Origin of the sequence: Pseudomonas sp. BMS12 (genome assembly GCF_001592875.1) — a bacterium.
Classification (GTDB): domain Bacteria; phylum Pseudomonadota; class Gammaproteobacteria; order Pseudomonadales; family Pseudomonadaceae; genus Aquipseudomonas.
In genome coordinates this window covers 174,780-216,765 of record NZ_LSOF01000007.1, presented here as the reverse complement: position 1 = coordinate 216,765, position 41,986 = coordinate 174,780, and the positions used below count along the sequence as shown (strand labels likewise).

Sequence of the window (41,986 nt, the reverse complement as noted above, 5' to 3'; positions counted from 1 at the left end):
CGGCCAGCGGCGTGAGCAGGGTCAGGTGCCAGCGGCTGTCGGCCAGCGGGCGGCTCTGTTGCAGGTAATCCAGCGGCTTGCCGTCTGCGTTGGCCAGGCGCACTTCTTCCAGGCCATTACCGAGGCTGTGACGGGCCAGGGGCTGCAACGCATCCAGGGTCGCCCAGTGGTACTGCAGGCTGCGCGCCAGGCGCTCGCGGGCCTCGGCGTCCAGCGGGCGGATCGCCTTGAGCCGGCGGCTGGGGTCGCTGGAGAGGATGATTATGCCGTTCTCGTCGCTGACGTAGGCCTGCATCTGCGCATCGGCCCAGCGTTTTTCCAGGGCATCGAGGCGCACCTTGACCACCGCCACGCCGATCACCCGGCCGTTGCCGCGCAGGCCGTGGGCCAGGTAGTAGCCGGGCTCGCCGGTGGTGCTGCCGACGCCGTAGAAGCGCCCCGGCCGGCCCTGCACGGCGTCCTGATAGTAGGGTCGGAAGGACAGGTCCTCGCCCAGGTAGCTGTCGGCGCGGTTCCAGTTGCTGGTGGCCACCACCCGGCCGTCGAGGTCGAGCACGTAGATCGCCAGGCTACCGGCGCGCTGGTTGAGGCCTTCGAGGTAGTCGTTGAGGCGTTGGCGACGGTAGCTGCCGGGCGTCAGCAGCAGACGGCTGACGCTGCTTTCCAGCTCCAGCAGGCTGGGCAGGTAGGTGTACTGGCCGATCTCGCTTTCCACCGCGCGGGCGTTGAGTTCCAGCTGGCGCTCGCCATTTTCGGCCAGGGCCTGGATGCCGCCGGCATCGCTCAGACGGTAGCCGGCGTAGCCGCAACCCAGCACCAGGGCGATGCCCAGCAGGGTCAGCAGCAGTTGGCGGAACAGGCGTGGTTTCACGGCGAGCACGGGCGGGATGCTGGGGGAGAGGCATTGCATCACAGTCGTCCGGGGCTGGGTAGGGAGAGGTGGAGGTGCCGATGAGTCCCTCACCCCTGGCCCCTCTCCCAAGGGGAGAGGGGAGGTTTCGCTTAGTGCTGCAGGATCTTGTTGAGAAACTGCTGGGCGCGTTCCGAGCGGGCGTTGATGTCGCCGAAGAACTCGTCCTTGCCGCAGTCTTCGACGATCTGCCCACGGTCCATGAAGATCACCCGGTCGGCCACCTTGCGGGCGAAGCCCATCTCGTGGGTCACGCACATCATGGTCATGCCCTCGTTGGCCAACTGCACCATGACGTCGAGCACCTCGTTGACCATCTCCGGGTCGAGCGCCGAGGTCGGTTCGTCGAACAGCATCACCACCGGGTCCATGGCCAGGGCGCGGGCGATGGCCACGCGCTGCTGCTGCCCGCCGGACAGTTGTCCGGGGTGCTTATGCGCATGCGCCGACAGGCCAACGCGCTCGAGCAGGGCCAGGCCCTTTTCGGTGGCCTCGGCCTTGCTGCGACCGAGCACCTTGATCTGGGCGATGGTCAGGTTTTCGGTGATCGACAGGTGCGGGAACAGCTCGAAGTGCTGGAACACCATGCCGACCCGCGAGCGCAGCTGCGGCAGGTTGGTGCCTTTGCTGGCGATAGAGGTGCCGTCGACCACGATGTCGCCCTTCTGGAAGGGTTCCAGGGCATTGACGCACTTGATCAGGGTCGACTTGCCGGAGCCGGACGGCCCGCACACCACGACCACTTCGCCCTTCTTCACCTCGGTGCTGCAGTCAGTCAGTACCTGGAAGTCCCCGTACCACTTGTTGACGTTCTGGATCGAGATCATACGGCTAACCTTTTCTGCAGGAGCTTGACCGCCTGCGAGGCGGCGAAGCTGATGGTGAAGTACACGAGGCCGGCGAAGATGAGGAATTCATGGGGCTGGCCGAGGATGTCGCCGCGCGAGCGGGCGGCGTTGAGGAAGTCCATCAGGCCCACGGTGTAGACCAGCGAGGTGTCCTGAAAGAGGATGATGCTCTGCTGCAGCAGCAGCGGCGTCATCTTGCGGAAGGCCTGCGGCAGGATGATCAGGCGCATGCTCTGGCTGTAGCTCATGCCCAGTGCCGAGGCGGCGCCCATCTGGCCCTTGGGGATGGCCTGGATGCCGGCACGGACGATCTCGCAGAAGTACGCCGCCTCGAACATCACGAAGGCCACCAGGCAGGAGCTGAAGGCGCCCACCGGGGTGTCCTCGCCGGTGATCCAGCGCAGGATGAAGGGTACCGCGAAGTAGAACCAGGTGATCACCAGCAGCAGCGGGATGGAGCGGAAGTAGTTGACGTAGGTGGCGGCCAGCTTGGCCAGCAGCGGGTTGTGCGACAGGCGCATGAGCGCCAGCAGGGTGCCAAGCACCACGCCGCCGAGCACGCCGAAGACCATCAGCTGCAGGGTCATCAGCATGCCTTTCCACAGGCCCGGCAGGGCCGGAATGATTGCACTGAAGTCCATCATTTGCCTCCCACGGAGATCAGGCCGGGTACCGCGACCTTCTTCTCGATCAGGCGCATCAGCAGCATCAGGCTCATGTTCAGGGTGAAGTAGATCAGCGTGGCCAGGGTGAAGGCCTCGAACAGGTTGGCGCTGAATTCGGCGGTCTGCTTGGTCTGCGCCAGCAGCTCCATGAGGCCGATCAGCGAGGCCACCGAGGAGTTCTTGAAGATGTTGAGGAACTCGCTGGTCAGCGGTGGGATGATGATGCGGAAGGCCTGTGGCAGCAGCACATCGCGGTAGATCTGCGGCAGGCGAAAGCCCAGCGCGTAGCCAGCAGCGAGCTGGCCCTTGGGCAGCGCCTGGATGCCGGTGCGCACCTGCTCGCAAACCCGCGCGGCGGTGAACAGGCCAAGGCACAGTGCCACGCTGATGAAGGCCGAGGTATCCGGCGACAGGTCCTGCTTGAACCACATCTCCAGCGGCTCGGGCAGCAGGTCCGGCACCAGGAAGTACCAGAGGAACAGCTGCACCAGCAGCGGCACGTTGCGGAACAGTTCGACGTAGGCGGTGGCGATGCCGCTGACCCAGCGGTTCGGCACGGTGCGCATCACGCCCAGGACGGTGCCCAGGCTCAGGGCGACCAGCCAGCCGCTGAGGGCGATGGCCACGGTCCAGCCCAGGCCGGTGACGAACCAGTCCAGGTAGATCTCGCTACCGATACCGGTGGACTTGAAGAACACGCTCCAGTCCCAGTTGTAATTCATGGCGGGTTTCCCCTCGATTCAGGCCCGAACGGGCAAGGGCGGACAGGCGCCGGGGCCGACACGGTCCCCCGTCGCGGATGGCGGCGGTGCGCCTGTCCTCATGCTGCGAATGAACGGAGGGCGCAGGCCCTCCGGCTTCCCGGCCCGCACACCCTCGTGAGGTGCACGGGCGACAGGCCGTCAGAGTTGCTCGGCGGCCTTGTCGGTGGGGTTGGCAACCAGCTGCTTCAGCTCGTCGCTCATCGGGAAGTTGAGGTTCAGCCCCTTCGGCGGAATGGGCTGGAGGAACCATTTGTCGTAGATGGCGCTGACTTCGCCGGACTTGAAGGTGGCGGTCAGGGCGCCGTCGACCACTTTCTTGAACGCCGGGTCACCCTTGCGCACCATGCAGCCGTAGATCTCGTAGGACTGCGGGGTGCCGACCACATGCCAGTCGGCCGGCTTCTTGGCCTTGGCCATTTCGCCGGCGAGCAGGGCGTCGTCCATCATGAAGGCCACGGCGCGGCCGGATTCCAGCATCAGGAAGGACTCGCCGTGGTCCTTGGCCGAGATGATGTTCATGCCCATCTGTTTCTCGGCGTTCATCGACTTGAGCAGGCGCTCGGACGTGGTGCCGGCGGTGGTCACCACGTTCTTGCCCTTGAGGTCGGCGAAGTCGTTGATGCCGGAGCTGGTCTTGGTCAGCAGGCGGGTGCCGACTTCGAAGATGCCGACGGAGAAATCGACCTGCTGCTGGCGCTCGACGTTGTTGGTGGTAGAGCCGCACTCGATATCGACGGTGCCGTTCTGTACCAGCGGGATGCGAGTCTGCGAGGTCACCAGGTTGTAGCGCACCTTGAGGTCGGGCATGCCCAGTTCCTGCTTGATCGCCTCGACCACTTTCAGCTGCAGATCGTGGGAGTAGCCTTCCGGCTGCTCGGGGTCGCTGCCGAAGTAGGAGAAGGGAATGGACGAGTCGCGGTGGCCGAGGACGATGGTGCCGCTGTCCTTGATCTTCTTCAGGGTGCCGGTCAGTTCGCTGGCCAGGGCCGGCGCGCTGCACAGGCTGGCGGCCAGGGCGAAACCGATGGCGCGGGAGAGACTGTTGGTGGTCATGCTGATCCTCACTGTTGTTGTTATGCGGGAGGCCGGCAGTGCGGCGCGGGTCCCGAAGCCGAGGAAGACGGGCTTCCTTGGTCGTGAGGTAGAGCAGGGAGCGTGCCAGGCTCATATGGCGTGGCTAACTATATGAAATATATGAAGAAATATTGAATGAAAGATTGCCGTCAGCCGACCCGGCGTTCGCCTGGTCGAATGACGGCTATGCCGGCATTCGGAAAACCGAACGCCGGAAGGGATTAGCGGTTACGCAGGAAAGCGTTGATGAAGTCGCCCTGGTTGGGCGCCTCGCGCTCGGTCATGAACAGGATGCGACCGTCCTGCTCACGCAGCTTCATGGACTTGTCGAAGCGGCAGTCGACGCCCTTGATGCTGCTCGCCTCGGCCTTGAACGCCGCATCGCGCTGACACAGGCTGGCCAGCTGGCTGGCAACCTCACCGCAGTACCCGGAAATGCTCAGCTCCTTCATCTTCTGGTCGTCGATGGCGTCCCACTCGACGCGAGTCTGCACGGGGATGCCGCAGGCTTCGCTGGCTTCCTCGTCCAGCTCCTTGAGGGCACTCTGGTTGGCCTGCAGGTGTTTGGCGCGGTCGAACTGGGCCAGCTTGTCCTGCACGCCCTTACCCTTCTGCTGCTCATAGAGTGCCAGCAGCTCCGCCGGCTTGGCGGCCTTGCTCCGCGCCTCGTCGAACGCCAGTGGGAAGCCCGCGGTATCCGGCAGGTACAGCTGGTAGTCGTCGCCACCCCAGCCCTGGCGTTTTAGCAGCAGGTTGTAGCGGCTACCGTCGAGGGTGGTGCTGTAGTCACGCTCTTCGTTGCCACGCTCGTTGACCTGGGTGAGGAACACGACCTCGTCCAGCGGATGGTTAAGACCCTTGACCTGCAACAGGGCCTGTTGGCCATCGGTGCTGGGCGCCAGGGTCACCATGACGCCCTGGCCGGTGTCGAACACCTGGGGGTACTTGGCCAGCTCAAGGGCCTGGGCCTGGGCGGTGAACAGCAGGGAAGCGGCGAGAACAGATAGCGTGCGCATGACAACGTCCTTGTGAGGGGAAATAGGCGAGCCGGGTTGCCGGTTATCACTCGTTGGTGAAGTCGACGACACTGACCAGCGGGCAGACGATCAGCTGAAAGCAGTAACCATCATCCGTTTCCAGGCTGCTGGCGACCGGGGCGGTACTTGTCTGCGGAGTAGTGGCGGCGCAGCCGGACAGGGTGGATAGCAGACTGGCGAGTGCGATGAGCTGGCGCATATTGAAGTCCCTTTCAATCTGGCGGGGTGGAGAAAGCGACGGATTCTAGCGCAGACAGTCGCTCCGGGTCGTGGCCGGGTTCGCGATTCAACGCGGCGAGCCACGCGGTATGAGCCTAGAACAGCGGCTTGAAGAAGCTTCGCTCGTAACTCAGAACACAGCGCGTCTCCTCCGCGTACTTGAAGGCAGCGATGCACTCGGGGTCATTGAAGGAGTCTTTTCGATACTGCTCATACTCGCCAAGGCTGGGAAATGTGAATAGCGCCAACGCCACATTGTTGGCCCCCTCCGAGGGCAGAAAGTAACCGTGATGTTGGCCGCCGAATTTATTGACCAGGGGAATCCAGAGTTTGGCGTAGTGCTCGAATTCCTTGATTTTGAACGGGTCGATGACGTAGCGGAGGTAGCAGGTGATCACGTAGGTCTCCTGTGGTGTGCTGCAACTATGGGTTAAGTGTTTGCATCGAGGCCTAGCCCAATAGACCTAACCGATAAACAATTGGCGTGAAGTCATATCGTTGTCGCTGGTTGCATTCTTGGGGCGTTAATTCTCTGGGTAACAAGTGCTCGCGCAGATGGCCTATTTTCTGGTTGCAATAGAAGTTGTCTGCCGACTCTTCGTTATATTCGCAGGCGTAGAGCCCTACGCCAATCCTGAATACTGCACTCTCTCCGTAGAATTGTTTGAAATGTGGAGTGCAAAGGTAAACCAAGCTCATTGCAAACATTGTTACAGCAATGGCCATGGTTAGGTTGATTTTTCTGTTGCTGATGATCGGAGAGGCAAACGAATAGATCAAGGGACGGCCATGAGCGTAGCTCAAGGACGTCCCGAGTGGGCGAAGCGAACGGCATTGAGCCGTTTGTTAGTTGGTGGCCTTGCTGTGATGATAGTAGAGATATGCCAAGCCGATTGGGGCAATGAAAATGGCAGCACTCCAGCATATTGTCATGGTGATGATTTTTACCATGAGCATGAGGATTGCATTAACAAAAAATACATTTCCGCCCATGATGAAATTTACAATGCTTTCATATACGAAGCGAGAATATGGATATAGAAGTGTATTTACAGCTAGAAGTGCTATTAAGCTGAAATCTAGAGGTCTATTTCCATTTAATGTCATGAAGATGACTAATGCTGCTAAGAGTCCACCGAAAAATAGCTGGCGAAAGTAATACTGAGCCGACAGGCCGCCGAAGGTCTTCTTGATGATGTCTTGCATGTGTTTCTCCTTGGTGTGTTTCTCAGTGCTTTCCGAGACTGAGTTTTCGTGAAGCTAACGATTAGTTAGGCTGATCTTTTTGGAATGTCGCATTTTTACGCCCCTCTATACTTGGCTGAATTGCGCCCCATTTTACTTTTGCCGCATTACCATTTTTGCACAGCTCCATCAGCTTTTTTCCAGGCAGGTCGCGATCTGGCTTTGGGAAACCTTCTATCTTGCGTTCAAAAAATATATTGATACCGCATTCGCTTTTTTCAGAATATGCATCAATTTCTTCATATGCCATGTAGCCATTAATTGATACATGGGTGTTCGGAGTGCTGATGTTTACTTCGTATACTACACAGTCATTTTTGCCTGAAATGTTCTCCCAGCACTCCGTATATGACCAATTACCTGCCCACCAACTAGTATCTGATGCGTTTGCGGTACTTGCTGTTGATAGCAATAAGATCATCGAAAGTGGAATTTTCATTTGTTTGTTGGCTTAACGTTTGGTTAAGGGGCAGGCTTTAGCCTGTCCCAGTGAGCAAAGCGAACGACTTGAACCAGTTGTTAGGTTTTAGCAACTACATAGCCTGCAGCAAAGAAGCTTGTGCATACAAGGCCGAGTACAAGCCAGTGCAAAACAGTAGCGTTGCTTGCTAGAAATTTAAATGACATTAAAGGGTGCGTATTGCTGTAGTGAACTGTACGTCTGTGTTTGGAATGATGTACGGCAATAGCCATGTCCAGCACAAGAACGATTACAAGCATGATGCAGGCTGCTGCTGATGCGAGCGCAGCAGTTAATGTTTGCTCCAGCTCTGTAAGATTTTGGAATCCAAACCAGCTTGGGTGTTCTCTTATTGCTGAGAAAGCAAACCATGCTGTCCCCGGTAGCAATAGCAGAATGCCTTTTGAAAGCGTAGTCGGTATGTAGCGCGCTATGCCTTTAACTTCAGCATCGGCATGATCAGTGCATTGGGTCATATTAAAACCTAACGTTTGGTTAAGGGGCCGGCTTTAGCCGGTCCCGAGTGAGCGAAGCGAACGACTTGAACCATTAGTTAGAGGCATGGCGCTCACTAAGGCTGGTGTATATGGAATAGATAACGGCGTAAGAAAACTCAGATTTTGAAAGCCCATCTAGGTCGCTATTCTTGACTTTTTCTAGTGAGGATGGGCTGAGATTTTTCTCGGCTAGTTCCTTGGCAAAGCCAGCAAGCTTTAGCTCCTCTGCACTGCCAATTTCCGGAGTGACCATTAGGGGGATGCCTAGGAATGTACGCATATAAAAGGATGGATACATTTCACGGGGCGTTTCTAGGTCCCCTTTGATGCCGAAGTAAAATTCGTTGCCCTTTGCATCTGCTAGCTCAATTGTTAGAGACCCGCCATCAGAAAGAGCAAATGCATTTATTGATTTTAAGGGAAAAGCAAGAGAGGGCAGCGTGTGTGCATAGCTATATAGACCAGCCAAGCCAGCAAGGATGGCGATCAGCGGTAAGGTTAGCCACTTAAGTTTCACGCTTTGCCTCTAACGTTTGGTTAAGGGGCCGGCTTTAGCCGGTCCCGAACGAGCGAAGCGAGTGACTTGAACCAGTTGTTAGGCGCAAACCAAGATTGCTTCGTCGGATGATCCGGAGTTTAGTATTTTAAGATCAGTTATAAAATTATCTAGTAACACTGGCTCTGTGCTGAGGTACATTTTTGCTTCACTTGCCACCTGCGATTTTGGAAACTCCATAAACTCTGTTTGTTGGTATGTAGATATAAGGAGTTTGCCTTGGTTGTGGAACTGCAAGCGGGCTTGAAACCCACCATTGGCGTACTCGACGCCAAACTCCCCCAGCTTTATGTCATACAAGCCGCCATAGATCTGGTTGCGAAAAATACTCAAATCTTTAATTAGTTGAGCTAATGCATTTATGTCGGCGTAAATATTGTTAGAAAACATAGATTGCCCGTTGCAAACCTGCACCGTTAATTCGATGAGGTCATCGTCGTTCCATATTTTCTTGAAGGCAATGCATGGAGTCATTGTTTTGCCTAACGTTTGGTTAAGGGGCCGGCTTTAGCCGGTCCCGAGTGAGTGAAGCGAGCGACTTGAACCATTTGTTATGCCTGATCCGCAGGGATTTCATCATGCCGCTTTGAAAATACTACCCAAACCAAATAGTTAGAGGTGGCGATAAATATTGATTCACACGAGAACCCACGATCAGAGAATTTTGAAATCCATCTGGTTTTTATCTGCTCGCTGCGATAGCTATAAAAGCTCAAGTATTCCTGGATGCGCCATACTATTGTTTCTGTAAGCTTAGGCTGGCGTGTCTTGGAGTCGAGTAACTCTGCATTTTCTACATTGCATAGTGCGTATGACTTTATTAGGTTTGCTTCTTGGCGAAGATTGGATTCTTTTAGGTTGCAAAAGGCTTGCTCGCCAAATTTTTTTCTAATATATGCGGCTGGATCATCGGTTAATAATTTTTTATGGCCGGCGAAATAGTCATGCCGATAGCCCACTTGATCGTTGAAGTCGCTTATTGCGTTCAGGTAGCCATTCAGTTCTGCGGTGTATCTGTTGATAGATGTCATGTTTGGTTGGCATAACTAGTGTTTATACGACATTGCCATGGGTAGGCATAATTTCCGTATTTAGGAAATTGTGTCTGCTGCTAGGCATGGGGATGGCTATATCTAGGCACCACTGTGGGCACCACGACTCTTCGAACGGTAGGCGTTGTCTTGCAGGTTTCGACATCTGGATATCCATATCCGGAAAGCGAGGAGAGAGATGGCAGTCTGCCCCAGGGTGGTGGGGGCCTCAAGCCTGGGCGCAGCCTTCCTATAAGGATGTAGCGTTCTGACACAGACGAACGGTCGCGCCATAGGCGCGCGGCTGTAGGCTTTCCGGTATAATGCGCCGCCTTCGGGGCCCATGAGGCCTGATCCATACATGACAAGCCACGCCCAATGCGTGGCTTGTTGGTTTTTGTCGCGCCGCCAGGCGCCCGAACAAGAGGCAGTACGATGAGCGCATTGGTTGGCGTGATCATGGGCTCCAAGTCCGACTGGAGCACTCTGAGCCACACCGCTGAGATGCTGGACAAGCTGGGCATCCCCTATGAAGTGCAGGTGGTGTCCGCCCACCGCACGCCGGATCTGCTGTTCCAGTACGCCGAGCAAGCCGAAGGTCGTGGCATCCAGGTGATCATCGCCGGTGCTGGTGGCGCTGCTCACCTGCCGGGCATGTGCGCCGCCAAGACGCATCTGCCGGTGCTGGGCGTGCCGGTACAGTCCGCCGTGCTCTCGGGCGTCGACTCGCTGCTATCTATAGTGCAGATGCCGGCCGGTATTCCGGTCGCCACTCTGGCCATCGGCAAGGCAGGTGCGGTCAACGCCGCGTTGCTGGCCGCCAGTATCCTCGGCCACCAGCACCCGCAGTTCCATGCCAAGCTCAAGCAGTTCCGTGACGAGCAGACGCAGACCGTGCTGGACAACCCGGACCCCCGCGAAGCCTGAACAAGAGACTTCCCGCAATGAAGATCGGTGTAATCGGTGGCGGCCAGCTGGGCCGCATGATGGCCCTGGCGGGTACTCCGCTGGGCATGGACTTCGCCTTCCTCGACCCGGCGCCTGATGCCTGTGCCCAGGCGCTCGGCGAGCACATCCGCGCCGACTACGGCGACCAGGATCACCTACGCCAGCTGGCCGACGAAGTCGATCTGGTGACTTTCGAGTTCGAGAGCGTGCCGGCCGAGACCGTGGCCTTCCTCTCCCAGTTCGTGCCGGTCTATCCGAGCGCCGAGGCGCTGCGCATCGCCCGTGATCGCTGGTTCGAGAAGTCGATGTTCAAGGACCTCGGTATACCGACGCCGGACTTCGCCGATATCCAGTCGCAGGCCGATCTGGACGCCGCCGTGGCAGCCATCGGCCTGCCGGCGGTGATGAAGACCCGCACCCTGGGCTACGACGGCAAGGGCCAGAAGGTGCTGCGCAAGGCGGAAGATGTGGTCGGCGCCTTCGCCGAGCTGGGCAGCGTGCCGTGCATCCTCGAAGGCTTTGTGCCCTTCACCGGCGAGGTGTCGCTGGTGGCCGTGCGTGCCCGCGACGGCGAGACGCGTTTCTACCCGCTGGTGCATAACCGCCATGACAGCGGCGTGCTGGCCCTCTCCATCGCCAGCACCGACCATCCGCTGCAGGCGCTGGCCGAGGACTACGTCGGCCGCGTGCTGACCAAACTCGACTACGTTGGCGTGCTGGCTTTCGAGTTCTTCGAGGTCGACGGTGGGCTCAAGGCCAACGAGATTGCCCCGCGCGTGCACAACTCCGGGCACTGGACCATCGAAGGCGCCGAGTGCAGCCAGTTCGAGAACCACCTGCGCGCCGTCGCCGGCCTGCCGCTGGGCTCCACCGCCAAGGTCGGCGAGAGCGCCATGCTCAACTTCCTCGGCAGCGTGCCGGAAGTGAGCAAGGTTGCGGCCATCGCCGATTGCCATCTGCATCACTATGGCAAAGCCTTCAAGGCCGGGCGCAAGGTTGGCCACGCGACGATTCGCAGCAAGGACATGGCGACCCTGAAAGCGCGTATCGCCGAGGTCGAGGCGCTGATCAAGGCCTGAACCCTTGAGCTACGCTCAGGTCACAACAGGGCGTGCTTCGGCACGCCTTGTTCGTTTCTGGCCTATTTCAAGGAGCTGCACATGGGCATCATCGGCACCATCTTCATCGGTCTGATCGTCGGTCTGGTCGCGCGTTTCCTCAAGCCGGGCGACGACAGCATGGGTTGGATCATGACCATCCTGCTGGGTATCGGCGGCTCACTGGCGGCTACCTATGGCGGCCAGGCGCTGGGCATCTACCAGGCGGGGCAGGCAGCCGGCTTCATCGGCGCGGTGGTCGGCGCGGTGATCCTGCTGGTGATCTACGGGGCCATCAAGAAGGGCTGATCTGCCTGCGGCAACTCGGCCTCTGGGAACTGCCGGCGCGCGACGCTAGTCTTACCGGCTTGCCCGCCACGAGATCGATCATGCGCCGCCTATTGCTCTCCCTGTTGTTGATCCCCCTGTTGAGTCATGCCGAACCCGCCGAGCTGGACTGGCTGGAGCTGATGCCGCGCGAAGACCAGAAGGCCCTCGAGGCGATGCCTGAGATCAGTCACGACAGCCCCGAGATGGCCGGCACCTTCGGCCAGCAGGGCGGCCTGAAGCAGCCCGCGGGCCTGCCGGCAGTGATGTACTCGAAGCACACGGTGGCGCGTCTGGATGGCAAGACCATTCGCCTGGGCGGCTATCCGGTGCCGCTGGAGAACGATGCGGCGGGCAAGGTCACCCTGCTGTTCCTGGTGCCTTATCCGGGTGCCTGCATCCATGTACCGCCACCCCCGCCAAACCAGATCGTGCTGGTGCGCTACCCCAAGGGTATCGAACTCGAGGATATCTACGAGCCACTCTGGGTCATCGGCAAGCTGCATATCGAGGCGGTGAACAACGACCTGGCCGAAGCCGCCTACGCCCTCGATGCCGATAACGTGCGTCTGGTGCAGGAAGCGGATCTGTAACCCGTCACCCGAAAACGACAAGGCCCGTCAATGACGGGCCTTGTGCGTTCAGTGGTGGGGCATCATTGCCCGTAGATCTGCTCCGGTAGCCAGGTGATCAGGTCCGGCCAGATGTAGGCGATGACCAGCATCAGGATCTGGATCAGGATGAACGGCAGCACGCCCTTGTAGATGGTGCTGGTCTGCACGCTCGCCGGGGTGACGCCGCGCAGGTAGAACAGGGCGAAGCCGAACGGCGGGGTGAGGAAGGACGTCTGCAGGTTCAGTGCGATCATCACGCCCAGCCAGATCGGGTCCAGCCCCATGGCCAGCAGCACCGGCCCGACGATCGGCACCACCACGAAGGTGATCTCGATGAAGTCGAGGATGAAACCGAGCAGGAAGATCACCAGCATCACCACGAAGAAGGCGCCGAGCACGCCGCCTGGCAGCTGGGCGAACACGTCCTCGATCAGCACTTCGCCGCCGAAGCCGCGGAACACCAGGGAGAACAGCGAGGCGCCAATCAGGATCATGAACACCATGGCGCTGATTTCGGTGGTGCCATAGGCCACTTCCTTGAGCTGGGTGAAGCTAAGCTTGCGCTTGCTCAGGGCCAGGACCATGGCGCCGACGGCACCCAGCGCGGCCGCTTCGGTGGGGGTGGCGTAGCCGGCGAGGATCGAGCCGAGCACGGCGGCGATCAGCGCCAGCGGCGGGATCAGCGCGCTGAACAGCTTGCCCCACTCGATCGGCCCGAGCTCTTCCTGCGGCAGGGCCGGCAATTTCTTCGGCTGGAAGATGGCCACGCCGATGATGTACAGGATGTACATGCCGACCAGGGCCAGGCCTGGCAGCAGGGCGCCGACGAACAGGTCACCGACCGAGACGGTCTTAGGCGAGAAAATGCCCATCTTCAGCTGTGCCTGGGAGTAGGCGCTGGACATCACGTCGCCCAGCAGGACCAGCACGATGGACGGTGGGATGATCTGTCCCAGGGTGCCGGTGGCGGCCAGGGTGCCGGTGGCGATGGCCGGGTCGTAACCACGACGCAGCATGGTCGGCAGGGCCAGCAGGCCCATGGTCACCACGGTGGCGCCGACGATGCCAGTGCTGGCGGCGAGCAGGGCGCCGACCACGCAGACGGAAATCGCCAGGCCGCCGCGCAGGGTGCCGAACAGGCGCGACATGGATTCCAGCAGGTCTTCGGCGACCCGTGATTTCTCCAGCATCACGCCCATGAACACGAACAGCGGCACCGCCAGCATGGTCTGGTTGTTCATGATGCCGAACAGGCGGTTGGGCAGCGCGTGCAGGTAGGTACCGTCGAACAGGCCGGCGGCCATGCCGATGCCGGCGAACAACAGGGACACGCCGCCCAGGGTGAAGGCCACCGGGTAGCCGGCCATCAGGGCCAGACAGATGCTGACGAACAGCAGAATCGCCATCAACTCAGCCATGCTTCACCTCCGGCGCAGGGAGCTTGCCGGCCAGCACGTAGCCGTAGCGGATCAGTTCGGCGACGCTCTGCAGCACCAGACTGATGACCAGTACCAGGATGATGCTCTTCTGCAGGTAGACGAAGGCCAGGCCGCCGGACTCGCCGGACTGTTCCAGGGTCGACCAGGAGGCGCTCACGTAGTCCCAGCTGTTCCAGCCGAGGAACAGGCAGAACGGCAGCAGGAACAGCAGGTTGCCGAGTATCTCCACCAGCGCCTGCCGGCGGGCGGGGAAGTTCTGGTAGAAGATGTCCACGCGTACGTGGCCGCCACGCTGCAGGGTCCAGGCGGCGGCGCCCATGAAGACCATCGCGTGGCCGTACATCACGGCTTCCTGCAGGGCAGTGGCGCCGATGCCGAAGCCGTAGCGCAGGATCACGACGATGGCGGTGCCGATGACGAGGAACAGGGTTAGCCAGGCGCAGGCCCGGCCGAGAAAGGCATTGGCGGCGTTGAGCGCCTGCGCGATGCCGAGGAGCGGGGTGTTGGAGGCGGACATCGTGGGTCCTTCTTGTTCTATGCGTGGGCAAGGCAGCGGCCGCTCGTGGCGCCCGCAAGAGTGCTGCGCGATTGCGCGCAGGCGGGCGATTCTCGCAGCCGGGCCCGCGAGCGGCAATCTACCTACGACTTTAGTCGAAGCGGCTAGGCTTGAGAGTCGGCAGGCCCTAATGTGATGGGGCTCAGTCTGCCCCGAGCGATCCTCTGGTCAGACCACTTGAACCTGGCGCGCTATGGTGAGCCGGGTTCCTACAACAATAAGGAGTCTTGCATGAAACGTCGTGACATCATTGCCGCCGCCGGTGTGGGCCTGGCCGCCACCGCGCTCGCCGGCTGCAACAAGCAGACCGAGGCGAACTGCGAGCCGCAGAAGGGCGGCGGTGGAGAGACCTTCACCTGGAAGATGGTGACCTCCTGGCCGAAGAACTTCCCTGGCGTGGGCGTGGGCGCCGAGCGTTTCGCCAAGCTGGTCAACGAGATGAGCTCCGGCCGCCTGACCGTCAAGGTCTACGCCGCCGGTGAACTGGTCCCCGCCCTGGAAGTGTTCGACGCGGTATCCCGCGGCACCGCCGAGATGGGCCACGGCGCGCCTTACTACTGGAAGGGCAAGGTGCCGGCCGCGCAATTCTTCTGCGCCCTGCCGTTCGGCCCCAACGCCGCCGAGATGAACGCCTGGCTGTTCAAGGGCGGCGGCATGCAGATGTGGGAAGAGGTGTACAAGCCATTCGGCGTACTGCCGATCCTGTGCGGTTCCACCGGCGTGCAGACCGCCGGCTGGTTCAACAAGGAGATCAACTCCCCGGCCGACTTCGAAGGCCTGAAGATGCGCACCCCGGGTCTGGGCGGCGAAGTGCTGACCAAGATGGGCGGCACCGTGGTCAACCTGCCGGCCGGCGAGATCTTCACCGCCCTGCAGACCGGCGCCATCGACGCCACCGAGTGGATCGGCCCGTACAACGACCTGGCCCTGGGCCTGCACAAGGCCGCCAAGTACTACTACACCCCGGGCTGGCAGGAGCCGAACGTGACCTTCGAGCTGGACGTCAACCTGAAGGCCTGGGAAACCCTGCCGGCCGACCTGCAGGCCATCGTCCGCGCTGCGGCCCGCGATGTGAACGCCGACATGCTCGACGACTACAACGCGCGCAACATGGAAGCCCTGGAAACCCTGAAGAAGGATGGCGTGGAAGTCCGTCGCCTGCCCGATGACGTCCTGGCCAAGCTGAAGACGGTCGCAGCCGAGGTGGTTACCGCTGCCGCCGCCGCCGATCCGGCTGCGAGCAAGGTGTACGAAGCGCAGAGTGCCTACTTCGCGCGTCTGCAGGAGTACGCCAAGGTGTCCGAGGAGGACATCTACAAGATTCGCGGCTGATAAGCTGCGGGTTAACGCAAAGGCCGGTGGAGCGATCCACCGGCCTTTTTGTTTCTTGGGTGTGTGGATCAGGCCAGCTCCAGGCGCAGCTGAAGCGGGTAGCGGCGAGCGCATGTAGGAAGGGTTGGGCTGGGCGACAGTCCGCGGCCTCTGCCTTGGCCGCGACGCTTCTGTGCGGCTTGAGTCGCGGCCAAGGCCCCTCCTGCGAAAAGCAAGAGCAGCGCGGGTGGCGGATATGGCTCTGTGGGAGCGGCTTTAGGCGCGATGCTCTTCAGCCGGGCCATCGCGGCTAAAGCGGAATGCCGCCCAGCCGCTCCCACAAATGCTCAGAGCCCTTCGCTCCACAGGCTCAGGCGCAGGTCATGGCTGGCGCCCGGGGCCAGTTCGATGCAGTCGTCCCAGACGTTGGCGGTTTCTATGCAGAGCATGCGCTGCCAGGCATCGTCGGCGAATTGCGACAGGCGCTGGGCCTTGTCGATCCAGGGATTCCACAGCACCGCCGAGCGCGAGCCTTCGGCCTGCAGCAGGATGCGTCGGTTCCAGCCATTGTCGACCAGAGCCAGGCGCTGCGGCACGTCCAGGTAGATGCGGTCGGTCTCGCCGGTGAACTGCAGGGCGCCCTGCTGGCGGCGCTCCTGCCAGTCGTCCAGGGTCTCGATGTAGCGGCAGCCGTCCAGGCCCAGCACGCTGGTCTGGCGGATGTCGCTGACGGCGAAATAGCTGTGCAGGGCCTGGCTCAGGTGCAGCGGCTGGCTGCCATGGTTGCGGCTGCTCAGGTGTAGATGCAGGCGCTGGTCGAGGCGGATGTCCAGGCGCAGTTCGGCCGCATGCGGCCAGTGCGGTAGCGGCTGCTGGCGACTGTCGTAGAGAAACTGCAGGGTCACCGCCTCATCCTGCTGCTCGATGCCCAGCAGCTGCCAGTCCAGCCCGCGTACGCCGCCGTGGGCCGGGGCCGTTGCGGGGTCGTCGTGCATCGCCTGCAGCGGCAGCGGGTTGCGTGTCAGGTCGCCGAACCAGGGCCAGCACACCGGCACGCCACCGCGTACCGACTGGCCGGGCTGGTAGGTGGCCTGTTCGCTGCGCCAGATGATCGGGGGCTGCGTGCCCTGCTGGTAATGCAGGATCTGCGCACCCTGCTGGGCTACCAGCAATTCGCTGTCGCCCAGGTGCACGCGCCAGCAGGTCAGCTGATCCAGGTCGAGGCGTTCGATTTGCGCTTGGCTCATGGGCTGTTCTCCGAGGTCATGAGGGCATTTGACCGCAGCACGGAGCAAAGGCCAAGCACCATGAAAAACGCCGACTCGAGGTCGGCGTCGTCTAGCGCGGGTGCTTCAGCCGCGGCGCGGCGGTACCGGGCGGGTGCGGCCGCTACCGTCGATGGCGACGAAGACGAAGACCGCTTCGGTGACCTTGCGCCATTCGCTGGACAGTGGGTCGTCGCTCCATACCTCGACCAGCATCTGGATCGAGCTGCGCCCCACTTCCAGGGCCTGGGTGTAGAAGGACAGCTGCGCCCCTACGGCAACCGGCACCAGGAAGGCCATGCGATCAATGGCCACCGTCGCAACCCGGCCACCGGCGACCTTGCTGGCCATGGCAGTGCCGGCCAGGTCCATCTGCGACACCAGCCAGCCGCCATAGATATCGCCGAAACCGTTGGTTTCGCGCGGCAAGGCGGTGATCTGCAGGGCGAGGTCGCCCTGAGGAATGGGATCATCCTGTTCGAGTTCGATCATGGCTGGTTCTGCCCCCGGTTTCTTATGCTTGGATGCGGCGCACGCCGCGCAGTATATAGGGCCGGGCGATATAGCACGACCGCCCGGTCCGGCTTTTGCGCGGCAATTCTGCGTATTCATCGAACTGTAACAATCCCTTCATAGAGTGTTCATGCGGCCTGCAGATACTTGGGCCCGTTCCATCCAACCCCTTCCTGCTAGGAGCAAGGCATGAAACTCAAGCGTTTGATGGCGGCCCTGACCTTTGTCGCCGCTGGCGTAAGCGCCGCTAGTGCGGTTGCCGCTATCGACCCGGCTCTGCCGACCTATGAAAAGACTTCCGGTGTATCGGGCAACCTGTCCAGCGTCGGCTCCGACACCCTGGCCAACCTGATGACCCTGTGGGCCGAGGACTACAAGAAGCTCTACCCGAGCGTGAACATCCAGATTCAGGCTGCCGGTTCCTCCACCGCGCCGCCCGCTCTGACCGAGGGTACCTCCAACCTCGGCCCGATGAGCCGCAAGATGAAGGACAACGAGCTGCAGGCCTTCGAAGAGAAGTACGGCTACAAGCCGACCGCCATTCCGGTGGCCATCGACGCCCTGGCCGTGTTCGTGCACAAGGACAACCCGATCAAGAGCCTGACCATGGCTCAGGTCGACGCCATCTTCTCCGGCACCCGTCTGTGCGGCGAAGCCAAGGACATCACCAAGTGGGGCGACGTCGGCCTGACCGGCGAGTGGGCTGGCAAGCCGGTTCAGCTGTTCGGTCGTAACTCGGTATCCGGCACCTACGGCTACTTCAAGGAAGAAGCCCTGTGCAAAGGTGACTTCAAGGCCAACGTCAACGAGCAGCCGGGTTCGGCTTCCGTTGTCCAGTCGATCTCCAGCACCCTGAACGCCATCGGCTACTCGGGCATCGGCTACAAGACCTCCAGCGTCCGTGCCGTACCCCTGGTCGACAAGAACGGTGTTGCCGAAGAGGCCTCCGAGGCCAACGCTCTGGCTGGCAAGTACCCGCTGTCGCGCTTCCTCTACGTTTACGTGAACAAGGCGCCGAACAAGGCTCTGAGCCCGCTGGAAGCCGAGTTCGTGAAGCTGGTCCTGTCCAAGCAGGGTCAGGAAGTGGTGGTCAAGGATGGCTACATCCCGCTGCCGTCCAAAGTGGTCGAGAAGACCAAGAAAGACCTGGGTCTGTAAGCGATCCGAGGCCGCGCCGGGCCTGACCCGGCGTGTTCTGTCTGCGCCCGCTACTCTGTCGAGTCGCGGGCGTTGTCACGTCACTCGGCTGTAATCTTTCTGTCACACAAGGTGGATAGATTGAGGGCCCTGTACTTTCAGCGGTCCATCCGCGCCTGAGATTTCCTCATGAACGACTTGGCCAACAACAGCATGAGCGCTTCCGCGAATAGCCACCGCCTGGATTTCAATACCCCGGCTCTGCAACGCAAGCGGCGCATTCGTGCGCTGAAGGACCGATTGACGCGCTGGTACGTGTCCATCGGTGGTCTTGCGGTACTGGGTGCCATCACCCTGATCTTCTTCTACCTGGCCTATGTGGTCATGCCGATCTTCTCCGGCGCCGACCTCGAGGCGCGCAAGCTGCAGCAGCCTGCCTGGCTGAGCAGCCAGGGCGAGGCCCTGTTGCTGGGCCTGGAGGAGCAGGACAAGGTCGCCATGCGCCTCAACCGCGACGGCCTGGTGCAGTTCTTCACGCTCAAGGACGGCAACGCGCTGAATCAGACTCAGCTGCCGCTACCGGCGGGTGTCGGCATTGCCTCCATCGGCCAGGACCAGCCCGGCAGCCGCCGTACGGCCCTTGGCCTGTCCAACGGTCAGGTCCTGGTATTCGAGCTCGACTACAAGGTCAGCTACCCGAACAACGTCAAGACCATCACGCCCGGGGTCAGCTATCCCCTCGGCGAGGAGCCGATCACGCTCGACGAGCAGGGGCGCCCGCTGGAGCATGTGGCGATCAGCCAGAACAGCGGCAGTGTGATGCTCAGTGGCAGCACCGGCAGCGAGTTGCAGGTGCTGTCGATCGCCCGTGAAGAGAACATGCTCACCGGCGAGACGACCCTCAGTGAGGCACGCCTCGCCCTGCCGCAGATCGCCGAACCGATCAAGGCGTTGAGCATCGACCCGCGCCAGCAGTGGCTGTTCGTGTTCAACGGCAAGGCCACCGCTGACGTGTTCGACCTGCGCAGCAAGAGCCTCAATGGTCGCTACAAGCTGCTGAGTGGCGAAAACGAGGTGACTGCGGTGAGCCCGCTGCTCGGCGGCATCTCGCTGATGGTCGGCGACAGCCAGGGCGGCATCACCCAATGGTTCATGGTTCGCGATGCCGACGGCAAGTCGGCGCTGACCCGCATCCGTGACTTCCAGCTGGGCAGTGCAGCCATTACCCAGATCGTGCCGGAAGAGCGGCGCAAGGGCTTCATCGCCCTCGATAGCAGCGGCCGCCTGGGCCTGTACCACAGCACCGCACACCGTACGCTGCTCACCGAGCAGGTTGCCGAGGGCAGCACCGTCGCGGCCATGTCGCCGCGCGCCAACCGCATCCTGGTCGAGTCGAAGAACGGCCTGCAGCGCTTCGTGGTCGACAACCCGCACCCCGAGGTGTCCTGGAGCGCGCTGTGGGGCAAGGTCTGGTACGAGAACTACGACGAGCCCAAGTACGTCTGGCAGTCGACGTCGGCCAACTCCGACTTCGAGCCCAAGCTGAGCCTCTCGCCGCTGACCTTCGGCACCCTCAAGGCCGCCTTCTACGCCATGCTGCTGGCCGCTCCGCTGGCCATCTGCGCGGCCATCTACACCGCCTACTTCATGGCCCCGGCGATGCGCCGCAAGGTCAAGCCGGTGATCGAGCTGATGGAGGCGCTGCCGACGGTGATCCTCGGCTTCTTCGCCGGCCTGTTCCTGGCGCCCTATGTGGAGGGCCACCTGCCGGGCATCTTCAGCCTGCTGTTGCTCATGCCGATTGGCGTGCTGGCGACGGCCTATGGCTGGAGCCGCCTGCCGGAGCGCGTGCGCCTGCTGGTGCCGGATGGCTGGGAGGCGGCGCTGCTGATCCCGGTGATCCTGCTGGTCGGCGCCTTCTCCCTGAGCATGAGTGGTCACCTGGAAAACTGGTTCTTCGGCGGCGACATGCGCCTGTGGATCAGCAATGACCTGGGCATCCCGTTCGACCAGCGCAACGCCCTGGTGGTCGGTCTGGCCATGGGCTTCGCGGTGATCCCGAACATCTTCTCGATCGCCGAAGACGCCGTATTCAGCGTGCCCAAGAGCCTGACCCAGGGCTCTCTGGCTCTCGGCGCCACGCCCTGGCAGACCATGACCCGGGTGGTCATCCTCACCGCCAGCCCCGGCATCTTCTCGGCGCTGATGATCGGCCTCGGCCGTGCGGTCGGCGAGACCATGATCGTGCTGATGGCCACCGGCAACACCCCGGTAATGGAGTTCAACATCTTCGAGGGTCTGCGCACCCTGGCCGCCAACGTGGCGGTGGAGATGCCGGAGTCCGAGGTGGGTAGCAGCCACTACCGCGTGCTGTTCCTCTCCGCACTGGTGCTGTTGTCCTTCACCTTCGTGATGAACACCCTGGCGGAAATCATCCGTACCCGCCTGCGCAAGAAATATGCGTCGCTCTGAGAACTGGGAAGGTAGATGTCCGTGAAAACCAAAGAGCAAAACTTCAAGGCCTGGTTCAAGAGCGGCGCCCCCTGGGTCTGGATGACCGGTGGTGGCGTGTCCCTGGCAGTGATCATGACCGTCAGCCTGCTGGGGGTCATCGCCGTGCGTGGTCTCGCCCACTTCTGGCCGGCGGATATCGTCGAGGCCCGCTACCAGGTGCCCGGCGAGGCTGCCCGCGTGGTGGCCGGCGAGCTGGTACAGGCCGAGGAAGTGCCGCGTGCACGTCTGGCCGCCGCCGGCCTGCCGGTGGACGTCAAGGGTGGCGAGTTCATGACCCGCGAGCTGCTCAAGGTGGGTAACCGTGAGGTTTACGGCGCCGACTTCAGCTGGGTGGTGGCCGAGTGGCTGAGCGATTCGCACAAGCCGAGCAACATGGTGGCGATGGAGCGTCGCGAGTGGGGCAACTTCTACGGCTACCTGGTGGATGTTCGCGAGAATGGCCAGGTCGTGGCCGAGGGCGATGCCGCCTGGGCCGAGTTGCAGCAGCGCCTGCAGCGCAGTGGCGAGCTGTATGAGCAGCTCGAGCACCTGCAGAAGAAGGACATCAGCGCGATCAACCATGGGCTGGAGCGCCTGCGCCTGGACACCCGCAAGCTGGAGCTCAAGGGTGGGCTGGACGCCGCCGCCCAGGCCGACCTGGATGCCCGCCGTGCCGAGCTGGATGCCCAGTACCAGGTGCTGGAGAAGCAGCTGGTCGAGCTCAACACCGAGGCTGGTCGCGATACCCTGACCGTGCGCACCGCCGATGGCCGCGAACAGCAGATGGCGCTGAGCAAGATCGTCCGTGCCTACCAGCCCAACGCCATGAGCCTGTTCGGCAAGCTCGGCTTCTACTTCGCCAAGCTGTGGGAATTCGTCAGCGACGACCCGCGTGAGGCCAACACCGAGGGCGGCGTGTTCCCGGCCATCTTCGGCACCGTTATGATGACCCTGATCATGGCAGTGATCGTCACCCCGTTCGGCGTGCTGGCGGCCATCTACCTGCGTGAGTACGCCAAACAAGGGCCGCTGACCCGCACCATCCGCATCGCGGTGAACAACCTGGCCGGCGTGCCGTCGATCGTCTACGGCGTATTCGGTCTGGGCTTCTTCGTCTACGTGCTGGGTGGTTCGCTGGATCGCCTGTTCTTCCCCGAGTCCGCCCCGGCGCCGACCTTCGGCACACCGGGCCTGATGTGGGCCTCGCTGACCCTGGCGATACTCGCCGTGCCGGTGGTGATCGTTTCCACCGAGGAAGGTCTGGCGCGCATTCCGCGTGCCCTGCGCGAAGGCTCGCTGGCCCTCGGCGCGACCAAGGCCGAGACCCTGTGGAAGGTGGTGCTGCCCATGGCCAGCCCGGCCATGATGACCGGCATGATCCTCGCCGTGGCTCGCGCCGCCGGCGAAGTGGCGCCGCTGATGCTGGTCGGTGTGGTCAAGCTGGCGCCGAGCCTGCCGCTGGACGCCAACTACCCCTACCTGCACCTGGACCAGAAGATCATGCACCTGGGCTTCCACATCTACGACGTCGGCTTCCAGAGCCCCAACGTCGAGGCCGCGCGGCCGCTGGTGTACGCCACGGCGCTGTTGCTGGTGCTGGTGATCGCCAGCCTGAACATGAGTGCGGTGTTCATCCGCAACCACCTGCGCGAGAAGTACAAGGCGCTGGACCACTGATGACTTGCGCCGCCCGGCCCCGTCGGGCGGCATGAATGAATTGTTAGCGTAGGGAGTCTCCCATGCAGCACGAAGTACACACCCACGGTATCGACATGGCCGCCCTCGGCCGGCAGAAGCAGGGCCTCAACCTGGCGGAAGAAACCGTCGCCCTGGAAGTGCCGGGCCTCAACCTGTTCTACGGCGAGAAGCAGGCGCTGTTCGACGTCTCGATGAACATCCCCAAGCAGCGCGTGACCGCCTTCATCGGCCCTTCCGGCTGCGGCAAGTCGACCCTGCTGCGTACCTTCAACCGGATGAACGATCTGGTCGACGGTTGCCGCGTGGACGGCGAGATCCGCCTCGACGGCCACGACATCTACAAGAAGGGCGTGGACGTTGCCGAACTGCGTCGTCGCGTCGGCATGGTGTTCCAGAAGCCCAACCCCTTCCCCAAGAGCATCTACGAGAACGTGGTGTATGGTCTGCGCATCCAGGGCATCAACCAGAAGCGCGTGCTCGACGAGACCGTGGAGTGGGCGCTGAAGAGCGCGGCGTTGTGGGACGAAGTGAAGGACCGTCTGCACGACTCGGCTCTCGGCCTGTCCGGTGGCCAGCAACAGCGTCTGGTGATCGCCCGTACCGTGGCCGTGCAGCCGGAAGTGCTGCTGCTCGACGAACCCTGCTCGGCGCTGGACCCGATCTCCACCCTCAAGGTCGAAGAGCTGATCTACGAGCTGAAGAGCAAGTACACCATCGTCATCGTCACCCACAACATGCAGCAGGCGGCGCGGGTTTCCGATTACACCGCGTTCATGTACATGGGCAAGCTGATCGAGTTCGGTGATACCGATACGCTGTTCACCAACCCGGCAAAAAAACAAACCGAAGACTACATCACCGGCCGCTACGGCTGATGGTGGGTCGCCATAACAATCAACTCGAAACCGGTTTGCATAGGATTCCGCGATGATCAACAAAGACAGCCTCACCCATCACATCTCCCAGCAGTTCAACGCCGAGCTGGAGGAGGTGCGCAGCCACCTGCTGGCCATGGGCGGCCTGGTCGAGAAGCAGGTCAACGATTCGGTCACCGCGCTGATCGAGGCCGACTCCGGCCTGGCCCAGCAGGTGCGCGAGATCGACGACCAGATCAACCAGATGGAGCGCAACATCGACGAGGAGTGCGTACGTATCCTCGCCCGCCGTCAGCCGGCCGCCTCCGACCTGCGCCTGATCATCAGCATCTCCAAGTCGGTAATCGACCTGGAGCGCATCGGCGACGAGTCGAGCAAGATCGCCAAGCGCGCCATCGAGCTGTGCGAAACCGGCGAGGCGCCGCGTGGTTATGTCGAGGTCCGCCATATCGGCGACCAGGTGCGCAAGATGGTGCAGCAGGCGCTGGACGCCTTCGCCCGTTTCGATGCCGACCTGGCGCTGTCCGTGGCGCAGTACGACAAGACCGTCGACCGCGAGTACAAGACCGCCCTGCGCGAGCTGGTCACCTACATGATGGAAGACCCGCGCGCGATCAGCCGCGTGCTGTCGATCATCTGGGTGCTGCGTTCGCTGGAGCGTATCGGCGACCACGCACGCAACATCGCCGAACTGGTGATCTACCTGGTGCGCGGCACCGACGTGCGTCACCTGGGCCTGGCACGCATGCAGGAAGAAGTGCAGGGCACCCGCAGCGAATAAGGGCGCAAGGCGCCTCTCGCGTGCCTTGCGTTGGCCTTGGGCCATCACCCCGGACTATGCTTGTCGGCATTGTTGCCGGGAGTGGTCGATGAGCAAAGTCAGTGTGCTGGTGGTGGACGACGCCACCTTTATCCGTGATCTGGTGAAGAAGGGCCTGCGCGACAACTTTCCCGGTATCCAGATCGAGGAAGCGGTGAATGGGCGCAAGGCCCAGCAGCTGTTGGGTCGGCAGGCGGTCGACCTGATCCTCTGCGACTGGGAGATGCCGGAAATGTCCGGTCTCGAACTGCTCACCTGGTGCCGTGGAGAGGAGGCGCACAAGATCACGCCCTTCATCATGGTCACCAGCCGTGGTGACAAGGAGAACGTGGTGCAGGCCATCCAGGCCGGCGTCTCCGACTACATCGGCAAGCCCTTTTCCAACGAGCAGCTGGTCACCAAGGTCAAGAAGGCGCTGCACCGTGCCGGCAAACTCAAGGCCCTGACCGCCAGCGCCCCGCCGAAGATGCTCAGCACCGGTGCCTTCGCCAACGACTCCCTGGCCGCGCTGACCGGTGGCAATGCCGAAGTGATCAAGCCCGCGGCCAAAGCCGCCGCCAGCCCCGCTGCCGCTTTCGCCAAGCCGGAAGCGGCCAAGCCCGCCAAGGCGGCCGCCGCGCCCAGCGGACGTGGCCAGGGCCAGCTGCGCCTGCCGGGTGGCAGCATGGCCTGCGTGATCAAGGCGCTGAGCCTCAAGGAGGCGCTGCTGGTGGTCAAGCGCACCGAGTTGCTGCCGCAGGTGCTGGAAAGCGCGGTGCTCGATCTGGAGCAGGGCGAGGCGGCGGAAACCGCACGCCTCAACGGCTACCTGCATGCGGTGGCGGCACTGGAGCCCAAGCCGGACAGCGAATGGCTGCAGCTGACCTTCAAGTTCGTCGATAAAGATCCGCAGAAGCTTGATTACCTGTCGCGCCTGATCGCCCGTGGTACGGCGCAGAAGCACTTCAGTCCGGGCGCCTGACAGGCGCCCGGGGCGCGTCGCAATACGCCCAATCCAGCGCCGATCGAGTTGTGGAAGCGTGAAGCTCCTCGTGAGCTGTGGCGTGGTTCAGCAGGTCGAGAAGCAGGCGCCTTTCGTCGGATAGCGTCGCTTTCCCCGACGAAGCCTGCCGATTGCCGCACAGCCTAGGCCCCCGAGGCTCGCGACCGTTATCCGGCGCTGCTAGTCTTGCCAGTCCCGGATACCAATAACCATTAAATCCGAGACGTTATGCTAGGGCGTTCATTCATTTTCTGCGCGCTGTTGCTGGCCTGCGGCCAGGCCAATGCGCTGACCATCTACAAGTATGTCGACAAGCACGGCACGGTCACCTACAGCGACCAGGCCGTGCCTGGCGCGCAGGTGTTCGTGTTCCGCGACCGCATGGTCGAGAAGCTCGACAATCTGGTGAAGCTGGAAACCAAGAAGCATGCCGCCGGCGAGACCCTGCTGGTGCGCAACGATCTGTACGCGCCAGTGGAAATCGAGCTGCGCCTGGACAAGGTGGTCAACGCCGCCGGTGCGCCGGATGAGCCCATCCGCTGGGTGCTGCCACCGCGCAGCAAGATCCGCCTGGTCACCCTGGCGCCACAGGACGCCGGCAAACCGATGAAGTACAAGCCGCGCCTGCGCTACGCCATGGGCGACCCGCGCCTGCAGCCGCTGGTCTACCGCTACCCGCTGCCCTGGCGTGGCGGCCCGTTCAAGCTGACCCAGGGCGCCAATGGCAAGTACAGCCACTTCACCCCCAAGGGGCGTTACGCCATGGATATCGCCATGCCCGAGGGCACGCCGATTCTCGCTTCGCGCAGCGGCATGGTGGTGAAAACCGAGAACCGGCAGAGCGGGCGCGGCAACAACCCTTCCGGCAACTATGTGCGCATCCTGCACGACGACGGCACCATGGGTGTCTACCTGCACCTGATGCGCGGCTCGGTGAGCGTGCATGAAGGTCAGCGCGTGGCTGCCGGTACGCCTATCGCGCGCTCCGGCAATACCGGCAACAGCACCGGCCCGCACCTGCATTTCGTGGTGCAGCGCAACGTCGGCCTGGCGCTGGAGTCGATCCCCTTCAATTTCGCTCAGCCGGTCGACAGCCTGCCCAATTTTGCCGTGGGTGGCGAATAGCCATTACGGTCGACTTGCGTGTCGTGCGGATTGCGGCGATGGTTAGCACACTGCCGCGTCGAGGGAAGCGTAGTTGCCAATCCGCCTGCTTTTCCTGCTGTTCTGCCTGCTACCCAGTCTGGGTAACGCCGCTGCATTGGAGCTGCGCGAGGACTTTTCTGCACTGCGTCTGGCCTCCCAGCTGGAATACCTGACGCCTGACGAGGAGCTGGATTTCGCCGCCGCCAGCCAGGCAACCGGCTGGCAACCGGTCCCGGGTTCCTCGCTGAGCCTCGGTCGCCAACCAGGCGCGGTGTGGGTACGCATGCAACTGCATAACCGCTCGCCGCGCAGCGATTGGCGCCTGCTGGTGGAGTGGCCGATTCTCGACCTGATCGAGCTGCGCACCCTGGACCCTGCCTCCGGCCAATGGGGGCCGCTGCTACAGGCCGGCGACCACCTGCCGCTCAGCGCCTGGCCGCAAGCCACGCGTCAACCGACCTTTCCCCTGCAACTGCCACCCGAGCAAACCCGCTGGGTCTACCTGCGTCTGCACAGTGAGGAAAATCTGGTGGCGCCCATGCAGTTGCTGACGGTGGAGGCCTTCGACCGTCAGGAGCTGACCCAGCGCATGCTGCTCGGGCTGTTCTTCGGGGCGATGCTGGCCGTGCTGCTGTACAACGCCAGCCTGTTTCTGTTCACCGGCAGCCGCAGCTATGTCTGGTACACCGTTTACCTGCTCGGCGTGGTGGTTTACGAACTGGCCCTGAGCGGTTTCGGCATCCTCTACCTGTGGCCCGAGCTGGGGCGGCCGGCGGCGATGATCTACGGGGTTTCGGCGATCTGGAGCTTCCTCGCGGCGACCATCTTCGTGCGCAGCTTCCTGCGCATTCCGCATTACGGCGGCTGGGTGCTGTGGGCCAACAACCTGTTGCTGGGCTACTGGCTGCTGGCCCTGGCGCTGCTGATGCTGCGCCCGCACTGGCTGTACTGGATCGGCGTCAATCTGGTTGCGCTGTTGAGTTGTGTGGTCGCCGTGGCCACCGCGATCAGCCTGTGGCGTCGCGGCAATCGCTCGGCGCCCCTGTTCGCGGTGGCCTGGGGCTTCCTGATCTTCTGCACCCTGGTGCATGTAGCCGCCCTGCAGGGTGCCTTGCCGGTGAACCCGCTGACCCTGCGTATCCAGACGCTGGGTTTCTTCGCCGAATTCGTCCTGCTCTCGGTGGCCCTGGCCGAACGCATCAACAGCGAGCGCAAGGCGCGTATCTCGGCGCAGAGCGACCTGATCGGCGAGCGTGAGGCGCGCCTGGCCAGCCAGCAGCAGCTCCTGGAAGAGCAGGCCAGAGCCAACGAAGAGCTGGAGCGCCGCGTGCTGGCGCGTACCGCCGAGCTGCAGCAGTCGACCCGCGAACTGGCCCAGGCCAACGCCGAGCTGACCCGTCTGAGCAATACCGATGCCTTGACCCAGCTGGCCAACCGCCGCCATTGCGATCAGCAGCTGGCGCAGCAGGAGAACGAGCCGCTGGCGGTGATGGTGATCGACATCGATCACTTCAAGCGCATCAACGATACCTATGGCCACCCCTTCGGTGATCGCTGCATCGCGGCCGTCGCCGAGGTGCTGCGGCATAGCGCGCGGCGCAGTGGCGATCTGGCGGCGCGCTATGGTGGCGAGGAGTTTTTCCTGCTGCTCAGCGGCGCCTCCTGCGAGGCAGGGGCGGCGCGAGCCGAGCAGATCCGCGCCGAGGTGGCGGCGCTGCAGCTGCACTACCGGGGTACGCCGGTGCAGTTGACGATCAGCGTCGGTCTGGCGTGCCACGATGCCCAGGGCGAGCTGCACATGCAGGCGTTGATCGATGCCGCGGACCAGGCCCTGTACGCGGCCAAGGCCGCTGGGCGCAACCAGGTCTGCCGCGCCGACCGAGCATGACCCTTGGTCGGGTGACGGTGAACGTGCGGGTTATGGCGTTAAGGTGAAAAGCACGCCCACCCGCCGTTCGCGGCGTCATCTGAGCGAGGCCAAGACCATGAACAATCTGCACTGCACCTATCGCGATCATGCCATCAGCGCGGCCATCATCGAGCACCCAGGCATTCCTACGCCCTGGGCCGCAGGCTGCAAGATCACCCTGCCGGATGGGCATGCTACCCGGCGCATCCCGCTACCGGTGAAGAACGCCTTCCTGGCCGATCTGGACAGCGCCCAGCGGGCCTCCCTGGCCCATGGCAAGTGGCTGGTGGATCAGCATCTGGATCGCGGCCTGGCGCTGCACTGACAGCGCGCCGGGCTGGGCTCAGTCCAGGCGCAGCACCTTGGCCAGGACGATCTTCGGGCCTTTCATCTTCTTGACGATGATGCGCAGGCCTTCGGTCTCCAGCACCTCGTCCTCGTCCGGGACGCGATTCAGCGCTTCGTAGACCAGCCCGGCCAGGGTTTCCGCCTCGAGGTGGTCGAGGTCGATGCCGAGCAGGCGCTCGACCTTGAACAGCGGGGTGTCGCCGCGTACCAGCAGCTTGCCCGGCTGGTACGCGAGCACGCCGCGCTCGGCCTTGTGGTGCTCGTCCTGGATGTCGCCGACCAGCACCTCCAGCACATCTTCCATGGTCAGGAAACCGACCACCTTGCCGTCGGCCTCCTCGACCAGGGCGAAGTGTGCGCCGCCCTGACGGAACTGCTCCAGCAGGTTGGACAGCGGCAGGTGCTTGCTGACCCGCTCGATCGGCCGCATCAGCTCGGCGATGTTGAACTTGGATGGCAGCATTTCCAGGAGGCTGAGCTGCAGCAGCAGGTCTTTGATGTGCAGCACGCCGACGAAGTTGCCGGCGGCTTCGTCGTACACCGGGAAGCGGCTGAACTTGTGGCGGCGGAACAGGTTGAACAGCTCGTCGAGCTTGGCGCCGAGGTCGATGTACACCAGGTCCTCGCGCGAATTGGCCCAGTCCACCACTTCCAGCTCACCCAGCTCCACGGCCGAGGCCAACACACGCATGTCCTGGTCGCTGGGGTCGCGGGCGCGACTGGAGTGCAGGATCAGCTTGAGCTCGTCGCGGCTGTAGTGGTGCTCGTGGTGCGGCCCTGGCTCGCCCTGGCCGGCGATTCGCAGAATGGCGTTGGCGCTGGCGTTGAGCAGGTAGATGGCCGGATACATCAGCCAGTAGAAGGCGTACAGCGGCGCGGCGGTCCACAGCGACAGCAGCTCGGGCTTGCGGATCGCCCAGGACTTCGGTGCCAGCTCGCCGACCACGATGTGCAGATAGGAAATGATGAAGAAGGCGAAGAAGAAGGCGATGCCGTGCACCAGCTTCTCCGACTCGATGCCGAGCATGCTCAGCAGCGGCGTGAGCAGTTCGGCGAAGGCCGGCTCGCCGACCCAGCCGAGACCAAGAGAGGCCAGGGTGATACCCAGCTGGCAGGCCGACAGGTAGGCGTCCAGCTGGCCGTGTACCTTGCGCAGGATGACGCCGCGCCAGCCGTGCTGTTCGACGATGGTTTCCACCTTGGTCGCGCGCAGCTTGACCATGGCGAACTCGGCCGCAACGAAGAAGCCGTTGAGCAGGACGAGAAAGAGGGCGAACAGGACGAGGCCGAGATCGGCGAAGAGGGTGGGGGCGGAAAGGTTCGTGGAGGGGTCCATGGAGGGGCTAGATGGCTAAAGACCGCACAAGGGTGGCGGCTGCCGTCGACTATTGCAAGCCGGCGGCAGTCAATTGCGGCGGTTCAGCTGCTGCAGCGGGAAGTGGCAGGTAAAGGTGCTGCCTTTGCCCATCACGCTGCTGATGTCCAGGCGCGCGCGGTGGCGCAGCAGCACATGCTTGACGATGGCCAGGCCGAGGCCAGTGCCGCCGGTGCTGCTGGCGCGGCTGGAGTCGACCCGGTAGAAGCGCTCGGTCAGACGCGGCAGGTGCTTGGCCTCGATGCCGATGCCGCTGTCGGCCACGCTGAAGTGGCCGCCCAGTTCGTCGCCCCACCAGCGGATGCGGATCTCGCTGTCCTCCGGGCTGTACTTCACCGCATTGAACACCAGGTTGGAGAAGGCGCTGCGGAGTTCGGCCTCGCTGCCCTTGAGGCGCAGGCTGGCGTCGGCTTCCAGGCTGATGCGGTGGTTGCGGCTGCCGGACAGGGCCTGGGCGTCGTTCTTGATGGACAGCAGCAGCAGGTCGACGGCCACCGGCTGGTTGTCCGAGGGGTAGTCGGTGGCTTCCAGCTTGGCCAGCAGGAGCAGGTCATTGAGCAGGCTCTGCATGCGCGCGCCTTGTTGCTGCATCTGCTGCAGGGCGCGCAGCCAGCGTGGATTGACGTCTTCGACGTTGTCCAGCAGGGTCTCCAGATACCCGGCGATCACCGTCAACGGTGTGCGCAGTTCGTGGGACACGTTGGCGATGAAGTCCTTGCGCATTTGTTCGAGCAGATGCAGGCGGGTAACGTCGCGCACCAGCATCAGGTGTTCGCGATTGCCGTACTGGGTGATCTGGAACTGCAGCTGTTTGCGGTCGTCGGCCGGCGACGGCAGATCCAGGGGCTCCTGAAAGTTGCCGGTCTCGAAGTACTCCTTGAAGCCCGGGTGACGCACCAGGTTGGTGATGGTCTGGCCGCTGTCCTGTGGCGTCTTCAGCCCCAGCAGTTGCTCGGCGGCGTGATTCCACCACTCCAGATTGCCGTCGGCATCGAGCATGACCACGGCATCGCGCAGGGCCGCCGTGGACTCCTGCACGCGATCGATCACCGCCTGCAGCCGGCCGCGCACACGCTGGTCGCGGCGCTGCAGGTGGTAGATGTTGTCGAATACTTCGCCCCACAGGCCGTAGCCTTCCGGTGGCGCCTCATCCGGTTGGCGAGTGCGCAGCCAGTGGTGCAGACGCAGCAGTTGCTTGATATGCCAGAGCAGGTAGGCGCCGAGGCCCAGGACCAGTGCCCAGGCATACTGGCCGCTGATCAGGCCGAGCAGTCCGCAGGCCAGCAGGATCAGCAGCAGATGGCGCATGACCGCGCCCCGCCAGTTCGAATTCACCTATCGCGTCCTTACTCTGGCTACGCCGGGATCAGCTTTTGGTAGAGAAACGATACCCGGTGCCGCGCACCGTTTGTACCAGGTTCTCGTAGGCCTCGCCGAGCGCCTTGCGCAGGCGGCGGATATGCACGTCGACCGTGCGCTCCTCGACGTAGACGTTGCCGCCCCACACCTGGTCGAGCAGCTGGCCGCGGGTGTAGGCGCGCTCCTGGTGGGTCATGAAGAACTGCAGCAGGCGGTATTCGGTGGGGCCCATCTCGGCCGGCTTGCCGTCGATGGTCACGCGGTGGCTGATCGGATCGAGCAGCAGGCCGCCGACCTCGATCGGCGCCTCGCTGTCGCTAGGTCCGGTACGGCGCAGTACCGCCTTGAGGCGGGCGACCAGCTCGCGCGGCGAGAAGGGCTTGGTGATGTAGTCGTCGGCGCCGACTTCCAGGCCCTGGATCTTGTTGTCCTCTTCGCCCTTGGCGGTGAGCATGATGATCGGGATGTCGTCGGTCAGCTCGTCGCGCTTGAGGCGGCGCGCCAGTTCGATGCCGCTGGTGCCGGGCAGCATCCAGTCGAGCAGGATCAGGTCCGGTTTGCGGTCGACGATCAGGGCGTGGGCCTGCTGGGTGTTTTCCGCCTCCAGGCAATCGTAGCCGGCCATCTCCAGGGCCACTGCGATCATCTCGCGGATGGGAGCTTCGTCGTCAACGATCAGGATGTTCTTGCCAACCATGGGTCGAGCCTCGGGTCGTTCTGTCTTGCGCCGCATTAGATAACGGAATTATTGCAGCGATGTGACAGCCCTGCGGCACGCTCGGCTACCTTAATGCGTAATCCACCAGAATGCCGACGAAGATCGCCAGCCCGGCCCAGTGGTTGTGCAGGAAGGCGGCGAAGCAGGCCTTCGGTTCGCGGTTGCGCGTGCTCCAGAATTCCCAGGCGAAGCAGGCCGCGGCGGCGAACAGGCCGAACAGGAACCAGAGTCCTAAGCCAAAGCGCGTGCCGGCCATGGCCAGGCACAGCAGGGCCAGAACCTGCAGGCTGAGGATGACGACGCGGTCGGCCTCGCCGAACAGGATGGCGGTGGATTTGACGTCGATCTTCAGGTCGTCCTCGCGGTCGGTCATGGCGTAGTAGGTGTCGTAGGCCACCGTCCACAGCAGGTTGGCGATATACAGCAGCCAGGCCTCGGGTGGCGGCAGGTGCCCAGTCACGGCGCTGAAGGTCATCGGCATGCCCCAGCTGAAGGCCGCGCCCAGTACCACTTGCGGGTAGTAGGTGTAGCGCTTCATGAAGGGGTAGCAGGCGGCCAGAGCCAGGCCGCCGAACGACAGCAGAATGGTGGTCAGGTTGGTGAACAGCACCAGGATGAAGCTCAGCCCCACCAGCACGGCGAACAGAATCAGCGCCTCGCGCGGCGTCACCCGGCCCTCGGCCAGCGGGCGGGCCTTGGTGCGCGCGACATGGCCGTCGAAGTTGCGGTCAGCATAGTCGTTGATCACGCAACCGGCGGCGCGCATCAGCAGCACGCCGACCACGAAGATGAACAGCAGCTTGAAGTCCGGCACACCCTTGCTGGCGACCCACAGGGCCCAGAGGGTCGGCCACAGCAGCAGGTAGATGCCGATCGGTTTGTCCAGGCGCATCAGCTGGATGAAGTCCCAGCTGCGTGGGTGCAGGCGATTGAGGGCGAGCAGAAAGGACTGGTACATCGGCGGCCTCCGGACGAAGTGCGCCGATTATACGGGCGGGTGTCGCTCTGGAGGAGCGAGCTCTGTTCGCGAAGCGGGGCGGTCCGCACAAATTCGCGAGCGGAGCGCTTGGTGTCTACTGCTCGGCCTGTGTCCAGAATGCCGGCAGAAAGACCTCGGCGACCAGCACGCCGAGGCCGTCGCGGCGAAAGCACGAACGGCGCCCCCACAGCTGCTCGGCACGTACATCGGTCGGCAGCCAGGCGGCCGGGTAACGACAGACCTGCAGTTCGCCACGGACAAAGGCGCGGTCGCTGAACAGCAGTTCGCCGAGGGAACGGCTACCCAGCTTGCCCAGCTCGAAACCGGAGCCTTCCAGCGCCGTGCGTGCCGCCACGCTGCGGGCGAACACCCAGTTGGCGCCGGCGCCCTGGAGGAACACTTCGCGCACCCAGCCCTGGCTGCCGCTGGGCACTTGCAAGGCTGTGCATTCATCCTGGCGCAGGTTCTGCCAACCCTGGTGCAAGGGCTGTACGGCGAAGCGCCCGGCGCTCAGTGCCGTCAGACGGCGCGTCAGCGAGTCCTGATCGAACAGCCAGTTGCGCAGCAACGGTGCGGGGGCGGGGTGCAATTGGGCGGCGCTGAGCCAGCGAGGCGGGTGGACGAGCACGGGCAAGGGTTGGGTCGGCTGCGGAGGCGGCGAGCTTAGCACGGCGGGCCGCGGCGCCGAACACTTGCGCTGTGGCGCCCATATCAGTACAAAGCCTGCTGAATTTTTAACCAGGGCAAGGTCCGCCAGAGGCCGCCCGTGATGAGGTAGAGCATGAAGAAGTGGCAATGTGTGGTCTGTGGTCTGATCTATGACGAGAGCCAGGGTTGGCCCGATGACGGCATCGCCGCCGGCACCCGCTGGGAAGACGTACCGGCCGATTGGCTGTGCCCGGACTGCGGCGTGGGCAAGGCTGACTTCGAGATGATCGAGATCGGCTGATTAGACAGGTTCAAGACAAACGGCGGCCCTCGGGCCGCCGTTTGTGTTTCCGGCACGGACGTTCTGTTCTTTAGTCGCAGATGGCGTGTATGGCGGCTGTTCTGTCTGGAACGCCACGTTTTTGCCCCGGCAAACTGCTCGTCAGTACTGGCGCAGTACCGGATGGCGTGCCATTCTCCCCTGGTCTGCCGCAGCGCAGAGCCGTTGCGGCGCCTTTGGCGCTGTTCTGGACGGACAGCACGGACACAACAACAACAAACCGTCAAAGAGGCATCTATGCGTAAACCTGAACTCGCCGCGGCAATTGCCGAAAAGGCTGATCTGACCAAAGACCAGGCCAACCGCGTACTCAACGCCGTGCTCGAAGAAATCACCAGCGCGCTGAACCGCAAGGACAGTGTCACTCTGGTCGGCTTTGGTACTTTCCTGCAGCGCCACCGTGGTGCCCGCACCGGCAAGAACCCGCAAACCGGTGCACCGGTGAAGATCAAGGCCAGCAACACCGTGGCTTTCAAACCGGGCAAATCCCTCAAAGACGCCGTCAACTGAGCCAGCTCCGACCCGGAGCCCAAGGCTCCGGGTCGACCCTCCGCTACCCGCCCGCCTTCAGGATGTAGTCGCCCGCGCAAACCGCTACAATGCGCCGCCGATTTCCCCTACCCGTGAGGCCGCGTGCCATGAAATTCCGCTTTCTCCTCTGGATGCTGGGCCGCCTGATGGCCAAAGCCAGCCGCAGTAACGCCGACTTTCAGCAGCAGCTGGAGGGCAAGGAGCTGGTATTCCAGTTGCACACCCTGGACGGCAAGGTCGCGCGTCATTACCGGATCAAGGATCAGCGCGTCAGCAGCCATGCGGGTGCCGCCAAGGAGCCGGCCTTCGCCATCGGCTTCAAGGATGCCGTCTACGGCTTTGCCACCATGAACGCCAAGAACAAGCAGCTGGCCTTCATGCAGGGCATCCAGAACAAGGACATCCAGATCCAGGGCAACCCGGCGCTGGTGATCTGGTTCCAGGGCCTGCTCAAGCATGTGGTGCCGAAGAAGAAAAAGCCCAGCGAGCTCAAGAAAGCGGCCTGAGTCGCGTTCCCCTGTGGGCTCATGTCGCTAAGCTGGCCCCTTTGGATGGAAGTCCCGTTATGCGCCTGTTTTCCGCCTTCGCCCTGCTGTTTTCGCTGAGCCTGCCGGCCCAGGCTGCAGACGCCACGCTCGAGCGCGTGCTGGAGCTGGCGGGCGTGCAGCTGCTCTGCGAGCAGACCTTGCCACTGCTGCAGCGCGGCATGAACCCCGAGCAGCAGAAGGCTCTGGCGCCGCTGTTTGCCGCCGGCCCGCTGTGTGCCGACCTGGCCAAGCAGGTGGCGCCCAAGCTCAAGCCGCAGCAACTGGACGCCGCCTTGCAGTTGCTCGATAGTCCGCTGGCCCGGCAGTTCACCGCTGCCGAACGAGCGGTGGGCGAGGATGGCGGCCTGGCCGCCTACCGCCTGCAGCTGCAGGAGCGCCCGCCACGCCAGGCCCGTCTCGACCTGGTGCGGCGCCTGGACCAGGCGGCGCACACCACCGAACTGGCCACTCTGTTGCGTTACGAAGTGGGCAAGACCCAGGCGCTGTTGGCTCTGCGCGCCCGTGGTGGCGATCTCGACGAGAAGGCCCTGGCCGAGCAGACCGCAGCCCAGTTGGCGCCGTTGCGTGCTTCCAGCGCCAGTGGCGTGGAGGCCTTCATGCTCTATGCCTACCGCACCACGCCCAGCGACCAGCTCGACGAATACGCGACGCTGTACGAGCAGGCGCCGCTGCGCGCCGTGCTCGAGGCCAGCGCCAAGGCTTTGCCCGAGCTATTCGCCACGCGCCGCGCGCAGCTCAAGTAGAGAGTGGCGCTCACGAGAAAGCCCTGAGAGCGGCCTCTCTTGCGCGGCTGAAGCCGCTCCCACAAAAGACAGCAATGAAAAAGGGGCCCTCGGGCCCCTTTTCCTCATGCGGCGTGGCGCATTCAGTGCGGGTGATTGAACTGCGAAGCCAGCTCGCGCAGCGCCACTTCTGCCTGCAGCACCTTGTTCAGGGCATCCTCGGCCTTGTCGCGGCTCAGGCCGAGGCGTTCGAACAGCGCGTCCGGCAGTTCGCTCTGCGGGCCGTTGCCGATGCCACGGCTGCGCAGCAGGTTGACCGCCAGGCACACCAGGTTGGGGTAGGCGGCATGGGCGCCGTCGTAGTCCGGGTCGTGCTGGAAGCGCAGGGAGCTGGCCAGCTCCTCCGGCATGTCCCAGAAACGCATCAGCCAGGCACCGATCTGCTCACGGGTGATGCCCAGCAGGTGCTGCTCGACATAGCCGGCGGACAGGTGCGGGTTGACCTCCAAGTGCCGGCAGATCAGCGAGAAGTGCGGTGGAAAGACATGCGCCAGCACCAGGTAGCCGAAGTTGTGCAGCAGCCCGGCGAGGTAGGTCAGGCCGGCCTCCGGGCGCTGGGCGCGGGGCATGGCGCGGGTCAGCCCTTCGATCACCGCGGCGGTGTAGATCGCCTGCTGCCAGTAGGGCGTGGCCTGTTGCGGCTGATCCTTGGGCAGCGCCAGGGTCTTGCCCAGGGCCAGGCCGAGGGCCAGGTTGATCACCAGGTCGAAGCCCAGCACGCGGACGATGGCGTCTTCCACCGAGCGAATCTTGCCGGGCGCGGCGTAGTAGGGCGACGCGGCCCAGCTGACCACCTGGGCGGCCAGGGCCGGGTCGGTCTCGACCACGCCGGTGATGTCGTCCACCGTGGCGTCCGGGTCGACGCGCAGCTTGATGATGCGCTGCGCGGTTTCCGGCAGCGGCGGGATCTCGATGGTCTCTTCCAGGCGCTGCTGGATGCGCCGGGCGGTGAAGGCCTGCACGGCCTGGGTGATCTCGGCGCGGTCGTCGTCGGGGCGGTCGAGGTTGGGGCGAATGTCGATGACCGGCTCGCCGAAGCGCGCGGCGCTGGCCTTGGCCAGGAGGATGCTCTTGTAGTGCTCGCTGCCGATTTCCAGCAGCACGCCAGGCTGGCCGGACTCCACCAGCAGGCTGGACTCCTGCAGCAGGCGTTCGTCATACAGGCAGGGCGAGCTGGTCAGCGGCGGCAGGCCGGGGAGCATGGCCAGGTTGTGTTTGCCGAGCATGCGCTCCATGCGTTCGGGCTTGACCGCCACCAGCTTGCGCCCGGTCAGTTCGGCCAGGCGATTGAGGTCGAGCAGCTGGCTCTGCGGGAACAGCACCAGCAGGGCGCCGACCGCGTCGTCGAGCAGCGCGGCCTGGACCCGGCGCGCGGCCGGCAGGGCGGGGTGGTCGAGGCGGATATGGCAGGGAACGCCGAGTTTCTCCAGCAGCTGCAGGATCACCGCTGGCGGGCGCGGTGCGGAATCGGGGGCGAGGGCGACTTCGGTCATTGGCGATATCCGGCTGAGGAACTACTGGCAGGAAGTATAACCAGCGGTTTGTGGGCTTCGCTCGGCCGCCGGACGGGCGACCAGCGGTGGTATGTGCGTTGTCTCACACTTGGCCGTACTGCTGGCCGTGGCGTAGCCAGCGCTCCAGCAGGGGGGCAACGTGCTGTGGCCAGTGTGCCAGCAGGGCCTGGGCTGCATCGCGCACGGCCGGCAGCAGGTCGGCATCGCGCATCAGGTCGGCGACCTTGAACTGCAGCAAACCGGTCTGGCGGGTGCCGAGCATCTCGCCGGGGCCGCGCAGCTCCAGATCCTTTTCGGCGATGACGAAGCCGTCGCAGGTCTCGCGCATGATGCCCAGGCGCTCGCGGCCGAGCTGCGACAGTGGCGCGTGGTAGAGCAGCACGCAGTGGCTGGCGGCGCTGCCGCGGCCGACCCGGCCACGCAGCTGGTGCAGCTGGGCCAGGCCCAAACGCTCGGGGTTCTCGATGATCATCAGGCTGGCATTGGGCACGTCGACGCCCACTTCGATGACGGTCGTGGCGACCAGCAGTTGCAGCTCGCCGCGCTTGAATTCATCCATGATCGCGGCCTTCTCGGCCGGCTTCATGCGCCCGTGGATCAGGCCGACGCGCAGCTCACCGAGCGCGCTGGACAGCTCCTCGAAACTGGTCTCGGCGGCCTGGCAGGTGAGTTCCTCGGATTCCTCGATCAGGGTGCACACCCAGTAAGCCTGGCGCCCTTCGCGGCAGGCGGCGCGGACTCGTTCGACCACCTCGATACGGCGGCTGTCGGCGATTACCAGGGTGTTCACCGGTGTACGCCCGGGCGGCAGCTCGTCGAGGATCGAGGTGTCCAGGTCGGCATAAGCACTCATCGCCAGGGTCCGTGGAATCGGCGTGGCAGTCATGATCAGCTGGTGCGGGCAGAGGCGGCCGTTGATGCCCTTCTGCCGCAGGGCCAGGCGCTGCTGCACACCGAAGCGGTGCTGCTCGTCGATGATCGCCAGGGCCAGGTTGCGGAACTGCACTTCGTCCTGGAACAGCGCGTGGGTGCCGACCACCATCGGCGTGCCACTGGCGATCTGCTCCAGTGCGGCGGTGCGGGCCTTGCCCTTGAGCTTGCCGGCCAGCCAGGCGACTTCGATGCCCAGGGGTTGCAGCCAGCGGGTGAAGTTGAGGTAGTGCTGCTCGGCGAGGATCTCGGTGGGCGCCATCAGCGCCACCTGGTAGCCGGCCTCCAGCGCCTGCAGGGCGGCCAGGGCCGCGACCACGGTCTTGCCGGCGCCGACGTCGCCCTGCACCAGGCGCAGCATGGGCTCGTCCTGGGCTAGGTCGTAGGCGATCTCGGCGCCCACGCGCTGCTGCGCGCCGGTGGGGGCGAAGCCGAGGATGTGCAGGAACTGTTGCGGCAGGCGCTTGGCAGGCGGCAGCTGCGGCGCCTGCTGGGCGCGCACCTGCTCGCGCAGACGTTGCAGCGACAGCTGGTGGGTCAGCAGCTCCTCGAAGGCCAGGCGGTGCTGGGCCCAGTGGCGACCCTCGGCGAGCTCTTCCAGGTCGGCGTCCGGCGGCGGCCGGTGCAGGTAGCGGATCGCCTCGTCCAGCGGGCCGAGGCGATAGTCGCGGGCCACTTCGGCCGGCAGCCAGTCCGGCAGGCTGTGCGGGCCGAGGCGGGCCAGGGCCAGCTGGCTCAGGCTGCGCAGGCGTTGCTGGGTCAGGCCTTCGGTGGTCGGGTAGATCGGCGTCAGGGTCTGTTCCACCGGCGCCACTTCATCGGCGCCGAGGGCACGATATTCCGGGTGGTAGATCTCCAGTCCGGAAGCGCCGGGGCGGGCCTCGCCGTAGCAGCGCACGTGGGTGCCCCGCTTGAGGCCGTCCTTCTGCGCCTGGCTGAAGTGGTAGAAGCGCAGGCTCAGGGTGCCGCTGCCGTCCTGCAGGCGCACCAGCAGGCTGCGGCGCTTGCCCATCACCACATCGGCACCGGCCACCACGCCTTCGATCACCGCGTCCTGGCCGGGGCGCAGGGCGCCGATCGGGATGACGCGGGTGCGGTCCTGGTAGCGCAGGGGCAGGTGGAAGAGCACGTCCTGCAGGGTTTCCAGGCCGACCTTGGCGAGCTTTTCCGCCAGTGCCGCGCCCACTCCCTTGAGCGCGGTGACCGGCACCTGGGCCAGTTCGGTCATGCCGGCAGGGCTTCACCCTGGGGGCGAGCGGCCACCGAGCACAGGCGAATCGAGTCGGCGAGGATCTCGATGGCCTTCGGCCGCGGGAAGCTGGCGCGCCAAGCGATGGCCACGGTGCGGTAGGGCGCCGGGGCGGCTAGCGGGCGGACTTCGATCACGCCGGGGGCGTAATGGTGGCTGTCCACGGCGGAGAACGGCAGGATCGAGATGCCCAGGCCGGAGGCGACCATGTGGCGGATGGTTTCCAGCGAGCTGGATTCCACCGTGGTGTGCTTGGCGCTGTCTTCGCCGCCTTTGCGCAGCGACGGGCAGGCTTCCAGCACCTGGTCGCGGAAGCAGTGGCCTTCGCCGAGCAGCAGCAGGCTCTTGTCGTTGAGCAGCTTGCTGTCGATGGTTTCCATCTTGGCCCAGGGGTGGCCGGCTGGCAGCAGGGCGTAGAAGGACTCGTCGTACAGCGGCTTGGTTAGCACATCGGCTTCCTGGAACGGCAGGGCGATGATGATGGCGTCCAGCTCGCCGGTGCGCAGCTTGTCGCGCAGTACGTGGGTGAAGTTCTCTTCGATATATAGCGGCATGTCCGGGGCGACCCGGTGCAGCTGCGGAATCAGGTGCGGGAACAGGTAGGGGCCGACGGTGTAGATGGCGCCGATCTTCAGCGGTGCGGCCAGCTGGTTCTTGCCGGCCTGGGCCAGCTCGCGGATGCCCTGAGCCTGCTCCAGGACCTTTTGCGCCTGGGTAACGATGCCTTCACCGACCGGGGTCAGGCGCACCGCGCTCTTGCTGCGCTCGAAGATCAGCACGCCGAGCTCGTCTTCCAGTTTTTTCACGCCCACCGACAGGGTCGGCTGGCTGACATGGCAGCGCTCGGCGGCGCGGCCGAAGTGCTGTTCCTGAGCGAGGGTGACGATGTAGCGCAGTTCGGTGAGGGTCATAGTTTTAGTCCATTGAGATGCGAGCAAGCATAGCCGCTGTCTTCAATGGAACCAACCGCCCTGCGCAGCAAGTTGCAGGGCGGTTGCAGGTGCCGGCTCAGCGCCGTTCGAGGGAATAGACGAAGGGCGCGACTATCTCCAGCTGGCCGTTCGTCAACATGTCCTGCGGCGGCGCCGGCAGCGGCTGGGCGCGGCGGATCATCTCCAGGGTGGCGCGGTCCAGCGAGGCGCTGCCGGACTTGCCGACCAGGGCGAAGGACAGCACCTTGCCCTTGCCATCGAGCACGAAGCGCAGCCGGTTGACGCCCTCGAAGCCACGGCGGCGGGCGTCTTCCGGGTAGCGCTTGTACTTGGCCAGGTGGCCGAGCAGTTTGCTCTGCCAGCTGAGCTGGGCTTTGCTCGGGGCGCTGACCGCTGCCTTTTGTGGCGCGGCGGCCTTTTCGTCGGGGGCGGCAACCGGGGCCGGTTCCTGCTGCGGCTTGATCTCCGGCTCTGGCGGCTTGGGCTGCGGCGGCTTCGGCTTGGGTTGCGGCTTGGGCTTGGCGATGGCGATCTTCGGTTTCGGCGCCTCGACCACTTTCGGCAGCTCCGGCTCGTCCGGCTCGACCACGGGTTGCGGCGGCGGTGGCGGCGGCTCGACCGGTGCTACCAGCGGCTCCAGTTCGATCAGCATGGCCGCGGGTGGCGGCGCCATGGGCGTCAGCTTGGGCTTGAGCTGGGCGATCAGGTACAGGCCGACGTGGGCCCCGAGTACCACCAGCAGGGCCAGCGCCCAGAATGGCAGGCGACGCTTGAGAGTCATTGCGCGCCGACCGTTTCCAGGCCCACCAGGCCGATCTTCAGATAACCGGCGCCGCGCAGGTTATCCATCACCTGCATCAGGTCGCCGTATTCCACGCCCTTGTCGCCACGGACGAAGATGGTCTTGTCCTTGTCGCTGCTGGTGCGCTTGTCCAGCGCGGCGCCGAGCTGGGCCGGATCGACCTGCTCGTTGTCGAGGAACAGGCGGTGGTCTTCCTTGATGCTCAGGTAGATCGGCTTGTCCGGGCGCGGCGCCGGCTTGGCGGTGGAGGCCGGCAGGTCGATCTTCACGTCCACCGTGGCCAGCGGCGCGGCGACCATGAAGATGATCAGCAGCACCAGCATCACGTCGATAAAGGGGGTGACGTTGATCTCGTGGTTTTCCTGGAGATCGTCGCCACCCTCGTTGAGATGCAGACCCATGGCTCAGCCTACCTTGGCCACGTGGGGCTGTTGGTTACGCTCGGGGGCGGCCGGCAGGTCGAGATCGCGGCTGACCAGCAGCAGGACCTGGGCC

47 protein-coding genes (1 of these 47 running past the window's edge) are annotated in these 41,986 nt (G+C 63.6%); 18 read left to right on the top strand and 29 right to left on the bottom strand.

Annotated elements, in window-relative coordinates:
• The 14 genes from AYB31_RS08505 to AYB31_RS21395 form a co-directional block, all read right to left on the bottom strand.
• Nucleotides 1–910: cache domain-containing protein (locus AYB31_RS08505; protein ID WP_269085701.1), on the bottom strand; the 910-nt coding region annotated here is incomplete at its 3' end.
• Nucleotides 911–1,002: 92 nt separating this feature from the next.
• Nucleotides 1,003–1,737 carry an amino acid ABC transporter ATP-binding protein gene (locus AYB31_RS08500; protein ID WP_068827663.1) on the bottom strand — a complete coding sequence of 245 codons (735 nt, stop codon included), beginning with the start codon at nucleotides 1,735–1,737 and terminating at the stop codon, nucleotides 1,003–1,005.
• A complete protein-coding gene (locus AYB31_RS08495) occupies nucleotides 1,734–2,402 on the bottom strand; it encodes an amino acid ABC transporter permease (RefSeq protein ID WP_177332287.1) in 669 nt (222 codons plus the stop codon). The genes AYB31_RS08500 and AYB31_RS08495 overlap by 4 nt, the downstream gene beginning before the upstream one ends.
• Nucleotides 2,399–3,145 (bottom strand): amino acid ABC transporter permease, encoded by a 747-nt coding sequence (locus AYB31_RS08490; RefSeq protein ID WP_068827659.1) that lies wholly within the window; start codon nucleotides 3,143–3,145, stop codon nucleotides 2,399–2,401. The genes AYB31_RS08495 and AYB31_RS08490 overlap by 4 nt, the downstream gene beginning before the upstream one ends.
• 180 nt (nucleotides 3,146–3,325) lie before the next feature.
• Nucleotides 3,326–4,240, bottom strand: coding sequence for a glutamate/aspartate ABC transporter substrate-binding protein (locus tag AYB31_RS08485; RefSeq protein ID WP_068827657.1), 915 nt, complete (start codon nucleotides 4,238–4,240; stop codon nucleotides 3,326–3,328).
• A 242-nt stretch (nucleotides 4,241–4,482) separates the two neighbouring features.
• The gene (locus AYB31_RS08480; protein ID WP_068827656.1) at nucleotides 4,483–5,277 is read right to left on the bottom strand and encodes a hypothetical protein; all 795 of its coding nucleotides are present in this window, start codon (nucleotides 5,275–5,277) and stop codon (nucleotides 4,483–4,485) included.
• Nucleotides 5,278–5,323: 46 nt separating this feature from the next.
• The gene (locus AYB31_RS21705) at nucleotides 5,324–5,497 is read right to left on the bottom strand and encodes a hypothetical protein (RefSeq protein WP_161489377.1); all 174 of its coding nucleotides are present in this window, start codon (nucleotides 5,495–5,497) and stop codon (nucleotides 5,324–5,326) included.
• Nucleotides 5,498–5,612: 115 nt separating this feature from the next.
• Nucleotides 5,613–5,915 (bottom strand): NIPSNAP family protein, encoded by a 303-nt coding sequence (locus tag AYB31_RS08475; protein WP_068827654.1) that lies wholly within the window; start codon nucleotides 5,913–5,915, stop codon nucleotides 5,613–5,615.
• 448 nt (nucleotides 5,916–6,363) lie between these two features.
• Nucleotides 6,364–6,723, bottom strand: coding sequence for a hypothetical protein (locus tag AYB31_RS08470; RefSeq protein WP_068827653.1), 360 nt, complete (start codon nucleotides 6,721–6,723; stop codon nucleotides 6,364–6,366).
• Nucleotides 6,724–6,784: 61 nt separating this feature from the next.
• Nucleotides 6,785–7,201: a DUF5991 domain-containing protein gene (locus AYB31_RS21410; RefSeq protein WP_153020672.1), complete on the bottom strand. Its 417-nt coding sequence runs from the start codon at nucleotides 7,199–7,201 to the stop codon at nucleotides 6,785–6,787.
• Nucleotides 7,202–7,281: 80 nt separating this feature from the next.
• Nucleotides 7,282–7,698: a hypothetical protein gene (locus AYB31_RS21405; protein ID WP_153020671.1), complete on the bottom strand. Its 417-nt coding sequence runs from the start codon at nucleotides 7,696–7,698 to the stop codon at nucleotides 7,282–7,284.
• A 73-nt stretch (nucleotides 7,699–7,771) separates the two neighbouring features.
• Nucleotides 7,772–8,236 carry a hypothetical protein gene (locus tag AYB31_RS21400; protein ID WP_153020670.1) on the bottom strand — a complete coding sequence of 155 codons (465 nt, stop codon included), beginning with the start codon at nucleotides 8,234–8,236 and terminating at the stop codon, nucleotides 7,772–7,774.
• 78 nt (nucleotides 8,237–8,314) lie between these two features.
• Nucleotides 8,315–8,749 carry a hypothetical protein gene (locus AYB31_RS08465; RefSeq protein WP_068827651.1) on the bottom strand — a complete coding sequence of 145 codons (435 nt, stop codon included), beginning with the start codon at nucleotides 8,747–8,749 and terminating at the stop codon, nucleotides 8,315–8,317.
• A 77-nt stretch (nucleotides 8,750–8,826) separates the two neighbouring features.
• Entirely contained in the window at nucleotides 8,827–9,306 is a 480-nt protein-coding gene (locus tag AYB31_RS21395; RefSeq protein ID WP_153020669.1) for a hypothetical protein, read from the bottom strand.
• A gap of 435 nt (nucleotides 9,307–9,741) precedes the next feature.
• Between AYB31_RS21395 and purE the strand changes: the two genes are divergently transcribed.
• From purE to AYB31_RS08445, 4 genes are all read left to right on the top strand, one after another.
• Nucleotides 9,742–10,233, top strand: coding sequence for a 5-(carboxyamino)imidazole ribonucleotide mutase (gene purE / locus AYB31_RS08460; protein WP_068827650.1), 492 nt, complete (start codon nucleotides 9,742–9,744; stop codon nucleotides 10,231–10,233).
• Nucleotides 10,234–10,250: 17 nt separating this feature from the next.
• Complete coding sequence (locus AYB31_RS08455; RefSeq protein WP_068827648.1) at nucleotides 10,251–11,333, top strand: 5-(carboxyamino)imidazole ribonucleotide synthase; 1,083 nt, start codon at nucleotides 10,251–10,253, stop codon at nucleotides 11,331–11,333.
• Between the two features lie 81 nt (nucleotides 11,334–11,414).
• Nucleotides 11,415–11,660: a GlsB/YeaQ/YmgE family stress response membrane protein gene (locus AYB31_RS08450; RefSeq protein WP_068827647.1), complete on the top strand. Its 246-nt coding sequence runs from the start codon at nucleotides 11,415–11,417 to the stop codon at nucleotides 11,658–11,660.
• A gap of 80 nt (nucleotides 11,661–11,740) precedes the next feature.
• On the top strand, nucleotides 11,741–12,271 hold the full coding sequence (locus AYB31_RS08445; protein ID WP_068827645.1) for a DUF3299 domain-containing protein: 531 nt from the start codon (nucleotides 11,741–11,743) through the stop codon (nucleotides 12,269–12,271).
• A gap of 62 nt (nucleotides 12,272–12,333) precedes the next feature.
• On the opposite strand, the gene AYB31_RS08440 is transcribed toward AYB31_RS08445, so the two are convergent.
• Together AYB31_RS08440 and AYB31_RS08435 are read right to left on the bottom strand one after the other, a co-directional pair.
• Nucleotides 12,334–13,710: a TRAP transporter large permease gene (locus tag AYB31_RS08440; RefSeq protein ID WP_068827644.1), complete on the bottom strand. Its 1,377-nt coding sequence runs from the start codon at nucleotides 13,708–13,710 to the stop codon at nucleotides 12,334–12,336.
• The gene (locus AYB31_RS08435) at nucleotides 13,703–14,248 is read right to left on the bottom strand and encodes a TRAP transporter small permease subunit (RefSeq protein ID WP_068827642.1); all 546 of its coding nucleotides are present in this window, start codon (nucleotides 14,246–14,248) and stop codon (nucleotides 13,703–13,705) included. The genes AYB31_RS08440 and AYB31_RS08435 overlap by 8 nt, the downstream gene beginning before the upstream one ends.
• 270 nt (nucleotides 14,249–14,518) lie before the next feature.
• Here AYB31_RS08435 and AYB31_RS08430 point away from each other — a divergent pair, with 270 nt between their 5' ends.
• Nucleotides 14,519–15,619, top strand: a complete 1,101-nt coding sequence (locus AYB31_RS08430; protein WP_068827641.1) for a TRAP transporter substrate-binding protein — start codon at nucleotides 14,519–14,521, stop codon at nucleotides 15,617–15,619.
• Between the two features lie 326 nt (nucleotides 15,620–15,945).
• Here the strand turns inward: AYB31_RS08430 and AYB31_RS08425 are convergent, their stop codons facing one another.
• Nucleotides 15,946–16,845: a D-hexose-6-phosphate mutarotase gene (locus tag AYB31_RS08425; RefSeq protein ID WP_068827639.1), complete on the bottom strand. Its 900-nt coding sequence runs from the start codon at nucleotides 16,843–16,845 to the stop codon at nucleotides 15,946–15,948.
• 105 nt (nucleotides 16,846–16,950) lie between these two features.
• Nucleotides 16,951–17,355, bottom strand: coding sequence for an acyl-CoA thioesterase (locus AYB31_RS08420; protein ID WP_068827638.1), 405 nt, complete (start codon nucleotides 17,353–17,355; stop codon nucleotides 16,951–16,953).
• Nucleotides 17,356–17,565: 210 nt separating this feature from the next.
• On the opposite strand from AYB31_RS08420, the gene AYB31_RS08415 reads away from it, so the two are divergent.
• The 9 genes from AYB31_RS08415 (at nucleotide 17,566) to AYB31_RS08375 (ending at nucleotide 28,761) form a co-directional block, all read left to right on the top strand.
• The gene (locus AYB31_RS08415) at nucleotides 17,566–18,534 is read left to right on the top strand and encodes a PstS family phosphate ABC transporter substrate-binding protein (RefSeq protein ID WP_068827636.1); all 969 of its coding nucleotides are present in this window, start codon (nucleotides 17,566–17,568) and stop codon (nucleotides 18,532–18,534) included.
• 168 nt (nucleotides 18,535–18,702) lie between these two features.
• Nucleotides 18,703–20,985 (top strand): ABC transporter permease subunit, encoded by a 2,283-nt coding sequence (locus AYB31_RS08410; protein ID WP_068827635.1) that lies wholly within the window; start codon nucleotides 18,703–18,705, stop codon nucleotides 20,983–20,985.
• Between the two features lie 81 nt (nucleotides 20,986–21,066).
• A complete protein-coding gene (gene pstA / locus AYB31_RS08405; protein ID WP_442961797.1) occupies nucleotides 21,067–22,683 on the top strand; it encodes a phosphate ABC transporter permease PstA in 1,617 nt (538 codons plus the stop codon).
• Nucleotides 22,684–22,745: 62 nt separating this feature from the next.
• Nucleotides 22,746–23,579 carry a phosphate ABC transporter ATP-binding protein PstB gene (gene pstB, locus AYB31_RS08400; protein WP_068827631.1) on the top strand — a complete coding sequence of 278 codons (834 nt, stop codon included), beginning with the start codon at nucleotides 22,746–22,748 and terminating at the stop codon, nucleotides 23,577–23,579.
• Between the two features lie 52 nt (nucleotides 23,580–23,631).
• Nucleotides 23,632–24,360, top strand: coding sequence for a phosphate signaling complex protein PhoU (gene phoU / locus AYB31_RS08395; protein WP_068827628.1), 729 nt, complete (start codon nucleotides 23,632–23,634; stop codon nucleotides 24,358–24,360).
• A gap of 88 nt (nucleotides 24,361–24,448) precedes the next feature.
• Nucleotides 24,449–25,360: a response regulator gene (locus AYB31_RS08390; protein ID WP_068827626.1), complete on the top strand. Its 912-nt coding sequence runs from the start codon at nucleotides 24,449–24,451 to the stop codon at nucleotides 25,358–25,360.
• A 249-nt stretch (nucleotides 25,361–25,609) separates the two neighbouring features.
• Nucleotides 25,610–26,506, top strand: coding sequence for a peptidoglycan DD-metalloendopeptidase family protein (locus AYB31_RS08385; protein ID WP_068827624.1), 897 nt, complete (start codon nucleotides 25,610–25,612; stop codon nucleotides 26,504–26,506).
• A 73-nt stretch (nucleotides 26,507–26,579) separates the two neighbouring features.
• On the top strand, nucleotides 26,580–28,415 hold the full coding sequence (locus tag AYB31_RS08380; protein WP_068827622.1) for a sensor domain-containing diguanylate cyclase: 1,836 nt from the start codon (nucleotides 26,580–26,582) through the stop codon (nucleotides 28,413–28,415).
• A 97-nt stretch (nucleotides 28,416–28,512) separates the two neighbouring features.
• Nucleotides 28,513–28,761, top strand: coding sequence for a hypothetical protein (locus tag AYB31_RS08375; protein WP_068827685.1), 249 nt, complete (start codon nucleotides 28,513–28,515; stop codon nucleotides 28,759–28,761).
• Between the two features lie 18 nt (nucleotides 28,762–28,779).
• Here the strand turns inward: AYB31_RS08375 and AYB31_RS08370 are convergent, their stop codons facing one another.
• The 5 genes from AYB31_RS08370 to AYB31_RS08350 form a co-directional block, all read right to left on the bottom strand.
• Nucleotides 28,780–30,120, bottom strand: a complete 1,341-nt coding sequence (locus AYB31_RS08370) for a hemolysin family protein (RefSeq protein ID WP_068827621.1) — start codon at nucleotides 30,118–30,120, stop codon at nucleotides 28,780–28,782.
• 69 nt (nucleotides 30,121–30,189) lie between these two features.
• Nucleotides 30,190–31,467, bottom strand: coding sequence for a phosphate regulon sensor histidine kinase PhoR (gene phoR, locus AYB31_RS08365; RefSeq protein WP_236715522.1), 1,278 nt, complete (start codon nucleotides 31,465–31,467; stop codon nucleotides 30,190–30,192).
• A gap of 58 nt (nucleotides 31,468–31,525) precedes the next feature.
• Nucleotides 31,526–32,215, bottom strand: coding sequence for a phosphate regulon transcriptional regulator PhoB (gene phoB / locus AYB31_RS08360; protein WP_068827619.1), 690 nt, complete (start codon nucleotides 32,213–32,215; stop codon nucleotides 31,526–31,528).
• 85 nt (nucleotides 32,216–32,300) lie between these two features.
• On the bottom strand, nucleotides 32,301–33,194 hold the full coding sequence (ubiA, locus tag AYB31_RS08355) for a 4-hydroxybenzoate octaprenyltransferase (RefSeq protein WP_068827616.1): 894 nt from the start codon (nucleotides 33,192–33,194) through the stop codon (nucleotides 32,301–32,303).
• 115 nt (nucleotides 33,195–33,309) lie between these two features.
• Nucleotides 33,310–33,849: a chorismate--pyruvate lyase family protein gene (locus AYB31_RS08350; RefSeq protein WP_068827614.1), complete on the bottom strand. Its 540-nt coding sequence runs from the start codon at nucleotides 33,847–33,849 to the stop codon at nucleotides 33,310–33,312.
• A 147-nt stretch (nucleotides 33,850–33,996) separates the two neighbouring features.
• On the opposite strand from AYB31_RS08350, the gene AYB31_RS08345 reads away from it, so the two are divergent.
• The 4 genes from AYB31_RS08345 (at nucleotide 33,997) to AYB31_RS08330 (ending at nucleotide 36,025) form a co-directional block, all read left to right on the top strand.
• Nucleotides 33,997–34,164, top strand: coding sequence for a rubredoxin (locus AYB31_RS08345; protein WP_068827612.1), 168 nt, complete (start codon nucleotides 33,997–33,999; stop codon nucleotides 34,162–34,164).
• A gap of 276 nt (nucleotides 34,165–34,440) precedes the next feature.
• The gene (locus tag AYB31_RS08340) at nucleotides 34,441–34,713 is read left to right on the top strand and encodes an HU family DNA-binding protein (RefSeq protein WP_043307679.1); all 273 of its coding nucleotides are present in this window, start codon (nucleotides 34,441–34,443) and stop codon (nucleotides 34,711–34,713) included.
• 128 nt (nucleotides 34,714–34,841) lie between these two features.
• A complete protein-coding gene (locus AYB31_RS08335) occupies nucleotides 34,842–35,240 on the top strand; it encodes a helicase (RefSeq protein ID WP_068827610.1) in 399 nt (132 codons plus the stop codon).
• A 59-nt stretch (nucleotides 35,241–35,299) separates the two neighbouring features.
• Complete coding sequence (locus tag AYB31_RS08330) at nucleotides 35,300–36,025, top strand: hypothetical protein (RefSeq protein WP_068827608.1); 726 nt, start codon at nucleotides 35,300–35,302, stop codon at nucleotides 36,023–36,025.
• 122 nt (nucleotides 36,026–36,147) lie between these two features.
• Here AYB31_RS08330 and AYB31_RS08325 read toward each other — a convergent pair whose 3' ends face one another.
• The 6 genes from AYB31_RS08325 to exbB all read right to left on the bottom strand — a co-directional run.
• The gene (locus tag AYB31_RS08325) at nucleotides 36,148–37,557 is read right to left on the bottom strand and encodes an aminoacyl-tRNA deacylase and HDOD domain-containing protein (RefSeq protein WP_068827606.1); all 1,410 of its coding nucleotides are present in this window, start codon (nucleotides 37,555–37,557) and stop codon (nucleotides 36,148–36,150) included.
• Between the two features lie 103 nt (nucleotides 37,558–37,660).
• Nucleotides 37,661–39,736, bottom strand: a complete 2,076-nt coding sequence (recG, locus tag AYB31_RS08320; protein WP_068827604.1) for an ATP-dependent DNA helicase RecG — start codon at nucleotides 39,734–39,736, stop codon at nucleotides 37,661–37,663.
• Nucleotides 39,733–40,668, bottom strand: coding sequence for a hydrogen peroxide-inducible genes activator (locus tag AYB31_RS08315; protein ID WP_068827602.1), 936 nt, complete (start codon nucleotides 40,666–40,668; stop codon nucleotides 39,733–39,735). The genes recG and AYB31_RS08315 overlap by 4 nt, the downstream gene beginning before the upstream one ends.
• Nucleotides 40,669–40,765: 97 nt before the next feature.
• Nucleotides 40,766–41,470 carry an energy transducer TonB gene (locus AYB31_RS08310; RefSeq protein WP_068827600.1) on the bottom strand — a complete coding sequence of 235 codons (705 nt, stop codon included), beginning with the start codon at nucleotides 41,468–41,470 and terminating at the stop codon, nucleotides 40,766–40,768.
• Nucleotides 41,467–41,892, bottom strand: a complete 426-nt coding sequence (gene exbD, locus AYB31_RS08305; RefSeq protein WP_068827598.1) for a TonB system transport protein ExbD — start codon at nucleotides 41,890–41,892, stop codon at nucleotides 41,467–41,469. Before exbD ends, AYB31_RS08310 begins: the two co-directional genes overlap by 4 nt.
• Nucleotides 41,893–41,895: 3 nt before the next feature.
• A protein-coding gene (gene exbB / locus AYB31_RS08300) for a tonB-system energizer ExbB (RefSeq protein ID WP_068827596.1) crosses the window boundary here: on the bottom strand, nucleotides 41,896–41,986 show its final stretch. 1,013 nt of this gene lie beyond the right edge of the window; only the last 91 of its 1,104 coding nucleotides appear in the window; the start codon falls outside the window, past its right edge; the stop codon is at nucleotides 41,896–41,898.

Excerpts from the sequence above, each read along its gene's own strand:
- AYB31_RS08435 (WP_068827642.1), bottom strand. The coding sequence starts at position 14,248 with ATGTCCGCCTCCAACACCCCGCTCCTCGGCATCGCGCAGGCGCTCAAC.
- AYB31_RS08410 (WP_068827635.1), top strand. The coding sequence starts at position 18,703 with ATGAACGACTTGGCCAACAACAGCATGAGCGCTTCCGCGAATAGCCAC.
- AYB31_RS08335 (WP_068827610.1), top strand. The coding sequence starts at position 34,842 with ATGAAATTCCGCTTTCTCCTCTGGATGCTGGGCCGCCTGATGGCCAAA.
- AYB31_RS21395 (WP_153020669.1), bottom strand. The coding sequence starts at position 9,306 with ATGACATCTATCAACAGATACACCGCAGAACTGAATGGCTACCTGAAC.
- phoU (WP_068827628.1), top strand. The coding sequence starts at position 23,632 with ATGATCAACAAAGACAGCCTCACCCATCACATCTCCCAGCAGTTCAAC.
- AYB31_RS21405 (WP_153020671.1), bottom strand. The coding sequence starts at position 7,698 with ATGACCCAATGCACTGATCATGCCGATGCTGAAGTTAAAGGCATAGCG.
- AYB31_RS08385 (WP_068827624.1), top strand. The coding sequence starts at position 25,610 with ATGCTAGGGCGTTCATTCATTTTCTGCGCGCTGTTGCTGGCCTGCGGC.
- AYB31_RS08310 (WP_068827600.1), bottom strand. The coding sequence starts at position 41,470 with ATGACTCTCAAGCGTCGCCTGCCATTCTGGGCGCTGGCCCTGCTGGTG.
- AYB31_RS08340 (WP_043307679.1), top strand. The coding sequence starts at position 34,441 with ATGCGTAAACCTGAACTCGCCGCGGCAATTGCCGAAAAGGCTGATCTG.
- AYB31_RS08480 (WP_068827656.1), bottom strand. The coding sequence starts at position 5,277 with ATGCGCACGCTATCTGTTCTCGCCGCTTCCCTGCTGTTCACCGCCCAG.
- ubiA (WP_068827616.1), bottom strand. The coding sequence starts at position 33,194 with ATGTACCAGTCCTTTCTGCTCGCCCTCAATCGCCTGCACCCACGCAGC.
- AYB31_RS08415 (WP_068827636.1), top strand. The coding sequence starts at position 17,566 with ATGAAACTCAAGCGTTTGATGGCGGCCCTGACCTTTGTCGCCGCTGGC.
- AYB31_RS08425 (WP_068827639.1), bottom strand. The coding sequence starts at position 16,845 with ATGAGCCAAGCGCAAATCGAACGCCTCGACCTGGATCAGCTGACCTGC.
- AYB31_RS08315 (WP_068827602.1), bottom strand. The coding sequence starts at position 40,668 with ATGACCCTCACCGAACTGCGCTACATCGTCACCCTCGCTCAGGAACAG.
- pstB (WP_068827631.1), top strand. The coding sequence starts at position 22,746 with ATGCAGCACGAAGTACACACCCACGGTATCGACATGGCCGCCCTCGGC.
- pstA (WP_442961797.1), top strand. The coding sequence starts at position 21,067 with ATGACCGGTGGTGGCGTGTCCCTGGCAGTGATCATGACCGTCAGCCTG.
- AYB31_RS08450 (WP_068827647.1), top strand. The coding sequence starts at position 11,415 with ATGGGCATCATCGGCACCATCTTCATCGGTCTGATCGTCGGTCTGGTC.
- AYB31_RS08485 (WP_068827657.1), bottom strand. The coding sequence starts at position 4,240 with ATGACCACCAACAGTCTCTCCCGCGCCATCGGTTTCGCCCTGGCCGCC.
- AYB31_RS08470 (WP_068827653.1), bottom strand. The coding sequence starts at position 6,723 with ATGCAAGACATCATCAAGAAGACCTTCGGCGGCCTGTCGGCTCAGTAT.
- AYB31_RS08465 (WP_068827651.1), bottom strand. The coding sequence starts at position 8,749 with ATGACTCCATGCATTGCCTTCAAGAAAATATGGAACGACGATGACCTC.
- phoB (WP_068827619.1), bottom strand. The coding sequence starts at position 32,215 with ATGGTTGGCAAGAACATCCTGATCGTTGACGACGAAGCTCCCATCCGC.
- AYB31_RS08445 (WP_068827645.1), top strand. The coding sequence starts at position 11,741 with ATGCGCCGCCTATTGCTCTCCCTGTTGTTGATCCCCCTGTTGAGTCAT.
- AYB31_RS08490 (WP_068827659.1), bottom strand. The coding sequence starts at position 3,145 with ATGAATTACAACTGGGACTGGAGCGTGTTCTTCAAGTCCACCGGTATC.
- AYB31_RS08440 (WP_068827644.1), bottom strand. The coding sequence starts at position 13,710 with ATGGCTGAGTTGATGGCGATTCTGCTGTTCGTCAGCATCTGTCTGGCC.
- purE (WP_068827650.1), top strand. The coding sequence starts at position 9,742 with ATGAGCGCATTGGTTGGCGTGATCATGGGCTCCAAGTCCGACTGGAGC.
- AYB31_RS08455 (WP_068827648.1), top strand. The coding sequence starts at position 10,251 with ATGAAGATCGGTGTAATCGGTGGCGGCCAGCTGGGCCGCATGATGGCC.
- phoR (WP_236715522.1), bottom strand. The coding sequence starts at position 31,467 with ATGCGCCATCTGCTGCTGATCCTGCTGGCCTGCGGACTGCTCGGCCTG.
- exbD (WP_068827598.1), bottom strand. The coding sequence starts at position 41,892 with ATGGGTCTGCATCTCAACGAGGGTGGCGACGATCTCCAGGAAAACCAC.
- AYB31_RS21705 (WP_161489377.1), bottom strand. The coding sequence starts at position 5,497 with ATGCGCCAGCTCATCGCACTCGCCAGTCTGCTATCCACCCTGTCCGGC.
- AYB31_RS08500 (WP_068827663.1), bottom strand. The coding sequence starts at position 1,737 with ATGATCTCGATCCAGAACGTCAACAAGTGGTACGGGGACTTCCAGGTA.
- AYB31_RS08330 (WP_068827608.1), top strand. The coding sequence starts at position 35,300 with ATGCGCCTGTTTTCCGCCTTCGCCCTGCTGTTTTCGCTGAGCCTGCCG.
- AYB31_RS21410 (WP_153020672.1), bottom strand. The coding sequence starts at position 7,201 with ATGAAAATTCCACTTTCGATGATCTTATTGCTATCAACAGCAAGTACC.
- AYB31_RS08420 (WP_068827638.1), bottom strand. The coding sequence starts at position 17,355 with ATGATCGAACTCGAACAGGATGATCCCATTCCTCAGGGCGACCTCGCC.
- AYB31_RS08375 (WP_068827685.1), top strand. The coding sequence starts at position 28,513 with ATGAACAATCTGCACTGCACCTATCGCGATCATGCCATCAGCGCGGCC.
- AYB31_RS08495 (WP_177332287.1), bottom strand. The coding sequence starts at position 2,402 with ATGATGGACTTCAGTGCAATCATTCCGGCCCTGCCGGGCCTGTGGAAA.
- recG (WP_068827604.1), bottom strand. The coding sequence starts at position 39,736 with ATGACCGAACTGGCCCAGGTGCCGGTCACCGCGCTCAAGGGAGTGGGC.
- AYB31_RS08390 (WP_068827626.1), top strand. The coding sequence starts at position 24,449 with ATGAGCAAAGTCAGTGTGCTGGTGGTGGACGACGCCACCTTTATCCGT.
- AYB31_RS08325 (WP_068827606.1), bottom strand. The coding sequence starts at position 37,557 with ATGACCGAAGTCGCCCTCGCCCCCGATTCCGCACCGCGCCCGCCAGCG.
- AYB31_RS08345 (WP_068827612.1), top strand. The coding sequence starts at position 33,997 with ATGAAGAAGTGGCAATGTGTGGTCTGTGGTCTGATCTATGACGAGAGC.
- AYB31_RS08430 (WP_068827641.1), top strand. The coding sequence starts at position 14,519 with ATGAAACGTCGTGACATCATTGCCGCCGCCGGTGTGGGCCTGGCCGCC.
- AYB31_RS08370 (WP_068827621.1), bottom strand. The coding sequence starts at position 30,120 with ATGGACCCCTCCACGAACCTTTCCGCCCCCACCCTCTTCGCCGATCTC.